General features: G+C 58.8%; 54 protein-coding genes and 1 pseudogene (1 of these 55 only partly in view). 19 read left to right on the top strand and 36 right to left on the bottom strand.

What is annotated here, in order from left to right:
- From QCE49_RS32005 to QCE49_RS31985, 5 genes are all read right to left on the bottom strand, one after another.
- On the bottom strand, positions 1-354 hold the 5' end (the start) of the coding sequence (locus QCE49_RS32005; protein WP_309806759.1) for a chemotaxis protein CheB. Its footprint begins 639 nt before the window's first position; only the first 354 of its 993 coding nucleotides appear in the window; the start codon lies at positions 352-354; the stop codon falls past the left edge of the window.
- Positions 355-587: 233 nt separating this feature from the next.
- Complete coding sequence (locus QCE49_RS32000; protein WP_309806758.1) at positions 588-1,343, bottom strand: hybrid sensor histidine kinase/response regulator; 756 nt, start codon at positions 1,341-1,343, stop codon at positions 588-590.
- Between the two features lie 110 nt (positions 1,344-1,453).
- On the bottom strand, positions 1,454-2,428 hold the full coding sequence (locus tag QCE49_RS31995; RefSeq protein WP_309806757.1) for a PAS domain-containing protein: 975 nt from the start codon (positions 2,426-2,428) through the stop codon (positions 1,454-1,456).
- A gap of 23 nt (positions 2,429-2,451) precedes the next feature.
- On the bottom strand, positions 2,452-3,126 hold the full coding sequence (locus QCE49_RS31990; protein WP_309806756.1) for a hypothetical protein: 675 nt from the start codon (positions 3,124-3,126) through the stop codon (positions 2,452-2,454).
- A 40-nt stretch (positions 3,127-3,166) separates the two neighbouring features.
- Positions 3,167-4,936: a CheR family methyltransferase gene (locus QCE49_RS31985; RefSeq protein ID WP_309806755.1), complete on the bottom strand. Its 1,770-nt coding sequence runs from the start codon at positions 4,934-4,936 to the stop codon at positions 3,167-3,169.
- 1,291 nt (positions 4,937-6,227) lie between these two features.
- On the opposite strand from QCE49_RS31985, the gene QCE49_RS31980 reads away from it, so the two are divergent.
- Both QCE49_RS31980 and QCE49_RS31975 read left to right on the top strand, forming a co-directional pair.
- The gene (locus QCE49_RS31980; RefSeq protein WP_309806754.1) at positions 6,228-6,734 is read left to right on the top strand and encodes a ferritin-like domain-containing protein; all 507 of its coding nucleotides are present in this window, start codon (positions 6,228-6,230) and stop codon (positions 6,732-6,734) included.
- Positions 6,735-6,987: 253 nt separating this feature from the next.
- Positions 6,988-7,863 (top strand): manganese catalase family protein, encoded by an 876-nt coding sequence (locus QCE49_RS31975; RefSeq protein WP_309806753.1) that lies wholly within the window; start codon positions 6,988-6,990, stop codon positions 7,861-7,863.
- A 600-nt stretch (positions 7,864-8,463) separates the two neighbouring features.
- On the opposite strand, the gene QCE49_RS31970 is transcribed toward QCE49_RS31975, so the two are convergent.
- The 6 genes and pseudogenes from QCE49_RS31970 to QCE49_RS31945 form a co-directional block, all read right to left on the bottom strand.
- Positions 8,464-9,096 (bottom strand): SAM-dependent methyltransferase, encoded by a 633-nt coding sequence (locus QCE49_RS31970; protein WP_309806752.1) that lies wholly within the window; start codon positions 9,094-9,096, stop codon positions 8,464-8,466.
- Positions 9,097-9,693: 597 nt separating this feature from the next.
- Positions 9,694-10,146 (bottom strand): DUF892 family protein, encoded by a 453-nt coding sequence (locus QCE49_RS31965; protein WP_309806751.1) that lies wholly within the window; start codon positions 10,144-10,146, stop codon positions 9,694-9,696.
- 446 nt (positions 10,147-10,592) lie between these two features.
- Positions 10,593-10,706 (bottom strand): annotated as a pseudogene (locus QCE49_RS31960) (ribonuclease); the annotation flags it as partial.
- A gap of 483 nt (positions 10,707-11,189) precedes the next feature.
- A complete protein-coding gene (locus QCE49_RS31955; RefSeq protein ID WP_309806750.1) occupies positions 11,190-11,768 on the bottom strand; it encodes a recombinase family protein in 579 nt (192 codons plus the stop codon).
- Positions 11,769-12,706: 938 nt separating this feature from the next.
- The gene (locus tag QCE49_RS31950) at positions 12,707-13,045 is read right to left on the bottom strand and encodes a hypothetical protein (protein ID WP_309806749.1); all 339 of its coding nucleotides are present in this window, start codon (positions 13,043-13,045) and stop codon (positions 12,707-12,709) included.
- 272 nt (positions 13,046-13,317) lie between these two features.
- Positions 13,318-13,566 carry a hypothetical protein gene (locus tag QCE49_RS31945; protein WP_309806748.1) on the bottom strand — a complete coding sequence of 83 codons (249 nt, stop codon included), beginning with the start codon at positions 13,564-13,566 and terminating at the stop codon, positions 13,318-13,320.
- Positions 13,567-13,993: 427 nt separating this feature from the next.
- Here QCE49_RS31945 and QCE49_RS31940 point away from each other — a divergent pair, with 427 nt between their 5' ends.
- Positions 13,994-14,215 (top strand): CsbD family protein, encoded by a 222-nt coding sequence (locus QCE49_RS31940; RefSeq protein ID WP_309806747.1) that lies wholly within the window; start codon positions 13,994-13,996, stop codon positions 14,213-14,215.
- A 99-nt stretch (positions 14,216-14,314) separates the two neighbouring features.
- On the opposite strand, the gene QCE49_RS31935 is transcribed toward QCE49_RS31940, so the two are convergent.
- From QCE49_RS31935 to QCE49_RS31915, 5 genes are all read right to left on the bottom strand, one after another.
- Complete coding sequence (locus QCE49_RS31935) at positions 14,315-14,590, bottom strand: hypothetical protein (protein WP_309806746.1); 276 nt, start codon at positions 14,588-14,590, stop codon at positions 14,315-14,317.
- 991 nt (positions 14,591-15,581) lie between these two features.
- Entirely contained in the window at positions 15,582-17,591 is a 2,010-nt protein-coding gene (locus QCE49_RS31930; RefSeq protein ID WP_309806745.1) for a phage integrase family protein, read from the bottom strand.
- A 395-nt stretch (positions 17,592-17,986) separates the two neighbouring features.
- On the bottom strand, positions 17,987-18,370 hold the full coding sequence (locus QCE49_RS31925; RefSeq protein ID WP_409017625.1) for a type II toxin-antitoxin system VapC family toxin: 384 nt from the start codon (positions 18,368-18,370) through the stop codon (positions 17,987-17,989).
- A 62-nt stretch (positions 18,371-18,432) separates the two neighbouring features.
- Complete coding sequence (locus QCE49_RS31920) at positions 18,433-18,687, bottom strand: type II toxin-antitoxin system Phd/YefM family antitoxin (RefSeq protein WP_309806743.1); 255 nt, start codon at positions 18,685-18,687, stop codon at positions 18,433-18,435.
- 247 nt (positions 18,688-18,934) lie between these two features.
- On the bottom strand, positions 18,935-19,138 hold the full coding sequence (locus QCE49_RS31915) for a cold-shock protein (RefSeq protein ID WP_309806742.1): 204 nt from the start codon (positions 19,136-19,138) through the stop codon (positions 18,935-18,937).
- Between the two features lie 71 nt (positions 19,139-19,209).
- On the opposite strand from QCE49_RS31915, the gene QCE49_RS31910 reads away from it, so the two are divergent.
- Positions 19,210-19,392: a hypothetical protein gene (locus QCE49_RS31910; protein WP_309806741.1), complete on the top strand. Its 183-nt coding sequence runs from the start codon at positions 19,210-19,212 to the stop codon at positions 19,390-19,392.
- 46 nt (positions 19,393-19,438) lie between these two features.
- On the opposite strand, the gene QCE49_RS31905 is transcribed toward QCE49_RS31910, so the two are convergent.
- From QCE49_RS31905 to QCE49_RS31890, 4 genes are all read right to left on the bottom strand, one after another.
- Entirely contained in the window at positions 19,439-19,642 is a 204-nt protein-coding gene (locus QCE49_RS31905) for a cold-shock protein (RefSeq protein ID WP_309806740.1), read from the bottom strand.
- Positions 19,643-20,786: 1,144 nt separating this feature from the next.
- Positions 20,787-21,971 (bottom strand): Replication protein O, encoded by a 1,185-nt coding sequence (locus QCE49_RS31900; RefSeq protein WP_309806739.1) that lies wholly within the window; start codon positions 21,969-21,971, stop codon positions 20,787-20,789.
- A gap of 248 nt (positions 21,972-22,219) precedes the next feature.
- Positions 22,220-23,200: a ParB/RepB/Spo0J family partition protein gene (locus tag QCE49_RS31895; RefSeq protein WP_309806834.1), complete on the bottom strand. Its 981-nt coding sequence runs from the start codon at positions 23,198-23,200 to the stop codon at positions 22,220-22,222.
- A 2-nt stretch (positions 23,201-23,202) separates the two neighbouring features.
- Positions 23,203-24,399 carry a ParA family protein gene (locus tag QCE49_RS31890; RefSeq protein ID WP_250469939.1) on the bottom strand — a complete coding sequence of 399 codons (1,197 nt, stop codon included), beginning with the start codon at positions 24,397-24,399 and terminating at the stop codon, positions 23,203-23,205.
- An 875-nt stretch (positions 24,400-25,274) separates the two neighbouring features.
- Between QCE49_RS31890 and QCE49_RS31885 the strand changes: the two genes are divergently transcribed.
- The 6 genes from QCE49_RS31885 to QCE49_RS31860 all read left to right on the top strand — a co-directional run bounded on the left by QCE49_RS31885 (position 25,275) and on the right by QCE49_RS31860 (position 30,849).
- Positions 25,275-25,460 carry a hypothetical protein gene (locus QCE49_RS31885; RefSeq protein WP_309806738.1) on the top strand — a complete coding sequence of 62 codons (186 nt, stop codon included), beginning with the start codon at positions 25,275-25,277 and terminating at the stop codon, positions 25,458-25,460.
- 30 nt (positions 25,461-25,490) lie between these two features.
- On the top strand, positions 25,491-26,114 hold the full coding sequence (locus QCE49_RS31880) for an LPD29 domain-containing protein (RefSeq protein WP_309806737.1): 624 nt from the start codon (positions 25,491-25,493) through the stop codon (positions 26,112-26,114).
- 135 nt (positions 26,115-26,249) lie between these two features.
- Positions 26,250-28,334 carry a ParB/RepB/Spo0J family partition protein gene (locus QCE49_RS31875; RefSeq protein ID WP_309806736.1) on the top strand — a complete coding sequence of 695 codons (2,085 nt, stop codon included), beginning with the start codon at positions 26,250-26,252 and terminating at the stop codon, positions 28,332-28,334.
- Positions 28,335-29,078: 744 nt separating this feature from the next.
- Positions 29,079-29,906, top strand: coding sequence for a DUF932 domain-containing protein (locus QCE49_RS31870; RefSeq protein ID WP_309806735.1), 828 nt, complete (start codon positions 29,079-29,081; stop codon positions 29,904-29,906).
- 64 nt (positions 29,907-29,970) lie between these two features.
- The gene (locus tag QCE49_RS31865; RefSeq protein WP_309806734.1) at positions 29,971-30,390 is read left to right on the top strand and encodes a hypothetical protein; all 420 of its coding nucleotides are present in this window, start codon (positions 29,971-29,973) and stop codon (positions 30,388-30,390) included.
- Positions 30,391-30,525: 135 nt separating this feature from the next.
- Complete coding sequence (locus tag QCE49_RS31860; RefSeq protein WP_309806733.1) at positions 30,526-30,849, top strand: TrfB-related DNA-binding protein; 324 nt, start codon at positions 30,526-30,528, stop codon at positions 30,847-30,849.
- 241 nt (positions 30,850-31,090) lie between these two features.
- Here QCE49_RS31860 and QCE49_RS31855 read toward each other — a convergent pair whose 3' ends face one another.
- Genes QCE49_RS31855 through QCE49_RS31845 form a run of 3 tightly spaced genes read right to left on the bottom strand, consistent with a single transcriptional unit; the run spans position 31,091 to position 32,672 of the window.
- Entirely contained in the window at positions 31,091-31,483 is a 393-nt protein-coding gene (locus QCE49_RS31855; RefSeq protein WP_309806732.1) for a hypothetical protein, read from the bottom strand.
- 11 nt (positions 31,484-31,494) lie between these two features.
- On the bottom strand, positions 31,495-32,199 hold the full coding sequence (gene stbB / locus QCE49_RS31850) for a StbB family protein (RefSeq protein ID WP_309806731.1): 705 nt from the start codon (positions 32,197-32,199) through the stop codon (positions 31,495-31,497).
- Positions 32,196-32,672, bottom strand: a complete 477-nt coding sequence (locus QCE49_RS31845; RefSeq protein WP_309806730.1) for a conjugal transfer protein TraD — start codon at positions 32,670-32,672, stop codon at positions 32,196-32,198. The genes stbB and QCE49_RS31845 overlap by 4 nt, the downstream gene beginning before the upstream one ends.
- 403 nt (positions 32,673-33,075) lie before the next feature.
- Here QCE49_RS31845 and QCE49_RS31840 point away from each other — a divergent pair, with 403 nt between their 5' ends.
- The 4 genes from QCE49_RS31840 to mobF are packed head-to-tail and all read left to right on the top strand — an operon-like array spanning position 33,076 to position 38,434.
- Positions 33,076-33,483: a hypothetical protein gene (locus QCE49_RS31840; RefSeq protein ID WP_309806729.1), complete on the top strand. Its 408-nt coding sequence runs from the start codon at positions 33,076-33,078 to the stop codon at positions 33,481-33,483.
- Complete coding sequence (locus QCE49_RS31835; protein ID WP_309806728.1) at positions 33,483-33,686, top strand: hypothetical protein; 204 nt, start codon at positions 33,483-33,485, stop codon at positions 33,684-33,686. The genes QCE49_RS31840 and QCE49_RS31835 overlap by 1 nt, the downstream gene beginning before the upstream one ends.
- A gap of 4 nt (positions 33,687-33,690) precedes the next feature.
- On the top strand, positions 33,691-35,304 hold the full coding sequence (locus QCE49_RS31830) for a type IV secretion system DNA-binding domain-containing protein (protein WP_309806727.1): 1,614 nt from the start codon (positions 33,691-33,693) through the stop codon (positions 35,302-35,304).
- Between the two features lie 13 nt (positions 35,305-35,317).
- The gene (gene mobF / locus QCE49_RS31825) at positions 35,318-38,434 is read left to right on the top strand and encodes a MobF family relaxase (RefSeq protein ID WP_309806726.1); all 3,117 of its coding nucleotides are present in this window, start codon (positions 35,318-35,320) and stop codon (positions 38,432-38,434) included.
- Between the two features lie 492 nt (positions 38,435-38,926).
- On the opposite strand, the gene QCE49_RS31820 is transcribed toward mobF, so the two are convergent.
- From QCE49_RS31820 to QCE49_RS31760, 13 genes are all read right to left on the bottom strand, one after another.
- Positions 38,927-39,514, bottom strand: a complete 588-nt coding sequence (locus tag QCE49_RS31820; protein WP_309806725.1) for a hypothetical protein — start codon at positions 39,512-39,514, stop codon at positions 38,927-38,929.
- A 44-nt stretch (positions 39,515-39,558) separates the two neighbouring features.
- On the bottom strand, positions 39,559-40,494 hold the full coding sequence (locus tag QCE49_RS31815) for a lytic transglycosylase domain-containing protein (protein ID WP_309806724.1): 936 nt from the start codon (positions 40,492-40,494) through the stop codon (positions 39,559-39,561).
- A complete protein-coding gene (virB11, locus tag QCE49_RS31810) occupies positions 40,481-41,503 on the bottom strand; it encodes a P-type DNA transfer ATPase VirB11 (RefSeq protein WP_309806723.1) in 1,023 nt (340 codons plus the stop codon). The genes QCE49_RS31815 and virB11 overlap by 14 nt, the downstream gene beginning before the upstream one ends.
- A 9-nt stretch (positions 41,504-41,512) precedes the next feature.
- Positions 41,513-42,736, bottom strand: coding sequence for a TrbI/VirB10 family protein (locus QCE49_RS31805; RefSeq protein ID WP_309806722.1), 1,224 nt, complete (start codon positions 42,734-42,736; stop codon positions 41,513-41,515).
- Between the two features lies 1 nt (position 42,737).
- The gene (gene virB9 / locus QCE49_RS31800; RefSeq protein ID WP_309806721.1) at positions 42,738-43,547 is read right to left on the bottom strand and encodes a P-type conjugative transfer protein VirB9; all 810 of its coding nucleotides are present in this window, start codon (positions 43,545-43,547) and stop codon (positions 42,738-42,740) included.
- 25 nt (positions 43,548-43,572) lie between these two features.
- Positions 43,573-44,247 (bottom strand): type IV secretion system protein, encoded by a 675-nt coding sequence (locus QCE49_RS31795; RefSeq protein ID WP_309806720.1) that lies wholly within the window; start codon positions 44,245-44,247, stop codon positions 43,573-43,575.
- Positions 44,244-45,110: a type IV secretion system protein gene (locus QCE49_RS31790; protein WP_309806719.1), complete on the bottom strand. Its 867-nt coding sequence runs from the start codon at positions 45,108-45,110 to the stop codon at positions 44,244-44,246. The genes QCE49_RS31795 and QCE49_RS31790 overlap by 4 nt, the downstream gene beginning before the upstream one ends.
- Positions 45,098-45,505, bottom strand: coding sequence for a hypothetical protein (locus QCE49_RS31785; RefSeq protein ID WP_309806718.1), 408 nt, complete (start codon positions 45,503-45,505; stop codon positions 45,098-45,100). The genes QCE49_RS31790 and QCE49_RS31785 overlap by 13 nt, the downstream gene beginning before the upstream one ends.
- A 259-nt stretch (positions 45,506-45,764) precedes the next feature.
- Positions 45,765-46,430, bottom strand: a complete 666-nt coding sequence (locus QCE49_RS31780; RefSeq protein ID WP_309806717.1) for a type IV secretion system protein — start codon at positions 46,428-46,430, stop codon at positions 45,765-45,767.
- Positions 46,427-49,099: a type VI secretion protein gene (locus QCE49_RS31775; protein WP_309806716.1), complete on the bottom strand. Its 2,673-nt coding sequence runs from the start codon at positions 49,097-49,099 to the stop codon at positions 46,427-46,429. Before QCE49_RS31775 ends, QCE49_RS31780 begins: the two co-directional genes overlap by 4 nt.
- Positions 49,086-49,388: a VirB3 family type IV secretion system protein gene (locus tag QCE49_RS31770; RefSeq protein ID WP_309806715.1), complete on the bottom strand. Its 303-nt coding sequence runs from the start codon at positions 49,386-49,388 to the stop codon at positions 49,086-49,088. Before QCE49_RS31770 ends, QCE49_RS31775 begins: the two co-directional genes overlap by 14 nt.
- Positions 49,385-49,753 carry a TrbC/VirB2 family protein gene (locus tag QCE49_RS31765; RefSeq protein ID WP_309806714.1) on the bottom strand — a complete coding sequence of 123 codons (369 nt, stop codon included), beginning with the start codon at positions 49,751-49,753 and terminating at the stop codon, positions 49,385-49,387. Before QCE49_RS31765 ends, QCE49_RS31770 begins: the two co-directional genes overlap by 4 nt.
- Positions 49,754-49,866: 113 nt before the next feature.
- On the bottom strand, positions 49,867-50,055 hold the full coding sequence (locus tag QCE49_RS31760) for a hypothetical protein (RefSeq protein ID WP_250469965.1): 189 nt from the start codon (positions 50,053-50,055) through the stop codon (positions 49,867-49,869).
- 80 nt (positions 50,056-50,135) lie between these two features.
- Here QCE49_RS31760 and QCE49_RS31755 point away from each other — a divergent pair, with 80 nt between their 5' ends.
- The 5 genes from QCE49_RS31755 to qatD all read left to right on the top strand — a co-directional run bounded on the left by QCE49_RS31755 (position 50,136) and on the right by qatD (position 56,107).
- The gene (locus QCE49_RS31755) at positions 50,136-50,426 is read left to right on the top strand and encodes an Arc family DNA-binding protein (protein ID WP_309806713.1); all 291 of its coding nucleotides are present in this window, start codon (positions 50,136-50,138) and stop codon (positions 50,424-50,426) included.
- A 722-nt stretch (positions 50,427-51,148) separates the two neighbouring features.
- Positions 51,149-53,116: a Qat anti-phage system ATPase QatA gene (gene qatA / locus QCE49_RS31750; protein WP_309806712.1), complete on the top strand. Its 1,968-nt coding sequence runs from the start codon at positions 51,149-51,151 to the stop codon at positions 53,114-53,116.
- Positions 53,041-53,976: a Qat anti-phage system associated protein QatB gene (gene qatB, locus QCE49_RS31745; RefSeq protein WP_309806711.1), complete on the top strand. Its 936-nt coding sequence runs from the start codon at positions 53,041-53,043 to the stop codon at positions 53,974-53,976. The genes qatA and qatB overlap by 76 nt, the downstream gene beginning before the upstream one ends.
- Complete coding sequence (qatC, locus tag QCE49_RS31740; protein WP_309806710.1) at positions 53,973-55,343, top strand: Qat anti-phage system QueC-like protein QatC; 1,371 nt, start codon at positions 53,973-53,975, stop codon at positions 55,341-55,343. The genes qatB and qatC overlap by 4 nt, the downstream gene beginning before the upstream one ends.
- A gap of 2 nt (positions 55,344-55,345) precedes the next feature.
- Complete coding sequence (gene qatD / locus QCE49_RS31735; protein ID WP_309806833.1) at positions 55,346-56,107, top strand: Qat anti-phage system TatD family nuclease QatD; 762 nt, start codon at positions 55,346-55,348, stop codon at positions 56,105-56,107.
- Positions 56,108-56,691 lie beyond the last annotated feature (584 nt).

Here is a 56,691-nt window from a genome sequence, read left to right as displayed (position 1 = left end):
GCGTCGCCCGTACATAACAGCGGCTGAGCGGAAAAGAGGGTCAGCCGCCGGACGGGTAAAGTTCTCTTTCGGGCCACTCGAAAGCAGCGTCTTTCCGTCGCACAGCAACAGGTGACGGTCGGGAGGCGCTATGTAGATCGTTGATTCCGCAAAGGGCTCGCCATCCGCGGCGTGCCTCACTGGCAGATCGCACGCGCTTTGTAAGATGGCGGGCAAAATGCTGGGGTGCGCACCGATATGCATCACCACAAAAACAGAGGCCGGTAGGTCACTTGGTAATGCACCGAGCAATTGGCTGAGCGCTTCCAGGCCGCCGGTGGAGGTGGCCACGACGATAATATCTCGCTTTTCCATGTGCTCCTCGTTGGGTGAACACGGCATCGCGACGGATAAAACCGACTGCAAGTCGGTCGGACTCCGGCGCTAATCGAGCAGCGATCGCGAGCAAGCGAGCCGGCGTCATGGCCTGCAAGGGAAGTCGACAAACCGCTGATTGTCGAGCGGAGGTGCGCTTCAACCTTCAGGTTCAGGTTTCTCCCAAGCTCATTCTCAACCGCTCAAGCGACACTGGCTTGGAGATGTGACCATCAAACCCGGCCGCTAAGGCTTCGCGCGCAAGCATCCCCACTTTCGCCGCTTACTGCAAATGCGCGAAAACGCTTCGAGATCTTTAAGCTTCGCGCCCGCTTCATCATTTCGAACCCGGACATTTCTGTCATCCTGATGTCGGACAACAGCACATCGTAGTCGCCCGCTTCGAGCATGGTCAGCCCTTTCTCAGGACTTGTCGTCACGTCAACAAACGCGCCTTCGACCCGGAGCAACTCCGCGAATGCGGACAAGCTCTCTGCGTCGTCGTCGACCAACAGGACACGGTGATTCAAGCACGCAAACGAGCGTGAGCTGTCCGCTCGCCGGGGTCCGGCGGCGGCCAACGGTAGTCTAACGCTAAAGGCGCTGCCCAAGCCCTTCCCGGGCGAGGTCGCTTCAATGCTTCCCCCGTGAGCCCGAACCAACTCCCTGACCAGCGCTAGCCCGATGCCGAGACCGGCACGGCGGGGACCGACGGATTCTGCCGCTTCACCCTGGCTGAAAAGCTCGAAGACTTTTGGCAGGAACTCTGGCGAAATGCCGATCCCCGTGTCGATTACCTCGAGCTTCGCGTAGCGCTCATCGGCGGTGACTGATATGCGGATCGTTCCGCCTGCAGTCGTGAACTTGACCGCGTTCCCAAGGAGATTCCACACGACCTGCTCAATCCGAACGGGGTCACAATCGCAAACGACCGTGTCAGGAGCCTGCACTTGCAGCGTGATTTCTTTGCACGCAACGTCCGGCGCCATCGCTTCGCTAAAGCCCGGACAATTTCCACGACATCCGTTGGTTCGCGACGCAGTCGCAGCTTTCCAGTCTGCACCCGAGAGAAATCAAGCAGATCGTTGACGATTGTTTCTTAAGTGGATACCGCCCGCATGACTGTTGCGCCGATGCGCTGAACGGCAGCAGAATGCCTCGTTTCCGGCAAGCGGACTAACAGCTCTGCATTAACCTGAATTAAATTCAGCGGCTGCTTAAGTTCATGTGCCATCTCTGCGAGAAAACGGTCCTTCAGATCCGCGCCGGCCTTGACTTCGGCCGTAGAGCGCCGCTCTTTAATTAAATCCGCGTCCTGTTGCGATTCCCGCCGCTTCGCTTGGGAAACATCTCGCGCAATTTTGACGAATCCCGCGCCGTCGCCCGTGTTCAATGGCGTCATGACGCCGCTACAGAAGAACCTCGTTCCGTCCTCGCGAAGGTGCCAGCGTTCATCCGAGGCGCGGCCTTCTCGCACAGCGGCACCGCGTTCCTCTTCAGGGACGCCCCGGCTCCGATCCTCCGGCGTGAAGAGCACGTCGATCGATCTTCCCAGGATGTCCTCCGGTCGATAGCCGAATATCGTCGTTGCGCCTTCGTTCCAAGTAGTGATAACGCCGCGAATATCGGTGCTCATAACGGCAAAGTCTCTGCTCGACGCGATGGCATCTCGCAATCGCTCTTCGGTGCGCCGAACGGCGTTTTCCGCCTCGCGCAGCTCGGTAACGTCGATGAATGTCAATACCGCACCCCCGATCTTGTCCTGGCTCGTGCGATACGGTTGGATGCGTGCGAGGTAATGCTCGTCGTCGACGCTCGTGACGCCGCGTTCAATGGGCACCAACTGCTTGAATGCGGCAGTCGCGTCCTCAACGATTTCGTCGTAGCGCAGCCGACTCTTGACATCCATGAGTGGACGACCGACATCGGATGGAATAAGAGCAAACAATCTGCTCGCTCGTGGAGTGAACCGTTTGACTCGCATCCCGGGGTCAACGAATACGGTTGCGAGGTCCGAAGCCTCCATCAGGTTGCGCAAATCATCGTTGTGGCGGCCGGCCTCGTCGACCTTCATGCGCAATTCAAAGTTGACCGTTGTCAGCTCCTCGTTCGCGGACTGTAGTTCTCTTTACTTGTCTCGAGCTCTTCCTTGGCCGAACGCAGCTCTTCGTTAATCGCCTGTAGCTCTTCGTTCGACGCTTTGAGTTCTTCATTGGATATGGCGGAGTGATCGAGCGTGTCCTGCAAATGCGACTTCAACGACCGGTTCTCGTCTTCGAGGCGCTGCATTGCCGACCCGTAGGCGGTGATGTCGCTGCCGCTTGCCTCGGGTAGAGCTGCACCGCTTTGAAGCGGTTGGTCAAAGAGCACAAGCCAATACATCGACTCCCCGTCGGCCGCCTTTGCAGGGCTGACGGTAAGGGTCATGACCGGTCCGGCGGCCGTGCCGTCTTCGTCACTGCGCCTGAAGACGGTTTTTACACGCTGCTGCGATGCACTGGCGCGGTACAACGCGGCGCTCACCTCCAGCCGGATGTCAGGCGCTACGTTATTCAATAAATTGCGCGTTGGCACGCCTTCACCGAAGACGATGAATCGACTTGCGCCAGGAGAGACCCGTTCGATATCGTAATCGGCATTGATAAGCACGCTCGGTGGCGACGCGGCAGCCAGAGCACGATCGTGCAGCGCCTCGAGCGGCTTGGCATGAGGCGTACCGAAGCTGCGCGGTGCGGGCTCGCCCCGTGGACCGGACGGCGTACCGATGTCCATCAACTGCGATGGAATTCTCGCCCGAGCGCTGAGCCCGGCGTCACCTCGTAGCCGCAAACAATCTGCTCGCTCGTGGAGTGAACCGTTTGACTCGCATCCCGGGGTCAACGAATACGGTTGCGAGGTCCGAAGCCTCCATCAAATTGCGCAAATCGTCGTTGTGGCGGCCGGCCTCGTCGACCTTCATGCGCAATTCAAAGTTGACCGTTGTCAGCTCCTCGTTCGCGGACTGCAGTTCTTCTTTACTTGTCTCGAGCTCTTCCTTGGCCGAACGCAGCTCTTCGTTAATCGCCTGCAGCTCTTCGTTCGACGGGTAAATTCGGTGCTGTTTGCTTATCGTCTCGAACGCCGTGCTCATGATGTCGATCGATTCCGCATTGCTGAGGAACAGATAGCCGCCCGGCTTCAACGCATAGGCGAACATGTCGAGAACCACCGCCTGGGCGGTGCGGTCAAGATAGATCATTAAGTTGCGGCAACACACGAGATCGAGCCTTGAAAAAGGCGGGTCGCTCAATACGTTATGTTTTGCGAAGACGATCATTTCGCGTACGCTGGGGCGCACGCGGTACCGATGACCTTCTTCTTTCTCGAAGTATCCGAGTAGCCGTGACTCGGTGATATCGGCAGATACGTTCGTTGGATAGACGCCTGCCCGCGCAATCTCGAGCGCCGCTTCATTGATATCGGATGCGAAAATCTGCACCCTTGGAGGCTGCGGCATCCGGTCCGCATATTCTTGAATAAGGATGGCGATCGAATAGCTTTCCTCTCCAGAGGCGCAAGCGGGTATCCAGACGCGCGCCTCTTCGCCCGCTTCTACGTTGTCCATCAGACACGGGATAATCTCGTCCTGCAGGGCGTCAAACGCCTTCGGGTCGCGAAAGAAACTGGTCATGCTGATCAGCATATCAGCGAGCAGAGGGCCCGGTTCAGCCGGATCGCTCCGTACGAAGTCGCGGTACTCCGCAATGCTAGCGAGTCGGTTCACCCGGACCCTACGCTCGACGCGACGTCGCACCGTGGCGCGTTTGTAATGTCGAAAGTCGTGCCGCGTGCGTACGCGAAGCGCCGCAAGAATGTCGTGCAACGCCTTTTCAGCGGACTTGTCATCGTCTGACCCGCTCTCTGCACCCAGGTCGGACGGCACCGTAGCCTCAGATTCCGATAAGCGTGCGCGCGGGGATTTCGCAAGGTGGATTAATCGCCGACCGATCTCGTCGGCAGTCAAAACCAAGTCAACCGATCCTGTTGCTATCGCCGCCCGGGGCATCTCGCCGTGCTCAGCATCATCGGGCGTTTGCGCAATCGTGAGGCCGCCGCGCTCCTTGATGTGCGCAAGGCCGAGCGACCCGTCTCGGCCCGTCCCGGACAGGACGATGCCTACGGCACTTTCCTGATGCACTTCGCCTAAGGTTCGAAAGAAAAGGTCGATGACTGACGAGGGCCTTTTACGGCTTCCCTCACCGGGTTGCACATGCCCGTCATCGGTAATGAGGTTCGTTGCGGGCGCGATCACGTACACATGACCGGGTTCCAGCAGCGTCCTCGCGCGCACTTGGCTGACGGTCAGCGGCGTGACGCGCTGCAATATCTCGGCCGCGCTGCTTTCATGGTCGGGCGCAAGGTGAAGCACCACCACAATGGCCACGGGAACGTCGGCGCCAAGCGTTTCAAGCAGCGACATCGCTGCTTGCAGGCCACCGGCGGAACCTCCTATGCCAACGACCAGGGGACGTGCTTGGGCATCCTGAAGTGCTGAGAGCGAACCGGCGCCGCCCTGAGCGACGTCTTCCTGATCTTTTTCCATGACTCTGTTGGCTAGACAACCTTTGTTGAGGCAATCTCATGCTGACGACGACGCAGCGTTATGGGCAGCGAGCGCCGCCACGGCGCTTTGCAAAGCGTCGAGGAGAGCCCCGGCTACGCTTATCCAGGTTACTGCGCACGAGCGGGTCTGCTGGCTTGACGGAACAGTGTTGGTTCGAACTTTCATTCGTAAATTTCGCAACGGTGTTTTAAGTTCTGCTCAGTTTATTGAATTGAATGGGTTGCAGGCATGTCCAGTCACGAATTGACTAGGGGCCTTTCTACCAGATATGGTACCGACAGGATGGTGGTTTGCGTCCAGGTCGTCCGCCGCCGCCCGCCCTGCGCATCGCGGGGCCTAACATGGTTCAGCAGATGCGGCGTGAAACAACCCGCGTCATCGACGTCTGGTTTTTGCGGCCGTGCTGCTCGCCTCTGATCGCGATGCTTGGCACGTCCTGTGCGAAATGCAGCCTATCCGGTCGATTCCTCGCTCACGGCACCCCGATAGCGCTCGACTCCTCGACAGGACGACCTCAAGCCCACAACAGCATGCGCAGCTTTTGAACGGCACACCGTTCGCCGTGACGAGCTGCCTCCGCCGCTTTCATAAACCAAATTTCGTCGCTCCCATGGGCAATCAGTTCAGTGATGTTGCCTTGCCGCCGACAAAGGACCCACCGTGACGACCAACGCGTTACGTTATTGATGGGACGCGGGTAACACGCTACGTAGGCCCGCATCGAATGCTCGCCAAAGACAAAATAGACGGGGTGTTGCATCTACCACCTCTACGGCTGGGGTTACGTTATCCAGCATGGCACGTGCCGCGCAGCCTGGCGTCGGAGTGGCAACCACGGAAACGGGGAGCGGGTGCAATGGTGTACTGCGCCTTCGGCGCGAGGTCGTACCGCATCGGCCGACGCGCTGTCCGCCGCTCATGTCGTCGGAACGCTGATGCCGTCGCGCTGAGGCCGTTGTCACAGGCGGGTCAATCGGCCGCCCGTGCGTAGCGTCGACAATGCCCGAGGTCCACCGACGCGTTCAACCGGCTTCAAGCCGGCGACGAAACGCAGTCCCAGACGCCGATCATTCGAAGGAAGCATCATCTCCCTGGCGCAGGATCCTCGCAGCGGCACGCCACTCTTGCGGATCGGTTCCTGCTCTGCCGACCGCGTGAGACGCGCCCGACCCGGGCGGTTAAGTGGCATGTCGATTGCGGGTCGAAACTGCGTGTCGAGATATATCGCTTTGCGCTAATCCTTCGACATATACGCACACAGGAGCATGAAATGACTGAGCCTCAGGAACACCTTCTGGACTGGCTGCGCGATGCGCACGCCATGGAGCAACAGGCCGAGCAGATGTTGCGCGCGCAGTCCGGACGCCTCGAACATTACCCGCAACTCAAGGCACGCATCGAGCAGCATCTCAAGGAGACGCTTGGTCAGCAAAAAATCGTGGCCGAATGCATCGAGCGGCTCGGCGGATCCACATCGACAGTCAAGGATCTCGCCGCGAAGATGATGGCTTTCGCGCAAGCCGTCGGCGGCATGACGATGACTGACGAGGTCGTGAAAGGCGCGATCATGAGCTACGTCTTCGAGAATCTCGAGATCGCCTCGTACACGTCGCTGATCGCCGCGGCTAAGCGTTGCGGCGATGAAGCGACGCGTGTGGCGTGCGAGCGCATCCTGCCGCAGGAACAGGCCATGGCGCAGTGGCTGCTCGAGCACATTCCGTCGATCTCCGTCGAATACCTCGATCGGTCAGCGAGCGGGCAGGAAGCCAAGAAGTAGGCGATGCATCGCTACGCTTCCCTGGCGCGGCATAAGTGTTGCGTTCCTGTTCTGGTCGGTGCGTGCGGCCTGATCCTAACGCGGCGTTTTCCGCCACACGCCAGCGCGATTCCGACGCGCTGAGACCGCAGCATCACGACCGTAAGCGACGCATCCGCGATCCTCTTGGCCGCTGCGAGCAAGACATTCCCCCTTCGACGATTCACGCGGAGTCCGTGAAGGTACTTCCGCTCCCTCAAAAGGAGTCGTTCAAATGTTCGTCCATAACAAACGCCTGCAATACACCGTGCGCGTGGGCGCGCCGAACCCGGGTCTCGCCAATCTCATGTTGGAGCAGTTCGGCGGGCCGCAGGGCGAGCTCGCCGCCGCCATGCGCTACTTCACGCAAGCCGTCAGCGAGGATGATCCGGGTCGCAAGGATCTGCTGTTCGATATCGCGACGGAAGAACTGAGCCATCTGGAGATCATCGGTTCCATCGTGGCGATGCTGAACAAGGGCGCAAAGGGTCAGCTTGCAGAAGCCGTCGAGCAGGAAGCGGAGTTGTATCGTTCGCTGACCGGCGCCGGCAATGATTCGCACGTCACGCAGGTCCTGTACGGCGCGGGCTCGCCGCTGACGAACTCCGCCGGCGTGCCGTGGACCGCCGCGTACATCGACACGATCGGCGAGCCCACCGCCGATCTGCGCTCGAACATCGCAGCCGAAGCGCGCGCCAAGATCGTCTATGAGCGGCTTATCAACGTGACGGAAGATGCTGGCATCAAGGAGGCGCTCGGCTTTTTGATGACGCGCGAAATCGCGCATCAGAAGTCGTTCGAAAAGGCGCTGCACTCGATCCAGCCGAATTTTCCGCAAGGCAAGCTGCCAGGAGTGCCAGAGTTCACGAGCGTCTATTTCAACATGTCGAAGGGCGATGACGCGCGCGGGCCGTGGAACGAAGGCGGCGACTGGCAGTTCGTCGAAGATCCGCAACCAGCCGTCGATGGCGGCGACGGCACCGCGACCGTCAGCGTCACCGAAGCGGACGTGCAGGTGCTGCAGGCGATGGCATCGCGGACTGCGTCAGATCCGTCGGCGGATCCGACGACCGGTGCCGATCTCGGTGCGGGCAAGGCAGATCAGGTATAGCGCGCAAGGCCGACGCTTCGACCTACTATCGACAGCGTCGGCACCTGCGCGAAACCGGCTGCTTCTCGCACCGGCTGAACCGGTAGCAGCAAGCATCTCCCGAGAGCGCATAACTTCCTACCAAACATGGACACGGATAAGAGGCAGCCGGCGATATGCAATGGGCACACGCGCCGCGCGCCCCGTTCACCGGTGAAGGCATGGCGATCGAACCGTGCAGAGAAATGGTCATCCAGATACTCGGCGACACGGACGCGATGAAGTCTGGCACCGCTACGCGGCACCAGTCTTCATCGCAAAACATCGGAATGACAACTACCCGGGAGTAACATGATCCGGTGAGGCAACACGACCGGCCATGCTGCTTGACGCTATCTAGTCGGTCGTCTTTCCGGTCGTGTCGGCGCCTGAAGCGCCGTTCGGCGACAATCGTTTTTCGCGTTTCTGCATAAGTGTGGCGCCCCCGGGCCGCTCGCCCCGCTGGAGGCGCTGCCGGCCGCCTGGTTCGGTCCCTGCCGCGCTGCATCGCTGGTGACGGAGCGTTTGTGTGTTCTGCGCGAAAGCGCCGGTTTCGCGAGACAACTTTTTGCAACGTTCCAATCAAGTCCGACTCGATAAGACGCAGACGTTGTCAAGCGATGCCACTGACCGACCGTCGTGCGTCCAGACTTCAAGCAGGAAGTCTGCTTCCTCATGCCGAACTGTACGAGGCAACTGAAGAGCATTGTCGAAGACGCCGTGCACGTGGTCACCAGATCGCTCACCTTCGTCGGGGTCCATGGAATAACGCCAGTGGCACGCTACGACAGTTCCACTTCGCCGAAGATGTGCCTTTGCTTTGCTGGCGATCTCTCTAATCCCATCGTCACAGACGAAGCAAAGAAACTCACTCAACACGATCAGGTCGAATGTGCCATCGGGCCATTGCTGTGGTACTTCCAGCAGTTCGACCTGCACATTGCTGAGATGAGCCGTCCGAGCACGCGCCATTGACACGGCGACCGCCGATACATCGCCGCTGAGAAGGTGCTCGCAGCGTCCAGCAAGTCCAAGCGTAAGCACTCCGATCGCGCAGCCAGGCTCAAACCCATATGCGTATCGCTGTTTAGGCAGAACTGCAAGCGTGACTTCGCGCTTTCGGCGCTCGTACCAACTCGTCGTATAACTCCACGGGTCCGGCTGTTGCTGAAATAGCGAATCGAAGCGGCGTTGCAAGTTCCTACCCTGGCCCATACTGTTGTGTCCCAGTCGAAAACCGACGACGCCACTTGTCAGTTGCTGTGTCTTCTAAGCACTCACCGAGCCATTCTTCATAGGCATGAGGCGTTCGGGGTCGGTGTGCGACACCGCGGCTTGTTACACGCATGCTCGAGTGCCTCACCCTACGCGCCCTTGAAAATATGCGCGCGGTGGAACTCGTATGCTCGGCGGCGTCCACCTTGAAGTTCCGTCCGCATGCCGCCGAGTATGAGCCGCGATCGCAGACCAAGCAAGCGCAAGCGGGCATGTTCGTCCGCAGGCTTACGTCGCGATGAGTACAATACAATCACTGCCTAGGGTCGCGTCACTCGAGCTGCCTGCGCTGACGAGCTATCTGAAATCGATGTCAGCGGGATAGCTTGGCAGCCGGACTCATTGCGCGAGACTCGCGCGAAACAGGGACCATCCAACTAGCAAAGCAAACTAGCGACCGAGGGCGACGCCCATGCCGAACGCTGTCTCATGCGGCGCGATCCCGGGCAACACTCCGATCCGCGCCGCTGCACCCGCAATGTGCTGACGCCGTTGTCTCGGCTCACTGGCTGCCTCTTGCGCGCAAGCAACGGGCATCTACGAAGGCGCATGCGCCGACCACCACAACGCCATGGAGCCTTTCTGCGAGAGGATGCGCTCGCAGACGAGCTTCGTTTCGAAGAAGCCGCTGGCCTCGGAAGCGGCGGCGATCGCGCGATAAACGTCGACCCCTTCGTGAATAAACTCGCCAACATCCACCAAATCGCGACGCACCTCTTGCATTGGATTTGCCTCGCGCCCATACCGCATATCCGCCAAAACTGAATTTTCCGTTCGCGAGGCTTCTGCATCATCGCAAATTCGTCGCAGGCACTCGCGGAGCGACTGCTGCTCGTCAATGGTTTGAGTCAAGAATGTGTCGATCGCGCTGGCCGGCAAAAGATCGACTGCAAGAGCGTCCTGAATTCGCCTGAGACATTTTTCTTGCCCGGATGCTAATGCGTAAGCTTTCTGAAGCAGATCCAGAAGCTCGCTCCTTAAATCAGTCATGAGAATTCTCCGCCATTCAATGCTCCACTATGGCCCGTCAGGTGCTGGGCGCCGTGGCAACCATCCGGACGAGCCGCGCCGCAGATGCTATACGGACAGTATGCATCGCGCCCGGCACATTTGAGACGTGGCGATTGAGATGACGCGAATGTGGTCGTCGAAAGTCGGCGACGCCGGACGGATTGTGCAGTGATACGCCAAAAAAGCATGCTTGAAATTCTCCACCGCTCTCGAATCCAAGGCATGGTCTACTGCCGGCGTGCGTATCGCGGAAACTCAGCTCCCCCGGTGCGCGCTTCACCGATCAGACGCAACAGCAAACAGCCGTCAGAAACGCACTCCGCGCGCTGCCACCGGCGGCAATCCGGAGTGACGGTCGCACCGCGGCGGAGTCAGCCGTTCAGAGCAACTGCAAAGCGACCGTGAACCAAGCACGAGGCCTGCGCGGCTATCACCGTCACGAGTGTCGGTGCCAGTGAAAACGCCGAGTAGAACGCGACGCCCGCGGCCATCGGCGCACATCGATAGGTGCTGAAGCGTTTAAGGCACGCGGTGGCCAGCCTTTGACACGGCTCACGACGGACGTCTTCTCCGGGAAACGTAACGTCCCACGAAGCATCGAAAACGCCTGCCAGCGCGACGGAGTTGCGGAGCGCGTCAACTTGAGCGGTCGAGAAGGCCGCATGCCCCGACGCGCTACTACTGCCACGAACAAGCGCAAGGTTCGGACTTGGCGCCGCGAGTGCGAGGGCGGCTGGTAAAATGCGCCGCGGCTTGCGCCTCTGGCTGCCTCTGGCTAGTACCGGCATGACTTTCTTGCTTTTGATCAGTTAAATCGTCTAACGAAAGCGGACCGCGACCGAGCCGAAAGCTGAGCTTGACGAGCTCCGCCTCGCGTTCGGCTATCTGAGATTCGATGGCCTCTAACAGAAGCGATGAAGGGCATGCATACGAACACCGTACGCTCGGCGGGGAATGAGACAACATTCGTTTCCCTTGAGGCGCGAGAACCCATCAGCGACAAGACCGAGACCGTAAGCACGTTAGCCCGAGTCCCGAGATCTGCGAATTCGCATAATGGTCTGGCGCGATGTGCTCATGGCTCTGGCCACCTCGGCGACGGTTCTACCCGCAGCGAGCGCATCCAGCACGCGACGTCGGCTCTCCGCGTCGAGGCTGGCGGGACGGCCGATCCTTGCGCCGTGTTGCTTCATGATTTGAGCGGCTTCACACGCTCTCATTTGCCGGACTTTGCTATCGAGTTCCGCTACCAGGCCGAGGGTCGGGATGAGAACATCGTCCCCCACCACGGCAAACCCCTCCGTCGCCGTGCAGATGCAAGCGACTGACGCGCCTTTGTTCTTGATCTCCCGTAAAGTGGATAAAACGTCGGTAGGGCTGTTGCCCAGTGCCACGAGATCGAAAACCACCAGCAGATCGTGCCGCCATAGCCTGCCGATCACTTCTTGCAACACAGGCCGCTCAGACGCAGGTCTCGTCGGGGAAGCGTCGCCCATGTAAATATCTTCTTCGAGGACCTCCAAGTCGAACGAGATGAGCGTTCGTGCAGCGCTCGCCTGACTCAGGCGATCTTCGTCTCGTATCAGTGCGATGATGGTCATAACTGCGCTATCGATAGCGGATTACAAGTAGGCGGACAGGTTGTCTCGCAGCCACCCGCGAACGATCTAACACGCTCGATTGCCGTCAGACGCCTGACGTACAACTTGGCGTCCGTCTCGAATGCTGCTAACCGTGCGTTTCGCCGCGCCTGCAGAGGGGCCATCACTGAGGCATGTGACCTCGGCTCGGTCGTCGGTGTTCACTGTCTTCCACGCCGGAACGGACATACGCCAATGCGGCGAGCGACATGCTTCGGTTGCGCTCGTCTGACGGTCAGTCGCGGCGGAGATCACTGTGCAAAGAGTCAGCGGACTCTGCCGCGGGAAGAATGCGGACGTCGGCGCGAGGGCGCAGTGCACGCGCGCATGCCAGCGCTTCTTGCTCGCTTTTGACGACCGTAATGCAGAGGCCTCCCACTGTCGGCACCTCGACTTGCCAGCCTCCATGGGCGCCGGGCCTTACGATGATTTCGGCGTCGTCAGCGCCTTCTGGCGTCAGCATCTGGATACTGGCTCCTCTGAAACGAGATGAACGCTCCTGATAAACGCCCGTCCTTTTCGGCGATCTCAGCTAACCAGGACTTCCTGGCCGAAGCGTCGCGCGCTAGGCGAGCTGACGGCGATCGGGCGGCTCCCGCATCGACAGCGCGAACACCGTTCGTGTCGCGTGTGTCACGGTTCGCACCGCTCGCGTTCTCGCGCGAGAACTGGCCAACCGCACGGGACTGGATGCCATGATGCGGGCCATCGCTGCCGCTGAGCCCAGTGAATACGACGCCTTGGTCGGCACTCGGCATGACGATCCGTAAGGTGTCCCCCTTCGTATGCGAGCGCCGACGAGCCACAGAAAACGTCGATGTACCGGTGCCCGAGCGGCCCGAGATCGACGTCCGCGTAGTATCGGGCGGATGCTTCCAGCATACGTCGCTTTTCGGCCTTCACATAGATAGAGGTTCTCTGGAGGGAGCATGACCCAGGATGGCCTGAACCACGTCGGTCGGCATCTCGCGCGCGACGGCGCGCATGCCGAACGTGCGGCGAAACGCATGCGCCGAAGTGTTGAACAGTTGGACCAGCGCTTCGGTGCTGATTTCGGCAAGCGCTGCCGCGTCCGATCGCAGGTCGAGCACCAGACGCTGCACGGCCATGCGCACCAGCCGGCCCAATGCGTCGGGTGTATACGGGGCGCCGTCAGCTTGTGCGGCATGGCGCTTCTGCGCCGTGTCGGTGGCGGGGATCCAACTCCGTGCAACTAAGCAGGCCGGTTGACTGGACATCGAAGTCGCGATCGCGGTCTGCCCAATGGGCGCGCAGCGCGTCAAGAGCGGCGGCGCTCGCCGGCATCGCTGCTTGCGCCCGCTGCTTGCGCCGTTTGCCGACGCGGGTCAGGGTCCAGACGGTTGGCGTACGGGCGACTTCGAACGACGCTGCCCGCGAAACGAGCGGTAGCCGTGCTTGATGGGAACGGCGAAACCGCAAAGACAGCGCGTACGACTGGACGTGCGACAAAATCCTGAATGAGGGCCGCTTCGCAGCCGATGACAGCCTTTCAGAGCAGTTGCATAGCGACCGCGATCGCAGCCATTATGATGACGACGCCGGCGGTGAGTGCGCCGATCATTCCGATATCAAATAGCCGGGATTGCCGGCTCTCCAATCCTCGATCGCGTAACGGGGAGACCTTCATCGGACTTTGGACCGAGATGTGTGGCTTGGGAAAGGGCAGTTCTTCGGAACTCAGACTGGACGCGCCGGCATTCTCTTGAGGGGTGGGCGACCTGTTGCTGATGCGTGGCATCGCTCGTCTCGGTTAAAAAGCCGGAGCTTTGTTTATCCCCTACCACCGGCGGGTTGCATGGCGGTAAGGTTAAGCGTTCGTCGGCTTTCGTTGGTTGGGCAACGCGCATACCGATCTAAGCGGTTCCACTGTCGTCGATCGTCGTCACGCCAAGCGCACGCATGGCCTTGCCGCATCGGCGAGCGCTGCCTCCTGGTTTTCAAAAGCTTCAGGTAATTGACCAATAGTCTTCGCGGCGTCGCTACCCGGCGCCAACATGTCGGCAATCCATATCCCACCCGCCGGGTTGGCGTTCGACCTTGATTTCCGCAGCTTCGGCCATTCCAACCTCCCTTGTCGTCAATTCTAGCCGGCTCGATGAAGCCGGCACCTTCCTTGCGTACCGATATGTGGGCTACCGCCGAGAGGCATTTTTAGGGACAACACGATGAACGAAGACCAAGTGAAGGGTGTAGGCGAAAAGGTGAAAGGCAAGATCAATGAAGGCGTCGGAAAAGTGACCAACGACCCGGCTCAGGAAGCGAAAGGTGATGCCCAGCAAATCGCCGGCGAGACCCGGAAAGAAGTCGGCGATCTCAAGGAAGACGTGAAGGACGCCGCTGATGGTGCGGCTGACCGCAATGAGGATGCGCCCGCACCGGCGCCGTGAGCAAAGACGTTGGATGGATCGACTCAGCCACGGCTTGGGTAAGTGGCACCCTCATCGGTCTGCGAGTTTCCATGCCGGCTTCGGCCGGCCTTTTTGTCCTCAGAACAATCGGCCTTCTATCCTTGCCTCGATCACTTCATGCAGCCGGAACAGCGCCATTTTGAGATTGCCCGCTTCTAGGAGCCGGCTTGCCGTCTGCAGCACCTCGTGCTCGAACGGATCGGAGTTGATGAGGTGCCGGGTGTGTTGGATGAATTCAGCGATTTCGACAAAGAACCGGTCGGGATATGGGCCGCCATGTCGGTTTAGCTGGTTCATTAAAACGGTCCACCGGTCGGCAAGCTGTTCCAGCGTTTCCGGGCAGAATGCTTTCATGATGTCCCTTGCGCGAAGGGTATTGTAGGGCTCCGTCCAATTTATCTCGTCGGTACAGCAATTGGTCGTTGATTGCCATTCCCCGTGGTGCTTCGCCCGCTCTCAGCGGGCATTCTTTTGACGGGAGGCCCAGGGACGGAGGTAGGGCCCACAGGTTCAATGTTGTGCTGTCTGCGCTTGTCGTGACAACAGCATGGCGGGACGATCAGTGCCGCCGTGAGCCTTTCGTCATGTTGCCGCGATCGAATCCAGGTTAGACATGGTCTGGGCGAGCTGATCTCCAATGCGGCTCATGGCGCGCCGGCCGCTCATCAACCGACGATCACACGGCCGTTGGTGAAGTGATGGCGCGAGTCGGTCACACGAAGCCGCGCCACAAAGCTCACGACCCCAGCAACTTAGAGGCGTTACCAGCACCACTTATACACAAGGTTTTCAACGGAATCTGTGGATAACAGTGTAGGGGGTATCTGCCAAGTCACTCGGCACAGCGCTCGCGCGGAGCTCGGCTTGAGCGCTGCGCTGTCGTGCGTGGAAGCTGAGCGCCGCTGGCTCATCGATGCGCAGACCGCCGCGCTAACTCAAGCGCGTCCTCCAATTGCACGATCAGCAGCTTGCCACCATCCGGTTGCGCGACCTGACGGCCGCCACGGAGCGGCTTCAGCGCTTCATGCGAAGCGATCGACCCTCCCCCTTGCCGGAGCACGTTCGTGCGACTGTTCGGAAACGGTCGCCGTCGCCATGATGAAGGAGCGGGATCATCCCTCACGCATTTTGTGTCGCGCGCGGCACGCAGTCGAGATCACGGAGCGCCTTGTGGTATCTACCGATGCCTGCCCCGATCGCGCCACGCATCGCACCTGTGGCGAGCAGATGACGCCTGGCGTTGCTCATGACCCGTTAAGAAGCCGGGTCTGTCGACGACATCCGCTGCAAAGCGCCACGCCTTGCACCCCTCCCTCACCCGAGCCGTCGCGCATGCGCACGGAGGTCACTGCTGGGCCTCCTCGTCGGCGTAGTAGCGCGCTGCGGCCTCGAGCATGCGCCGCCGCTCCGCCCGCACGTAGATCGACGTCGTCTGCAGCGACGCGTGGCCGAGAATCGCCTGCACGACATCGGTGGGCATCTCGCGCGCGACCGCACGCGTGCCGAACGTGTGTCGGAAAGCATGCGCCGAGGTATTGGCCAGTTGCACCAGATCGTCCGTGCTGAAGTCGGCCAGCGCGGCCGTGTGCGCACTCAGGCGTTGCACAGCCGTTCGAACCAGGCGGCCCAGTGCATCGACGGTATAGGGCGCGTCATCCGCATCGGCGTCGTGCCGCTCGAGCGCGGCACGCGTGGCCGGAATCCACTGCGGTGCAATCAGCGGCCCCTGTGCTCGCGGGGCGTCGAAGTCGCGGTCACGGTCGTCCCAATGCGCGCGTAGCGCGGCGATGGTCGCGCCACTCACCGGCACGGTGCGCTGCTTGCGGCGCTTGCCGACGATGCTCAGCGTCCACATCGCCGACTTGCCGCGGCCGGATTCAGTCGCGCTCATCAGCGTCGATCCCGGCGCCGGTTGCGGTGTCGAACCCGCCGCGTTGCGATGCACCGATCGCTGCTCGTCGGATGTCTCGGCAATGCGCAAGTCCTCCCGACGCGCGAGCGCGGCTTCCGCCCGCCGCAGTCCGGAGTCGCCCATCAGCAAAATGGCCGCGCGTGCGGCGCGCCACTGCCGCGCCTCGTTCTCCGCGTCAGGCGCTGCGCCAATCAAGCTGTCGCAGCGCGCGTCGAGCGCTGCGCGCACCTGCGCCCAGAGTTTTGCAGGCAGCGCCCGGTGCACTTGTACCGACAACTCACGCGTGACGGTTGCCGGTTCGTGCACGGCGCTCCACGGATTACCCGCGAGGTAGCGCACCTCGACCAACCACGCAAAGGCCGCGCGCAACACCCGCACCGCATACGCTTGACTATCCACCGATAGGCCCTCGGGGACGAACGGGCGCCAGCGGTTGCTCGTCCGAGGTCGCTTGGGTCCCGTGAAAGACGTCAACGGCGCCTTTAAAAAGTCCTTGTACGCCTCGCAGTCCTCGACGGTCAGCGACGACAGCGCTCGATGTCGGACCACCACGCTCCACAAGATCAGTCGCTCGAGTTCGCGCGTATAGGCGCGCAAGGTCGTGGGCCGATCTCGATAGCGGTGTAGATAGGCATGCACCGCCGCGAGATCGTGCTCGGCGCGAATGAAAGCAAATGCCGATGCGCGGTTCAACCCGCGGTGGTTCCCCTCTCCACCGGATAACTCCGCCGGCACAGCGAGATGCTCGAAGGGTGCCAGCCGCGGCTCGCTCGGATTGCCACCGATCACGACGACGCGATCGACACCCTGCCCGCCGTCCTGCACTTCACTCTTCGCTTCGCCCTTTACCGCCGTCTGCGCTGGCACCAAGGACGCGGTGTCGACGTCGTCGGCGACTTTCATGCCGAGCGTCGTTTCATGCCGCCGCAGCCACGCGACGATCGTCCGCGCGCGCAACGCGCCGATGCGCGGCACCGCGCGCCACCAGCTGCCGCCGCGCGCATTGCAGTAGTCGATTAACGCGCCGAGCGTGGCGATGCCCTCCCCGTTCAGGCGCTGCGCGATCAGCGGCCGAAACCACAGGTGCACCGGGTGCGTCAAGAGTGGGACGGCCGCCGCCAGCGTCGACGCCTGTTCGACCATGCGCAAGGTCATCGCGGAGAGCTTCGCGCTGCCGTGCTGTTTGATCGACGCCTTCAGGTGATCGGCCAGCACCGACGAGCCATGCAACAAGGCAAGATGGACCAGGTCATCGCGCATCGTGCCCAAAAACCGTCCCATCGCGTCGGCACTGGCCGCATGCGGCGAACGTTCCGGGTCGTAGTACAGCCGCGCGATGGTCGCGACCGGCAAGCGCTGCACAAACGCCCGCAGCGCCGTGAAGTCGGTGCGCGTATAGGTGCGCGGCGGCGGCAGGGTCAGCTGTTGCGGTTGATTAGCCATGGCGATACGCCCTCCCGTACGAAGCCGCGCATCCGAACGCGTTCCAACGCGTGGCTCGATGCGGTAAGCCTTTGCGGGAGCCGACAGTGAGCCGATACGGGAGCGTGTCTTGTCTGTCTTCTTGTCGCCGCCGGTACTTTACGCCGTAGCCGTGTGCGCGCAGGTGCAGGATAAGTGGCACGGACAGCGGCGCATACTTCGGCCCGCGGGCGGCATGCGACGGAATCCGTTGGACCACGGCATGGCATTCCGGCCGGCTACCGATGGCGCCGGCCTGCAGCGGGACCGAACGCACCCACACTCGGGCCGATGCCGGCAAGTGATGCTCGGCCGGTCTCGGTGACCATTTGACTATGGGCGGTGGCGTCATAATGGATGCGCTCGGTGCCACGGTCTTACCCCGGAACGACGAGGCGCAGCCCCGGCAGGTCAGCGAAGTCGGCGCCATTCAAGGTCATCAGCGCGTAGCCGTGTTCGATGGCTTGCGCGGCGAGCCACAGGTCGTTGTAGCGGGGCCGTGGCGAACGGCCCGACTGTTTGACCGCAGCGGCGAGTACGCCAAAGGCCGCGGCGGTGTGCCGTGACACGTCGAGAATCGGCCGCCGCTCGAGTTGTTGGAGATACGCCGCGCGCCCTGCCCGCTCGACCGGGTCCGCGCACGCGTGCACGCCGAAGCCGAGTTCGCCGAGCGAGATCACGGAAATGAAGACGGGCGCCTCGCCGGCCAGATCGATCACCGTCTGGCGCTTGAGCGTATTGGCCGCGAGCGCGACCCAGATACAACTGTCAAGAACGACGCCCGCGTTCGAGCCTGCGTTCACGGCTGCGATCCTGGCTTCGGTCACGCCCACGGCTCCCGCACGGCGTCATCGAAATCGGCTCGACTGTCATCGGTCCAGGCCTGTCCCTGTTGCGGTGTCAATATCGCCGGCAGTCCGGCCAGGGCCTGCGCCGCGGTCATGACGGCTTCAGGCGGAACGAGGCGTGCGACTGGCGTGTGGTTGCGTTCAATGATGACCGTCTCGCCGTCGCGGGCGACGGCATCGAGGATCTGGCGCGTCTGGCGCGCAAGGTCCGTTGCCGTGATGATCTGCATCGCTGACTCCAGTTTGAATACGTATTTTACGTATTCTAGACCGATTTTCGCTATCGAGTGAGGTGTAGATCGGGCTACGCTCCATTTTAACCATTAACCGCTTCACTGCTAATCATAATTAGCAGACAAGGCTGGTTTTGCTATACGTCGTGATTTCAGCCCGCTGATGCGGTCTTTGCGCCTGCACCCTGCCCTTCCCACGCCCCGATGACCGTTTGATCGCCGGGGCGCTGCGTGCAATTACCGCTTAGGCCGGCTTGATGTTGCCTGCCTGCTTACCCTTGGGGCCCATCTTCTCGTCGAAGCTCACCTTCTGCCCTTCTGCAAGCGACTTAAAGCCGTTCGACTGGATTTCCGAGAAATGCGCGAACAGATCGTCACCGCCTGCGTCCGGCGTGATGAAACCAAAACCCTTTGCATCGTTGAACCACTTGACCGTACCGGTTGCCATGTTGTTTTGCCTTGAAGTTGAGAACGGCGCCGCCCTCGCAAGCGCCGGACGCTATCTTGATCGACTGCGCCATGGCGCGCAATCAAAACAGAATGACGACGGAAGGCTGGCCTATCCCGATAACTGCGCTTATCAGGCTTGAGCGGGATTTCGGTTCAAGCGCAAATCAGCATGAAGAGCCGGGGAAATTCCGCTACTCGGGCGGGTTACTGCAGCCATTGAACAACTTCCCGGCCACCGCCCTGTCCTGCTGATGAGACCATATCCCGACGACCGCCTGGATCGCCGGGGCCGTTACCACTAAGCCGGCTTGATGTTCGACGCCTGCTTGCCCTTCGGACCCATCTTCTCGTCGTAGGTCACCTTCTGCCCTTCCGCGAGCGACTTGAAGCCATTCGACTGGATTTCCGAGAAGTGTGCGAACAGATCGTCACCACCCGCGTCCGGCGTGATGAAACCAAAACCCTTTGCATCGTTGAACCACTTGACCGTACCGGTTGCCATGTTGTGTTGTGCCATGAAAGTTGAGAACGGCGCCGCCTTCGCAAGCGCCGACGCTATCTTGATCGACGGCGCCGGTTCGTGCAATGGCGCATCCCGGAGGGTTGCGAGCCCGTTTGAGATGCTTGATCGGGTGACTCAACCAACGCTGCGCTCATGACAACGTGTCGCGACGACGTGGCCAGCGATTGGCCTCCAGGGCGACTCTTGAGCTTTGCGCTTTTTGGGTCGCCGGCTTGGCAGCGTCAAGATCGCTCATCCTCTGGCGATTGCGGCCGGGGATACACGTAGCCCGTCGCGCACCAGACCGTCTAACTTCGGGGGATCAGCTCTCTCTACCGATAGGGAAGGCGGGTTCACTCCGCCAGCCCTCCGGCAGAAGCGTCAAACCGCACCGACTGCTTTTACTGGGCAAGCGACCTCGGGCCCGCAGCCGCTAGCGGCTCGCGCGGCGCCTCGCCCGTCCGTCGCCCTATTCAGCCCGACGTGATCGATCGCCGAACCCGAAGGCGAACGCGCGCCTGCGTTGGTCCTACCGCGTTCCGCGTCCTGGCTTGGGTCCCGACGCGCACTTCACGACAGTCAACCGGCACCGCGTGTGCAACGCCCGGCCGCCCTCTTCGTCCGCTAGTTCCGTCCCCTCCGCCTCTCTGATCTTCCTCAACCGTATCGCCCGTGACGGCGATGCGGGGACCCATTTAGTCCCGCCAGACTGTCCAAAGCATCCTTAAGCACGGTCGGCGTGTCCGGTTGTCCCCTAGTCGCGCTGAGCGTGGCACGTTGAACGATCCCGCGCATCGATGACAGACGGCGCCTTTCCTTGTTTGAAGCAGCGGCGTCCGCGCTCACTTCCCGATCGTTTCGATCGTCCCTGCGGCCACTGCCACCCTCACCTGTTTTCTCGCGCCGGTCCGGGTCGGCGAAGCTTGCTGCAAGCTGTTTTTCTTGGAGGGTCTGCGTGCTGTTGGATTAGTGTTCGTAGACGCTGGACGGTTAGATCGGTAGTTGCGTTATCGACAGTCCCTCTTCGGTTTGTTCGCGTTCAGCCTCACCCAGTCGCGATTAAGGCGTTCGCTAAACGCTCACCGCCGCTCTTGCCGCAGCACATGCGACGTCTCGCCCGGGTGCACGCGGACCGCGGCTCTCGTCACGCTCCCGCACCTCGCACCCTGAGCAGCTGACGCAGTCCGGCGATATGGTCACGCACGGCGCCCGTGACGGGGGATCTAACCATTCTCAACGGAACGCCTGAGGCCGGTGCGTAGCCGAGCGCTTGCTGCTGCGCGTGGGCAAACCGTTCCAGGTCAAGGGCGGTGGCGGGGCGGAGTTTTCCGGACTTAAGCGCCGCGGCGAACGACGGCATCCATCCGGCGGCCTGCCGTCCGACGCGCTCCGTGAGGCTGAAGATCGTCAGCGAATCGCCCCCGGTACCCACGACGAACTGACGAGCGTTGTCCGCATCAATGAAGGTGCGGCCCGCGTGTTGAAGGGCGATGGCCTGGCCTTCGGCGCGTTGCTGATTGAGCGCCTGCGTGGCGTCGCCATCCGCGCTCCGACTCCGTACGAGATGGGTGAAATCGACTGGGGTGCGAAGGAGGGCGCGAAGGTAGCTGATCGGCGCCTTGGCGAGCTTCAGGTGGTCCCAGGTGGCTTCCACCACATCGGAAAGTCGCTTGCCGTGATCCCGCGCTTCGCGCATGAGTTTGAAAATCAAAAAATCAAAAAAACCCAGGGTGCGAAGGCGCTGAAGGTCCGCAGGCAGTTGGCCCGGTTGTCTCTTTTGAAAAACAGAAGGGCTTAGATCCTTATATATTCCACCGTCTGCCAAGGTGGCAGACGGTGCGGCAAATGAGTTTTGCGCGGGAGCAACTGCTGACGAGGAGGGCGCTTGCGAAGCCTCGCTCTCGTGCGTGCGTGAGGCCTCAATGAGTCCAAGGAGGGCAGCCGCGTGTTCGGTGAGATGAAGGTACGCGCGGCCAAACAAGCCCGCTTCCACGTAGCGGCTTTGGGGGCGACGCTCGATCAGTCCCGCGACTTCGAGATCGTCGAGGCTCCGATAGAACGTGCGCATCGATTGCAGCGCACGGCCTGTGAGCAATTCACGACGAGCGAAGATCGCAGCAAACGGCTTGGCGGCGTCAACGGTCCGCGCGAGGGCAGACAGGACGGCACGGGCCCGGGGAGGAATTTGTTCGATGTGCGCGGCCCGGAACGCTGCACGGAAAATGATCCACGGCAGGTTGGTCGAGTCGCAGCGAAATGCAGTGAGGGCGGCCGAATCTTGGGGATGTGCTTCACCCTCGCCGGCAACGAAGCGTTGCGCGATAGACATGTCGAGCGATCCATTAAAAATGGATTGAATTCGCTTGACTGTCGACCTTGTTGCGCTACACTCCGGGTGTCTGCAGTCCCTTTCCAGTTTCCAGCTGGGGAGTCGCGCGGCAAAGGTTTCCAGCCAAGCCCGCAATCGCAAAGGCCCTCAGTTTCCAGCTGCGGGCCTTTGTCTTTCTTAAGCTAGTTTCTCGTCATTTCGATCCCGGTAGACGGCTGCGTAGTACGAAGTTATTGTTAATCAACGACTTACGGTTTCTGAGTCTGCGCGAGTTGCTCAAGGTGCTTTCGAATAGCATCACGTACCGAATCCGCGATTTCCTCAGATTGAAACTCGATTCGCATCACGTTCTTCGCACTTCGGACATCGCACCAAGTTGTCTTTCCAGAGCGAATTTTGAAGCTTGATGCGGCTGGGGTGGCTTTCTTCGGGGCATCGGACGATCGAGCAAATTTCACTGCCTGCGACTGATCGAGCCTCCGGTCGGCAAGACGTTGGACAGCCTCTAATACCCGATCCCTCTTGCCCGCTTCGACCAACACCGCGAACTCTGCTGCAGCATTTGCGCCAAGAAGAGCTATGTTCGCTTCCAGAATTGTCCGAACATCAGGCGGAAGACGGTCGAAAGACAGCAATGCGCTTATGTGAGACGGACTGATACCCACACGCTCGGCAACGGTCGCCCTATTCATCTCGGGATGCTCAGTCTGAAATCGCTTCAGACCAATATATTTCTCGTAGTCAGTCAGGTCCGACTGCATCAAGTTCGCGAAGAAGGCTCCTTCATCAGCTTCCTCAGCCGTTGCCTCGCCCAGCACGCAGCGAATTGTTTCTCGGCCCAGTTCCCGATAAGCATCGCTTCGATGGTGTCCGGAAATAATCTCGAAACCACCTTCCGCGCGCGGCAGGACAACCACCGGATGAATCAGCTTGTTATGGCGGAGGTTGTCGCGAAGCTCAGCATATTTCTCCGGTGCCATATATCTGCGACGGCCGGGGACTTCATGCAACTCTGAAAGAGGGACGTCAACGGTGCCGCCCATCTGCTTTGCTTCTTGCAGCTCTTTCCGAAGCCGATCAATCTCATCCTGCTGCTGCTCTGACTTTGCTTGAAGGTGCATCAGCTGACCGGGCGCAGTGCGGGGCGTCGTTGCAGCGCGATTCTGTGCTTTGTCCGCCTCTTCATCTGTAAGGCGTATGTTCGCCGCCTTTGAGGCGAAATTTTTCATACTCACGATGCGCTACCTCCTTTCTGCCAAAGACCCGAAACACGATCATCGACGCGATCGACAAACTGGTCGCAGGGCGTTCGAATCCGACGGAGAGTCTCGGCTCCCCCTTCATACGTCGAGATGTCGTACACCGTTGCAAAGCGCATATTGGTGTTGCGCGCTACGTCAGTCTCTGGAATTTCAACTGGGATGACCCGGTTGCCGTACAGTTGGCTAATCCACGACTGAACTGCCTTGGCTGCGGGCTTTGGTGTCATCCGTGTAATAAGGATGTCGAGAAAGTCGAACTCTTTGCGCGACTGTTCTCCGCGCGCTGCCATGCCGGTTACCAAATCCGAGAATAGGTGCCAAAACTGAACCATCGAAGCGAACGATAAAACGTCGGGAACTACGGGTACGATCACCCCGTCGGCCGCAAAAATCGCATTGATTGTCAAATAGCTCAGCGTCGGTGCCGTATCCAAGATGATGTAGTCGTATTTTTCCCGTAGAGCTTCGATTCCAGCATGGAGAACATTTTCGAATCGTTCACCGCGGGCACCCGCTGATGCGCGGGCAGGCAGCATGAACTCAGCATTGAAAAGCTCGGTCGACGACGGGATGAGATCCAAGTTTGGCCAGTAGGTCTCTTGCGGCAACGTCCGCATATCGAACTCATCACCTCGCAAGTAGGCCTCGATCAGAGGCATGATGGTCTGTGAGGCGTCGACCTCCGCATGCGGATTGATCCCATAGAGCGTGGTAGCGCTGCCCTGCGGGTCTAGATCTATGTGGCAGACACGCCGACCACGACGCATCGCTAGTCCCTGAGCGAGAACTGTCGACATCGTCGTTTTAGTGACGCCACCTTTGAAGTTCGCGACGGCGATGATTTTTCCGGGGCCCGACCGGGGAGTCGGGGCGAGTTCTGCACGTACCCATTGAACAGCCTCTTCAACTGTAAACTGCCGCGGAGACCCCCGACGAGCTTGCTTGCCTTGCGGCAGCTCGCCCTTTTTGAGCATATAGGCCATCCGCTGGACGTCGATCCCGCACATTTCCTGCACTCGCGCTGAACTTATCATTGGAGGCACCTTTCTCGGAAAAGGCTCCAGCAGCTCATCCCGAATCTTCTGCAACATGAAGTCGGAAAGCCCAGCGAGCTTGATAAGATCTTCCGGTGTTGTCTTACCAGGGTTGGCGAGATCTAAGTCCATAGTCCATTTTCGATCGGTTTAGATTATTCTATCGCCGAGCCAACTTTTCACCCAACCGATAGAATCAAGTGGGACTTTAGACGGCTGGGATAGTAAACGCAAGTTAACTTTCAACTTCGCAGAAGACTCAGTGCCAGCAGTCTCGGCCATCAGACGCGTTTACCGCGAAACCACATTAAGTGTGAAACGTGGTTACACGTGAAACATACAACGTGGCCGATCGTCGGGCTGCGAGGCAGCCTCATTTTGAAAGGGATCTCAGGGGCTCGAACCTAACTGTGTTAGTTGTGTTCGAAACTCATGGGTGTAGGAAAGTGTTTCGGGCGGGCATGTGGCACCAACAACAGTGTTAAAGACATCTACCCAGCCTTCGCAAACTTCTTCGCTTCGAACCTGAATCATCGTCCAAAGTGGCGTCGGGGCCCTTCGTGCCGAGGCGGCAAGTCGAAGAGCATGCAGCCTTAGATTGCCGAACAACTAGGGTTTCGCAAAACTTGCTTTGTAGGACGGTCGCCTTTCGACGCCGTGAAACCCTGATCGGCGGCGCTCCGCGCCGATAGGGCACACGCACCTGGCGGTGCCTGTGCCGCGGGATTGCTTGTGCGGGAAACACGTCGCCGCGCTCCATCCTTTGTCTGCCGTTCAAAGCGCTTTCATCTGCCCTTCAAAGCCGCCTCTTAATCGACGCATAGCACGAACCGGATTCGGCACAAGGGTCCGCTTCGCCACGTCCTCACCCGTTCGATGCTCGCCTGCGGCTGCGCTTCGCTGCGGCCTCCGGGCGCGCCCTTGCACCGAATCCGGCCCGTGCAAAACATGCCCCGAGGCGGCTCCGAAGAGCAGATGAAACTGAACGACAGACAAAGGAGGTAGTAATGAGCGCAACGACCACCCGCACAACCAATCCCACCAACGAAGCGGGCTTTCCCCCCGCGCCTCCCGAGGCTCACCAACGAACATATGTCGAAGGCGATACTCGAACGGTGACGGTCGACGATTCTCGTATCCAGTTGCAGTACCAAGACGGCAGATGGTTAAACATGACAGTGACACCGCTCTAATTGTCGATAGCACAATAAGGATACCGAATCATGGCCGCAAGATACTTTTCTTGTGCTGGCACCGCCAAGCTGATTCGTCAGTCGTTGGCGGAGTGCTTCAAGGGCGTGCCGTTCTCGGTCCGCACTCAGACTCACGGCGGTGGCGCAACCTTTTACGTGAGTTGGACCGATGGCCCGAACGCCGCGCAGGTCGAGGCGATCACCAGCAGAGTTCGACAAGTGTATTTCGACGGACCGAATGATGATGCGGCAGCCGGTGATCAGAGGCTGGACGCTTACGAGGTCTGCTTCGGGGTAGACCACATCTTTACTGTTCGCGAGCACAGCGATGCAGCGGTGCAATCCGCTATCGACCGCATCTATCGACGTTACGAAAACCTCTTCGCCGGAAACGGTCTGTTCAAGCCGACCGTCGAACAATTTCGCTCGGGTGAACTATCACGACTCCAACTTGCGGAACTGGTTTCGGACACCGCCACCACGGTGCAAACGATGATCCATCAAACGCTTGCCAAACAAAGCGATCGCCTCAAAGTGGCCTGTGAAAAGCCTGCACTCCGATCCTACATAACGCTCCGCGACGGCTATGTCCGCGAATGCGGCGAGCAACGGTCCGTCATGCCGCTCTACGACCGATTTGGACCCATCGACTGAACCGGAGAGGGGAGGGCGATCATGCATCCCGCCGATTGCCTTCCGTTCTACATCAACCTTGTTTCTAACCGGCCAACGACCAACGCGATCCCACTCTGCGTAACTCGGTCGCTGGCATTCTCTGGGAGCTTGAAAATGGATGATCGCAACGACGCCATCGACGTTCAGAAAAATGATGTCGAGCTTGACGATGCAGCAACATCGCCCACGGGACTCGAAAACACCTTTGGCGGCGACAGTGCCATCGAGCAAGTCGCATTGTCACGCCTGAACCCTTCGCCGCGAAATGTGCGCCGCAAAGCCGCAACCGGAATCGACGGGCTCGCGGACAGCATCGCCGCGAAAGGGCTGCTGCAAAATCTGGTCGCTCATCCGATGACGGGAGCACGCGGCAAGAAGCCGAAGCTTTGTGTGTGCGCAGGACAACGTCGACTTGCTGCACTTCAGTTGCTTGCAGAACGCAGTGTGATCAGCGCGGACGAGTTGATTCCGGTGAAGGTCGTCACCGAGGCTGAAGCCGTCGCCGCATCACTCATCGAAAATCACGCCCGCGAGCCGATGCACGGAGCCGATCAGGCGATGGCGTTTCGGATGCTCATCGAGGAGGGCAGGAGCGTAGACTACATTGCTGCGCTGTTCTCGGTTCCAGTGTTGACAGTCCAACGCCGCCTCAAAATCGCCAACGTCTCGCCCAAGCTATTGGACGTTTTCCGCGATGACGGCATGAGCATTGAGCAGGTCATTGCGCTTTCCTTGACCGATGACCACGACTTTCAAGAAAAGCTTTGGTTCAACGCCGCACAGCCATGGTTGCGCGATCCTCATCAGCTTCGCGCCGCGATCACGAAGGAAGAAATCGAAATCCGCAACAATCCGCTTGTCGCGTTCGTGACACTCGAAGCCTACGAGGCCGCCGGTGGGTTTGTACGTCGAGACTTGTTCAGCGATGACGACAACAGCGGGCACATTGTTGATCCCGCGCTGTTGCAGCAACTTGCCACCGACCGTCTGATCGAGGTGGCACAGACCATCAGCGACGAAGGCTGGAAATGGGTCGAAACGCGAGTTAAGCGGGACTACGGCGAATTGAGCGAATATGGTCGCCAGTCGTCACACACGCGCGACATGACCAAGAAGGAGGAACGCGAGTTCGCCAAGCTCCAGAAGGCAAGAGACACGGCGACTGACGCACTCAATGCGTATTACGACGACGAGTCCGCCGAGGAGGACGAGGAAAAACGCGACGCTTTGGAAGAAGCGGCGAATGCGGCGAGCGATGCCTGCGATGCCTTTGTCGAAAGCATGGAAGCATGGTTGCCTGAACAGTTGGAGACTGGTGGTGCGTTCGTGTTCCTCAACTATGCGGGCGAAGTCGTCATCGAGCGGGGCTTTATCAAACGAGACGATATGCAACGGTCAGGTTCTGAGCAGAGCGCCGCCGATGGCACGTCAGGAGTCGAGCCGAAGAAGAAAGCCAAGCCTGTACACAGCGAAAAACTCTGCCGACGCTTGACCGCACATCGAACCGCTGCTGTTCAGGTTGAACTGGCCGCACAACCGGGCGTAGCACTCGCGGTATTAATGCACCACATGATCCCGACTATCTTCGCGGAACACTACGGCCATATGTACAGTGGGCGAACGCTCGAAGCTAAGTTTACTTGCGTGCATGACGGCCTGTTGCGTGAGGCCGATGATCTGGCGGATAGCCGTGCATGGAAGGAAATCGAAGCCGAGCGTGCGAAGTGGACGGCAATGCTTCCGAAGAACAGCGCCGAGCTTTTACCTTGGCTTTTGCAGCAGAGCGACCATGTCACGTCCAACTTATTCGCGTTCTGTGTCGCAGCCACCCTCGATAGTGTCTCCGGGACCGATGGCGGTCATCCGGTGAGCCAGTTGTTCGACGTGCTCAATCTCGACATGAGCAAGTACTGGACTGCGACGCGGGAGAGCTATCTGGATCATGTATCAAAAGGTCGGATCGCCGAGGTCGTAACTGCGGCAGTCTCGGCGGAAGCAGCAGCATCGCTCGCATCGAACAAGAAGGATGAGGCAGCATCGATGGCCGAACGGCTGCTGTCCGATACGGGTTGGATTCCCGACATGCTGACGAACCACAGTTCGGTGAAGGAGAGCAACTTCGCTTCACCGGAACTTGATGACCAAGAGTCAGACGAGGAGGGCAGCCGAGAAGACGCTGACGCAGACGCAGATCAGTGACCCGCAGAAGGTAGCCAAGGAAGGGCAGTAACTTGACCGTTCCGTATTCAACGTCGAACTGGAAAAGAAAAGGCTCGAAGCGCGGCAACGCTTCGAGCCCGACCGTCCAACGTCGCAGGAGTAGAACGGGATCCAACTGATTTCATTATATCCGTGCCGAGCCCGAACACAAAGCCGAACACCAGCCTCCGCGCCTGGCGGCGCTGCGCGCCCCAAGGGGGCTTGCCGGTTGTTTCGCACGGTCTGTCGGATGGTCTGCTCGCCGGAGTCGGCCAGTCGCTCACGCCCTTGAATCTGCCACACGCCCCGGCTTTCCCGGTCAAGGGACTTTCGCGACATATCCTCGACCGCTGCGCGGCCTGCGGTATTTCACGGTTCCCTTGACCGCGCCGGTTCGCGCGGCAGAACGGGCTTACCGCGACCGACCGACTCCGACGAGCAGACCTAGCAAACGGCTTCGCGTGCTCCACGCCCCTTGAAGTGAGACAGGCGCTCACGCGCCCGTCATGATCGAACGATCCGCTCCCTCGCTCGTCCTCGGGGCAGCACCTTTGATGCCAAGACTCGCGGGGAAGCGAGTACTTATCAAGAATATTAAATAGATACTGCTATTGACTTTTGCGAAGGTATCGACCATAATACATATATCGAAGCACGAAACAGAAAGACGCTTCGATACCGAGAAACCAGCGGCGGCAACCGCTTCTCGGCCTTCCACAACGTCGCAATTTAGGAGTACTGTAAATGCAACTCGCATCCAAGTTCGGTTATAACGCGCCCGTTCTCCGTTCGGAAATCCCCCTGACGGATGACCAAATCCAAAGTATCGCGCCGTCAATTTTCGCTGCTGAGAAGCACGAAAGCCGCTCGAAGCGCTACACCTATATTCCAACGATCAATGTACTCAACGGCCTGCGCCGCGAAGGATTCCAGCCCTTCATGGTTGCGCAGACGCGCGTGCGCAACGACGACAAGCGCGATTTCACCAAGCACATGATTCGCCTTCGCCATGCCGACCAGATCAGCGGCAAGGAAGCGAACGAAATCATTCTGTTGAACAGCCACGATGGAACGAGCAGTTATCAGATGCTCGCCGGTATGTTCCGCTTCGTCTGTTGCAACGGCATGGTGTGCGGCACGAATGTCGGTGAGGTACGCGTCCCGCACAAGGGCGATGTCGTTGGCGAAGTTATCGAAGGCGCATTTCGCGTGCTCGACAACTTCGAGGTGGTTGACGAGCAGCGCGAAGGAATGCAGGGCGTGACGCTCGACACCGGCGCACAAAACGCCTTTGCGCGCGCAGCCCTTGAATTGAAGTACGACACGGAAGACGCCGCCGCGCCTGTGACGGAAACGCAGATTCTCCGCCCCCGACGCATGGAGGATGGCGGGTCGGACCTGTGGACGACCTTTAATCGTGTGCAAGAAAACATGGTGAAGGGTGGGCTGCGCGGACGCAGCGCGACGGGCCGCACGACGACCACCCGAGCGGTCAGCAGCATCGACCAGAACGTCAAACTGAATCGGGCTTTGTGGGTTCTCGCCGATGAGATGCGCAAGATGATCGGCTAACGCGGACGGCTGCCGGGCGAGCACAGCCGCCCGGTAGTTCCCTCGGACACATGGAGAGAACACCATGAGCAAGGTCTTTTATATTCCGGGCGAGCCGACCGCGATCGATTATGCGTTGGAACTGACGGATGGCCCAACGGTGACTTACGTGACGAACTGGACACGCGAAACGCTCGACCAGCTCGCGCAGCGGTATCCGGGCGTGGTGATCGGTGAGGAGGATTCCTTCATCGAGCAGCAGGAGCGCGCGTTATCGACTAACCCGGAGGAAATCACCGAGGCCGAATATCACGCAGCCATGTCCGGCCCATGGCCGCCGCTCGTCTGGCAACTGGGCGATGGCGTCGAATCGTTCAAAGGTAGCGAACCCGTCGAGGGGAATATCACCTTGATCTACGCGAGAAAGGGTTCCCGTTACTGGCGATTTCGCGGTGTTGCGACACTGCCTCACCCGTTGATCGCACAGAAGATTCAGCATCACTAAAGCCGCGAGACAGTACGCTCAAAACGCCCCATCCCACCGGATTGGGGCTTTCTGTTGACCGATATTGACTCCGAGCAGATAATCTAGCCCCGATTTCACACATTTTGAAGGGGCGCAAACATGGCAGGAGAGAGGATGACGGCGAAGGACTTCAAATCGCTCATGCCCCGCCTCAAGCGCATGACCGTTGGTAACGTGGAAATTGCCCGCCGCGTGCTGGTTGATGGTATCTCGCAGGTAGACGCCGCTACAGAGAGCGGACTGAGCAAGCAACGCGTCGGTGCGGTAATCAAAGCCGTTGAAGCGGCAGCAAGAGCAATTCCCCCGGATTGGGAACAAGTTGAAGTCTGGCTGCCGCCGGAGCTTGCTGCGCAAGTGCGACAGATGGCCGAAGAGGCAAGGGCACAACTGACGACGGGTGGTGGTATTTTGTCGTCCTCGTGGCCTTCGACGCGATAGCGCAACTAACCATCTCCGGCCGATTTTCACCACCAACGTTGTCGCCGGATTTGACGGCAAGAAGTAGGGGCGCGAAGCTGTCTACAAAGGACGGGGAGAAAAAAATCTCCGCGCCGTCCCGGCGCGCGAGTATGCCGCAGCATCGCGAATGCTTCGCCAACCTGCGGACGTTCACCGAATGCAAAGGTGACGGCAAAGACCGCTCGGGCGGGAAGTCGCCGATTGGCGAACTTTGTGTCCCTCACATGCCAGCGGCCAGCTTACTTCCGATGAAGCCGCCGACGACGCCAGCAGTCAGTGCGAACACTGCGAGCAGCACCACGAGCCGCCGCGCTTTGTGTTCGAGTGCGGCATTGGCGGCTACGAGTTGGACCGCGCCATTGTTGAGTTGATTGCCAACCTGCGCAGCCGCTACGCGGCCCGCCTCCATGAGTTTATTGCTGTTCTGTTCGATGACAGACTCAAAATTGAGCTTTGCCGCGAGGAATGCCTTGGCTGCCGCGTCGGTCGTTGCCCGCTCGATTTTGCCGGAAAGTGCCTCGTCAGCCTGCTCGAAGCGCCGCACAAGCGCATCGGCATCTTGCAATAGCTCTGCCATCAGCGCTTCGCGTGCGGTGGATACGTTGCCACCCATAACGTCCCCCGTTACTTGAATAGCACCTTGTACACGTCATCCAAGTTCTTATGCGCGGACTTTGCAAGCCGCTGCGCCGAAATCATACTGACTGCACGCGCCTTCGCGTCCTCGTCAGTCGCTTCGCGCAGCATTGCTCGGTAGTCGGTCCCATCCGCGACGATCTCTGAAACACTCTTTTTGAGCACACGCAACCGCTCGTAAATCTCGTTTCTGAAAACCGCTGCTTCCGGCTTGAGCGTGAAGCATTTGCGATCTGCATGAAGGCCGAAAACCGTGCTGAACAGGCGCGGCACATCATTCGCATCTTCAAGCTCGACCTTGTTGAACACCACGCGGATTTTCTTGCCTGGGACACCGAGGCCCGCCAGTGTCTCAATGGTGTTGACCGTGTCGATCTGCTGCTTCTTCTCACTCACCGCTGGAACGACAAAATAGTCGAACTCTTCATGCGAGCCGTCGAACTGGCTCATCTGCTTGATGAACTCTTCGACGTTTGATGCGCCGACATCGACGATGGCCGAATCGAGCGTCATCAGATCCTCTTGAAGCCCTCCGTAGTCCTTGCCCTTGAGGCGCTCTGCGCCAGTGCCGGACGATCCCGCATTAATCGTTTCGACCTCAAACTTCGGCGCGTTCATGCGCGGCGCGAGGAGATTATCGACCAGCGTCGTTTTGCCCGGATTTCCACTGAAGTTGATGACGGCGACTTTCATTTGCGGCTCCTTCGTTGCTGTTTGGCCAGGCGTTCGTAACGTGCCAACTTTTCGGCTTGCTCAGCCGGGTCGGGCTTCATCAGACGGTCAAGCTCTTGCATCGACATCGGCTCGTGTGGGGACCCGTTTGAGGTCGCGTGCGTCGATAAGTCTGAATCGCGTATCGACGATGAGTCAGAGTAGTGTCGTTGTGACACAGGTCTGGTGGCGCTGGAGTGCTGGACATTAGCCGAAAGTTTCTGTCCCACAGTCTCTTGCTCGACTTGCTGCTTCTGCCTGTACCGGTAGAGATAGCTTTTCAATGTAGCTTCAGTCAGATCGATTCCGTTCGCTCTCAGGGCTTTGAGAACATCCACGATCCGCACGCCTGCTGAGAGCCTCTGTTCTATCAGTGGCATTACTTCACGTACTTTCGCCGCCTTGGTTTTCGGCTCTAGCGCAGTCAAAGCCTGCACCACATCACGTTTCGGCATTCAAGCATCCTCCAAGCTATTGATACGCACTCCTATTGCATCTCTCACGCATTCTTCATACTACCAACTTGCATCTGTTTTGCAACCTTTGTGCTACTCGATTGCTACTTGATTGCATCCACTTCGCCTACGCCCTTCGGGCTAGTTGATTTTCACGCCCTTAACCCTGAGAGATCCCTGTCCTTAACAGGCCAGAAATCTCGATACACATTACGCACCCCCTGCGGGAGTGCCAACCCTTGATATGACCGGACTCACAGAGAAAGTGACACTACTTTGGCTCTATAGCGTTGCTATAGGAATTCACAGGAGAGCTATGTGTTTGCTCATTTGATACCTATAGACAATACTATAGGTTAGAAGATTGAGTTACTCTAAATTAAGCAACAGGGGATAACGACGCATGAGTACAGGCAAATCGATCCCAGTCTGGTTTTCAGAGGAGGATCGCCGCAGAGTCGAAGAAGCGGCGGCAATCGCGGGCTATAAGCACCTGTCGAAATATATTCGCGACAAAGCGATGAGTCGTGATAGTCAGCGCGAAGCGGCGCGCGACAGCATGGAAACGTGGGCCGAGCGGCAAGAGCTCGTCGGCCGACTGGCGGAAATTGAACGTAGCCAGAAATCCGCGCATACGCTTTTGGCTGCACTACTTTTTTTGATGCGCAAGAAGGCGACGTCGGGCGATTTCAACGATCTCGTGCTTGCATGCGAGACCGCTGTATCGGGCGCCGGGATGCCCACGGAATTGCTTGCCGCTTCGTCTCCAGAATTCGCTTCGCTGGTAACCCGATTCACGGAGGATTCGTGATGTCAGAATCGATTGAGCAGATCGACTCGGACATTCAGGCTGCGCTAGTCGCGCCGAGCGTGAGCGACTGGCTGCACAATGCCCTGCTGAGCGCCTTGCAGCGCGACTGCGTTGATGCGGCGTGTGATGCGCAAATACTGGCTACGTGGCTCGCCCGGCGCCGTGACGCGGTGGTCAAGTCCAGCGTGGCCAGCGTGGGTTAAGCCGATGCAGAAACATGAAGCGGAAAACGCGACCCTGCTATTTGGCGTGAGCTTACCCATTGCCGGCTGGCTTGCCGGTACCTACGCCGCGAACGTACCGCTGCGCCCGTTCCCGGAAGCGCTCACCGCAGCCCTCCATACGACACCGCACAATCCTCTCGTCGCAAGTGGGGTCGTGTTCGGTCTTGGCCTTGCGGCAACCACCGCGTATCTGCTGCACGAATACGGCGACGACGGATTCCGTGGTGCCCGGTACCACCGCTGGCTGCGCGGCGCGCGCATGGCCAACTGGCACGGCGTCAAACACCAGGTGAAGGCCGCAAATCGTCGAGAGAACCGCCGTCTTCGCGCCGAATTGAAGCGCGCGGCAGACACTAGGCCGTCGAGTCTCGCGAGAGCAGACTTGCCTCCCATCATGATCGGCCGGATGCCTATGCCGTTGCATCTTGAGAACCGGAACACGCTGATTTGCGCGACCATCGGCGCCGGTAAGTCCGTCGCAATGGAAAGCATGATCGCATCGGCCGTGAAGCGCCGCGACAAGATGGCCGTGGTTGATCCGAACGGCACCTTCTATTCGAAGTTCAGTTTTCCCGGCGACACCATTCTCAATCCGTTTGATCAACGTTCCGCGGGTTGGACCATCTTCAACGAGATACGGGGCATCCATGACTTCGACCGGATGGCACGGAGCATCATTCCGCCGCAGATCGATCCGACCGACGAGCAGTGGTGCGCGTACACGCGCGACGTACTCGCGGACACCATGCGCAAGCTGGTCGAGACCAATAACCCTGACCAGGACGCGCTGGTCAATCTCCTAGTTCGCGAGGATGGCGAGGTGATTCAGGCATTCCTGGCCAACACCGATTCTCAGGGCTATTTTCGCGAGAATGCGGAGAAGGCAGTTGCCTCCATCCAGTTCATGATGAACAAGTACGTGCGGCCGCTTCGGTTCATGTCCAAGGGCGAATTCTCGCTGTACAAATGGGTGCACGATCCGAACGCAGGCAACCTGTTCATCACGTGGCGCGAGGACATGCGCACGACGCAGCGCCCACTCGTGGCCACGTGGATCGACACGATCTGCGCCACCATCATGAGCATCCCCGATAGCTCGGCGCCGCTCGCGCGTCGGCTTTGGCTTTTCCTCGACGAGCTCGAGTCGCTCGGCAAGCTCGAATCGTTCGTGCCGGCGGCAACGAAGGGCCGCAAGCACGGTCTGCGCATGGCCGCGTCCATTCAGGATTGGGCGCAGCTTGACGAAACCTATGGCAAGGACGCCGCGCGAACCTTGCTCGGATGTTTTCGTAACTACCTGATCTTTGGCGGCTCGAACGCGCTCAATACCGATAAGGCGAGTGAGATTCTGGGCAAGCATCAGGTGGAGCGAGTCCAGATCACCACGAACGCAGGGGGTGGCGCGGGCGGAGGTGGCGGAGGGCGCAGCCGCAACATGGTGACCAGTCCTCCGGAACCCGTTGTGATGGATTCGGAGATCTCGTTTCTGAAAGACCTGGAGGGCTACGTCATGTTCGGCGAAGACTTCCCAATCGCCAAGATCAAGCTGCCGTACGTCAAGTATCCGCATCGGGCGACTGCAATCGAGATCAAGTGAGGGAGGCACCGCCATGCTCAATGTGACACCGATTCGCGGCAACAACCAGTATGCAGCCGCCCATTACTTCTCGTCGGCCGACGATTACTACGCCAAGGAGAATCCGGGCGAGTGGCAGGGCGAAGGGGCGCGGCACCTTGGGCTCACGGGGCCGATCGAACAGGCACAGCTCTCGCGCCTCTTAGATGGCCAGCTTCCCAACGGCGAGCGAATCCAGACGACGTTTGACCCCGTCGACAGCAAAAAGCGCATGGGGCTCGACCTCACGTTCTCGGCGCCGAAGTCGGTTTCGATGCAAGCGCTCGTGGCCGGCGACCGCGAAGTGACCGGTGCGCATGACCGCGCCGTAACCCGCGCGCTCGAACAAGTCGAGCAACTCGCCGAGGCCCGCAAGAAAGTGAAGGGCAAGAGCTACCGCGAGCGCACGGGCAACATGACCATCGCCAAGTTCCGACATGAGATGAGCCGGGCGAAAGATCCTCAGTTGCACACGCACTCGGTCGTGATGAACATGACGCGGCGCGCAGATGGCGCTTGGCGGGCGCTTGCGAATGAGGACATCTTCCGCGTCCAGCATGAGGTCGACGCGATTTATAAGGCCGAGCTGGCGAAAGGCCTGCAAGCGGCGGGTTACTCAATCCGCCTGGTTGACGACAAGGGCAATTTTGAATTGGCCCACGTCAGCCGGGATCAGATCGAAGCGTTTTCAGCGCGTAGCCGCGTGATTGAAGAGGCATTGGCCAACGAGGGTAAGACGCGCGCGAGCGCCACCACGCTCGAAAAGCAGGTGATTGCGCTCGCCACACGCCCACGCAAAGACGAATCCGATCGTGAGATCGTGAAGCAATATTGGGTCGAGAAAAGCCGCGACCTCGGCATTGACTACGGCCCGAAATCACGGCTTGATGGACGCAGTTATGACGTGAACGGCGGGCGAGAGCGCGCAGCTCCTGGTGAGCCCGGCCATACGCGCGATGGGAAAGGCGACGGGGTGACCGGCAAGGTGAATGGGGAGGGAGCCAACGGGGCGAGCAGTGTGGCGAGCAGCGGGGCGAACAACGGCGTCGACGGCCACAGAGGACAGGTTCCTAAGGGCGAAGAGCGCGATCGTGTCGCCGCAACGAGTTTGCCGGCGAGCCTCACTCCAGCACAAGCGGTCGTGCAGTACGCTATCCATCATCTGACTGAACGTGAAGCCGTCGTGCGTGAGAGCGCGCTCATGGCGACTGCGCTGCGCCGAGCCGTGGGTTTGGCTGGCCCCAACGAGGTGCGCGCTGAGATCCAGCGCTTGGGTCGAAAGGGCGCGCTTATCGAGGCGGTGCCGGCCTATCGGTTGGCCGAGCGCAAGGAGGGTCCCGCGCTCTCTGTTGCAGGCTGGAAGAGCTATCTGCAGGAGCTCAAGGGCTGGTCGAACAAGCAGGCGCAGCAGTATGTTGCCAATGCGATCAAACAGGGCTCGCTTGTGGCGGCCGAGAAGCGATACACGACGCAACAGGCGCTGGCCCGCGAAAAGGCTATTCTCGCGATCGAGCGGACCGGGCGCGGGGCCGTCGCGCCGATTCTGGAAATCGCCGCCGTCCGGTCGGCGCTCGAACATTCCACGCTCAATGCGGGGCAGCGTTCCGCCGTAGAAACCATCCTTGCCACGGGTAATCGCTTTGTGGGCATCTTGGGCGACGCCGGCACTGGGAAGACCTACACCATCAACCAGGCCGTCTCCCTCATCAAACCGGCGTCAGCCTCCACAATGCACGATGGCTACCGTACCGTCGCGCTCGCGCCTTACGGTAATCAGGTCAAGGCGCTTAAGAACGAAGGACTCGAAGCGCACACGCTCGCCAGTTTTCTTCGGTCGAAAGATAAGCCCGTTGACGGTAAGACGATCATCGTGTTGGACGAATCGGGCGTCGTCGGCGCTCGTCAGATGGAGCAACTTATGCGAACCGTCGAGAAGGCCGGTGCGCGCATGGTGTTGATCGGAGACACCAAACAGACCGAGGCCATTGAGGCTGGCAAACCTTTCGCCCAGCTTCAACTCGATGGCATGCAGACCGCACGGATCAGCGAGATACAGCGACAGAAGGATCACGAGCTGAAGGCGGCGGTCGAACACGCAGCCGAGCGACGTGTCACTCAGTCGCTTTCACATCTCAAACACGTCGAGGAACTGAAGGAGCCGACGGAACGACACCGGGCGATTGTGAATGACTACATTGCGCTCACTGAAGCTGAGCGCCGCGACACACTGATTGTCGCCGGCACCAACGAAGCTCGACGCGAGATCAACAAGATGGTGCGCGAGTCGCTGGCGCTCACCGGCAACGGGCGGGAGTTTGAGACGCTGACTCGCGTAGACATGACGCAGGCGCAGCGTCGCTTTGCACCGAGCTACCAGCCCGGTATGGTGATTCAGCCCGAGAAGGACTACGTGAAAGCGGGGTTGGTGCGCGGCGAAACATACCGCGTGTCAGAGGCATTACCCGGCAACGCGTTGATCTTGTCTCGGCAAGATGGTACGACGGCGACGATCAATCCGCGCAAGGTCACGCAGCTTAGCGTCTATCGCCTCGAGCGGGCTGAGCTTTCTGTCGGCGACACCGTGCGGATCAATCGAAACGATGCGGGTCGAGACCTCACGAACGGCGACCGCATGCGCGTGGCCGGCGTGATCGGCGGTGTGGTGAGCCTCGAATCGGTCGAGCATCGGGACGGGCGGCCCGTGCGTTCAATTGAGCTGCCGACCGGTCGACCGCTTCACCTTGAATACGCCTATGCCTCGACCGTCCATAGTTCACAAGGCTTGACCAACGACCGGACGTTGATCGCGCTCGACACGAAGAGTCGCACGACATCGATGAATCTGTATTACGTCGCCATCAGCCGAGCACGGTACGAGGCGCGGGTCTACACGGACTCGGTCAAATCGCTGCCTGCTGCGATCTCACGCCGATTCGACAAGACGACGGCCTTGGCAATCCAGCGAGAGCGGGAACTGCAACGCCGCGGTGGGGGTATGCCGCCGGGAGGCGCGGCTGCGGGTAAGCAAGGGTTGCAACGTCAACTACCCGAGGACCATCGCAGGCAGCCGACAAACGGTCGCAAGCCGTCGGATTACGGTCGATTCAGATAGGTCGCTTCGGTAACGAATGCGCGAAATGCGCGCTTATTTATCGGTGTTGTCAGCGCTTCGGCAGCTACTCGTCACGGATCAGCCAGCATCCGCTAGCTCCAGCCGCTAGCCCTACGATCGGTCCGATGGCATCCGTCCCAAGTCGACCAACGCCCGCGAAATCGGCCCTATCTTGATCGCGCAGGCGATCGACATGGCGAAGACCGCGAAAAACGCGATCCAACGTCCGGGGTCTGGCCAAGTGGCCAAGACAAGCACCAGGTTCGTTGCATACCACAGGAGAAAAAAGGCGACCGCCAAGTAGGCAATCAGATCAGCAAGACGGACAAGGGGTGGTCGGGTCATCGATCGTGCTCCGCTTGTAGATTGACGGTGCGCCTGGAGGTTGATGCGGGCGCGACTATTTTCGGACCGCTATCGCGCGTGGCACATGCGAGCTCACCGGTAGGGGCTCACCGACATGCGGGCACACTGATATCCGAGCGGACACTGCTACCAACGCACGCGCTGTTGGTAGGCGTTGTCGATATAGACGTCGATGGCGCGCGGATTCTGCGGTGGCTGCCAGAGCACCTTGTCGAACACGTACACGGTGTACGTATTGTCATAGCTACCGGTCGTGTACGAGCCGATCGACCGACCGACACACGCTCGAGCACCTGTGGCGTAGCCGTTACCGACCGATGACTCCGATAGTTGCGGTCGGGCACTCAGCGAGAATGTCCCGTCGCCGCCGAACCATCCTCCCTTGTTACCGCTCGATCTTCTTTGGCCCTCGACGACATAGGAGCCACGCTCGGCCGGCAGCAGCGGCGCCGGGCAAGGATCGTAGGGATCATTGACCTGACGGGCGTAGCTCGATCCATCATTTCCGTCAGCTTGATCACAACTCGGAAACGGTCTCCCCTTGCTGAGGTCGTGATAGAGCTGATTGATCGGGGGCACGCATTCGCCAACGCCTTTGGGGCCACCGTTCGATGCGGGGTTGGCAAGACAAAGCAGCACCTTGCAGCCGTACTCCGAGGCATGGGCCGGCACTGATGCGCCGAGGACGAGCAAGACAATCACGGCTCTTTTCATCGATTTTCCTCTCGAAAGCGCTTCTCCCGTATGCCAGAGAAGCGTTAGTTCACAAACTGAACGAACGGCGCAGCCTGCTGCGTAGTTGATGTCGTGCTTGTCGATGTCGTTGATCGCTGGACAGAGACGGGCTGCATCTCACGCGAAGCTGAGGTGGGAACGGGTTTCGTCTGGTTGGTTTTGTCTGACGCGCCCTTGGCCGGCGTTGCCAACCGCACTTTGACCGTCGATTCGCGGTTGGCACTCTCGACCGGTGAGTCGGGGGCTTGGTCACGCTGCAACGGACCGTCTGCAAACATCACCCATTGCGTCGCCGTAGCCGTCCGCTTCGCTGGCTTCTGGGATGCCGCGCGTTGAGGCTTAGCGCTGGCATCAGCGCTATCGGGCTTCACGGCCGGCACAACGGGAATGGGCTCGGCTGTGTCTGTCGCGTTCGCCACCACCTTTTGCACGTAACTTCGCTGACCCGCGCGGTCTGGCCGGAAACCGCGCGTGAAGTTGCCGGAGTAATAGCAGCTGAAAGCAGCGCGCAGGGCTTGTTGATCGTCTGGAATCGTTGCCCGCGCGCGCTGGTAGCAATCTCGTAGAATCGCGCTGCCGGCCTGGAGGTTGCGGCACGGCTCAAATATCGTCTCGTATCGCTCACCATATTTCGCGAGGTTGTAGCGATTGACCTGTCCGAGTCCCATTGAAAAATTAAAACCCTGTCGCTCAAGCTCTCGAGCGGTCGCGACTGCTTCCGCCAGGTTGCGCGGCTGACGCTCAAGTCGGCCACCCACGACACCAATCACGAAGGGATTGCCAGCCGACTCAGTGCGCACCACCCCCTTGAGTGTTGTCGGGTGAACACCCGGCGCGCATTCGGCGGCCAGCTTGTCGAACGGTAGAGAGGGTGCCGTCGTCTTAGCGCACGCGAACCGGGCGAAGACGAGCAACACCCCGGCCGTGGCGAGTATGGGTAGAGTGTCACGCGCCTGCATAAACGATCTCCGATATGTAGCGGCCATTGCGCTCGGTGTATTTCCACTGCACAACCACGTCAATACGCCTTCTGACGCGCTCGATGATTTGCTCGCGGGTCATTGAGGTGTGCCCGTCCATCAGCTCGCCAAATCGGTCATACATCTCGGCGGGTGAATCCGTGTGAATGGTCGTGAGCGAGCCTTTGTGTCCTGTGTTGAGCATGTTCACGAATTCGACCGCCTCTTGCCCACGTATCTCACCCATGATGACGCGATCAGGTGTGAGCCGCATGCACGAGCGAAGCAACGTGGTTGGCGTCACGGCAGCTTGCCCCGATGCTTGATGACGGGCGTAGGACAGTCGGACACAGTTCGGTTGCGCCGGCTCGATCTCGCGGGAGTCTTCAATGGTGACGATGCGTTCGTGCGCGGGTATTTCCTGTACCAACGCGTTCAGGCATGTCGTCTTGCCGCAGTAGGTCCCAGCGGAAATGACGATGTTTTTGTGAGCCATCACCGCGCCGCGAAGGAACGCGTCCCACTGCCTCGCCCGATACATCTCCTGCAAGCGTGCATCGGAGTAGGGTTCATCGATCACATTGCCGTTCACGAATCGGAACGCACCCTGTTCCAAGTACTTCGGCAGACTCATCCGAACGAGCGACTGCTTGCGAATCGTCATTGCGATGGTTCCCTCCGGCACGACGGGCGGCAGGATCATTTCAGCCCGGTACGTTCCTCGCTCGAAATCCGGAATGCCGTCATCGAGATTGACCGGAATTTCGGCGGAGAGGATCGGGCTCTCCCGGTCGACTTCGATGCTCTTGAAGGACGCGGTGACATCGGCCAATGACGAAAGCAACTGATACGTCAATCCGGGCACTTCGATCTTCTCGGCGTAGTATGAGTCTTTCTTTCTCAGCCATAGCTCGCCCGGCTTGTTGACCTGAATCTCAGTGACCTCCTTGTCATCAAGATAGTCCGCCAGCAAGGAGAGCTTGGCTCGGAAGGAGGCAATCTGCGACATGTCTCCTCCTCACTGAATGAACGTCACGCCGTCGACGTGCTTTGCCGCGTCGATCTGATCCCTGTAGATCGACGTGAAATCCAGATCCTTGTTCACATAGATACGTACGCGCGAGCCTGCTGGCACCGTGACGGTAGGCTGGATGTTGATGTATGGAGACAGCACTTGTTGCGACGACTGGGCTGCGGCCTGCTGCACCGACTGCCGGTATTGCGAGGCGGAGTTGTATTGATCGCCCGAACTTACGCCCACGTTCGACGCACCGGCACCGATGATGGACAGAAGCGCCGACATGCCGAAAATTTCGGCGAAATGGGTGTCGACGATACCGCCCATGCCGGCCGTACCGAGCTGATCGCTGCCCGGGCTATCGATGGCAACCTGCACGCCGTCCGGTCGCCGCAGCGTGTTCCATACGACGAAGAGACGATCCTGGCCCTTGCGCAGCTCGGCGTTATAGGTGCCGCACACTCGCGAGCCCCATGGAATCAGTTTGAGCCGCCCTTGTGCGCCATACACGTCGCGTTGCACAAGCGCGCACAGCTGACCCGGCAGATCGGAGATGGCCCGAGGTTCCAGGACCGCTTCAATAAACTCGCCCTGCAAAACCTTGTAGGGAAGATTGACGATCTGACTTGCCGTGCTGACCGGGACAGCGTTGCCGCTCACTGCACGGGCAAAGCGCGAATTGGCATCTTGCGGGCCTTGGTCGCCCGACCCACCACCGAGCATCCCGGTGTTTGGCCGCCCCTGACCGCCTGCATCAGGCCCTGCCTGTGTCTGAACGCCCGCAGGCTGATTTCCGCTGTTCGGCGCAATGATTGCCGACTTCATGCGCGCTTCGAGCAAACGTCGCGCTTGTTCCCGACGCTGCATCTCCATTTGCTCGCGCTGCGCCTTCATTGGATCGTCGGCCTGCACGGTGCTGGCCGGGGTTGCCGCGGGTGCGGCGGTGACGGAAGAGGCACTCGCCGGCTCTTGATCCTTGAGCTTCGGGACGGGCTTTCGGTCCGGGATAGAAAGTTCGCTATTGGCTGCCGTCTTGGTCGAGTCATTGCCACTGTGCTTGATTATCCACACTGCGGCGATTGCGGCACACGCTATCGCTGCGATCGCAACACCGCCAAGTCGCTTCTTACGGTTGTCGGCCACCATCGAGGTGTTGGCCTGCTTTTCCCACTCCCGAACGGCTGCTTCACGGTCCTCGGCAGGGTTAATGTTCGGATCCACCATATCAGTGCCCCTCAGCATTGAACGCTGAAGCGGTGCTCACGTCAGCACGGCGATAAGGATTTGCGTTGTTCTGCACGCACAGGTGCGCATTGCCGTTACGCAGCGTGAAGAGACTCGCCGTGCGTTTGACGACCATGTACGGGCCTTCACGGCGTGGACTCACTGCGGATTCGGTGCCGTCCGGACCCACCGTGTAGAACGACGGGATCTCAGCATTCTGGTCGAACAGGAAGTAAGTGAACTGTCCATCGTCAAACGCGCGTTTGAGCGGAATCGCAGTTTTGTCTCCCGACACACCATAGTCGATATTCAGCCGTGCAGGATCAATTCCATTGCTCGCACTGGCGTCGGATCGAGCAGCGCCGGCAGAGCCGCCCATGCTCGCGTTCATGTTCGAGGCTGAGTTCGGGTAAATGAAGCGCACAAGAAACGTCTGCGTCGTTCGCGCCTTTGAGCTCGTGAGCTTGAAGTAATAGGTCCGCTTGTCGGTAACTACGGTCAGGTTGGTTGCGGCATTCGGTTCGACCGGCTTGATGAACAAGCGATTTTGGTAAGGGACTGTTTGCCACGCGATCGAGTCGCCCAGAGAGACCACCTTGACGACCTCGTCGCTGGCAAACTCAATGGAAGTCTGATATCCATACGTGCCAACCACCTCATAAACTTGGTTTGGGTCATAGGGGACTTGCTTGACTCGATCGTCGGTGACAAGAGCGTGAGGCAACTTGGCCGCGAGTGACGGGACGGAGAACAGCGGAGTCGTTACGCTGATAAGGATAACTAACGCGATAGGATCGAATTTGCAATTCATGGTCTGATTCCTTGCTCAAAGCGTGTTACTGGCGGCTCAACTCTTGATCTTTCCGATAACTCGTCGTGGCATAGCCAAGCGCGTTTTCCCAGCGGTCGCCCAATGCGAGCGGTTTGAACGTGAACGTGTAGCGCACAAGCGCCGTGTAGTACTCGGTCTTCGGCGGGCTGCCGGGCTTTTCGATAATCGATTGGAACGAGACCTGATACGCATCCTTTCCGAGCGACGTGATGCCGGTGATCTTCGGATAGCGACGCCCGCCTTGGCCCAACTGGTAGTAGGGGTTGTTTGCGTTGTCGGCGCTGGTCTCCGCGTCATATTGGGCAGCAACTGATTGCGTTGAATGCAGCCGACACAAGTCGGCGAAGCGTTGGCGCCAGTCGGGATCAAACGTGTTGCAGTACATGATGAAGTCGTACACTTGGCTCTGGACGAAGCTTTCCTGTCCGGTGATCGTCTCCTTGTTGACCACCTGCTGTTTCACCACATGTCCGTTTGCGTCGAGCACCGATACGACAGGAACGACCGTGTGAATACTTGCGAGCACCGTGATCGCGCTCGCCATGCCGCCGACCACGAACAGAAGCAGGCCGATGAAGAGATAAGCACGATTGCGCTCTTGTTTAAGCTTGTTTGAGCCACCTAACTGCACACGTCGTGTTGATTCGTCGCCTTTGAACGTGCCTTTTAGGAAAGTCATTTGATTGGCCCTCTGGTTACGGTCCGAGCAGCCATCATCAACAACGACAGGCCTTGCACGGACGCTCCGCCGGCAAGGGCTGCAGCCCAGCCTTTGACTTGCAACATGAAGATAATCAACACACCTTCGACGATGTAGAGATATGCAACTTGCTGAACGTTGATAAACGCAGCGTCCGTTACGCTCGAAGCCTTCCCGGCTTCGTCGATCGCATCGCCAAAAGCGAGGAAGCCAAAGCGAACGATTGCAATCACCAAGATGTATATGAAGCAGAAATTCAACATCTTGCTTAGCCAGTTAATTGCCCACTGCCGAGTTTGCTCGAAAAAGAAGAAGGCTGCGAAGACTGGCAGGAGAACCATCGTAATAGCGAGGCCAAACTTCGCGATCGTCATGTAGACGAGCGCGAGTACAAACAAAACGCAGTTGATCAGGAAAAGACCAAAGCCCTGCAGGATCATTCCAAATTGATACCAACTTACGTTTTGCATCAATGCAGAGACCTGGCCGACGTTGTTATACAGTGCATCGAGCATTGATGCCGTGGACTGCCCCGACATGATGGTTGAAGCCACGCCTTCCATGAACGAGGTGAAGAATCCGTAGATACTTTGACCCAAGCTACCCCAATTTAGCGCAGAGAAGACGGCTGCGGTCATGAAGGCTTTCGAGAGGAGAGCGCTCCATCTCATCGGCTCATATCCACCATAGATTTTGTAGCCGTACACTGCCCAGTACAACACTGCAACTAGGTAGATTGGCGTCGATATCGCGCCAGCCAGCGCCGGATAGGTCTGCGTTAGGAACGATTGAGTAACGCCGTCAGCGGCACCGATCATTCCTTCGATGGTCATTGTCGCCATGGATTGCTCGTGCCGTAGACTTCCTTGAAATGCGCAACCACTTCGGGTGATTGAACTTCCTTGTCCGTGAGCGTCACGCCAGTGTCGGCCTTGACTTGCTCAATCACCTTCACCAGGCAACCCGGAATCATCTTCCCGCCGAAGGAGGGATCTTTTGCGTACAACTCTGCGAAGCAATGGCCGGGGAACCATTTGGCAACGGCAGCCTTATCCGCGCCGAGAAGCGGGTTTTCATTGCTTCTTGCGATTGCTGAAGTCGACGAAGCGGGTCGTTCCGCTTGAGGAGTGACTGTCGGAACAATAGGCTCACGGTTCATGATCTTAAGAAGACCGTAACCACCGACGAGCACTACTGCCGCACTCATCAAGATCCAGGTCCATAGGCTCTTAGACATCGCCTCTTCTCCCCAAGTTGGTCGCGTTGATTGATTCGAAGGAGCAAGCGCACGGCGACTTTTCAAGCTTGCTCGATGATGTTGCGCAGCTGGAAAGAATTGCGCCGGCCACCAAAATTACAATAAGGCGGATGCCGCGTTTAATTAGCCACAGCGGGAGCCACACCGACGCGGTGAGGAATTTCAGAACTAGAATGAAGTGTTTCATTTATAGAATCCCCTTTTTTCGAAATAGGTTTCCTCCTGCTCGAACTAGCGACTACTTCTTCCATTGGTAAAACTTCTGATTTCCAGCGGTGGCCTGGTTTTGCTGATTGACGAGATTCGCTTGCAGGTTCATGTTCATCGCGTTGAGCTTCGCCATAGCACTCGACAACATGCCGTTCTCGCTCGATATACGGTTCTGCAAATCTTGTGCGTCTTTGATGTTCGTTGTCTTATCAACCTGCTGACTCATCACTGAGAGGTTGTTCAGGTGCGTTTGAACCTCTGAATACAGGGAGTCGCCGCCCGCCAACGCCGCACGAACCGAATCCGTGCTCATCTTGTAAGACGTCGCGTTTTGCGCATTGGGATTGGCAAATACGTCTTGCGGCATTGTGTTGATGAGCTTTTCGTAATAACTCTGCCTCGCGCCGAAGGTGCCACTCTGCTGTTGCGAGACGACCTCCTGCCAGGACCCCGGCACGACCGATGCCGCGTTGATGGACTGATTTAGGCCGATCGAACCACGACCGTAGCTTCCGGTCACCGCCGCGTATTGATCTTTGAGTGTTCTGTACTGGTCCTGCAGCTGCGAAAGTTGCTGCTGCAATTGCAGAAAGGTGGCAGCGTCAAACGTCGGGATACCCGTGGCGTAGATTGGCGCCGAAACGCTGAGTGAGAAGCCTACAGCAATGGCAACAAGCGTAGTTTTCACGGTCACGCTCCTTCCTTCTTGAGGTTATGCGTGTTTTCGGAGATCGCGCGCTGCATGAAGACCGGCAACCACTTTTCCGGGTCGTCGGTTCCGAGCTCACTGATGATTTGCTCCATCAGGGCAACGCCCTTGTCGTTCGAGGAGAGCACCGGGATAAACTCGGGCATGTCCGAGAGATCGAACTTGACTCGGATCGACTCATTGCCACGTCGAATCAAAAACTTGAAGCTTTCGGGTGGTGTGTTATGAACGAAATCGAATTCGCCGTCGGTGAGGCCAAGACGATCCATGAGATCGGTCTTGCTCGCCTCTCCGTTCGGGAGGTAAATTTTCGTTGCAGTCTGCTTCTGGATCGAATCGGTCTCGCTGTAAAGATATTTGGCGTCGGGCGTGACGAAGATGAGCAGTCCATTTTTGCGGCGGATCTGCATGATGTAGCTGTCAATCTTCTCGCGCCAATATGCGTGTTTGACGAGATTCTGGCCTTCCTCCAGTACAAGGATGAACGGCTCGCCATTCATGGACTGTTCGATACGGTGAAACGGATAGCTCAAGACGACGGGCAGTTCGGGTCGCGCCACGCCGTCCTTGATGAGCTGCCGCATTTCGAAGCAGTAGTGCCGGCACTGCGTGAGGTCGATGCTGTCGTGCTCGTTGTCAAACACGCCCCAATTGGCTCCATCTGAACCATTTGCGCCGTGCCAAATCCTCATGTCCTTCGCCAGCTCTCCCTGGCCGAAGCACCACGCCACATTACGCAAACGGCGATCTTGGAAAGGCAAAACGTCGTAGTTCTCACAGACGGCTCGTTTGAATCGCTCGATGTCGTCGGGCGTGAGCTTGCCGCCGTAGCACGTGCGCATCAACGTCATCAATTCGACAAGGTACAAGCGGTTCTCGGGCACGTCGGGTAGCTTGAAGGGGTTCCAGCCTGTGTTTCCCTGCACCGACAACGTGGTGTGGGGAGCGCCCATTGCGCGCATGAAAACCTTCGCACCCTCACGGTTGTCGAACCAGAAAACGCGCGGACGCGCCTTGTCAGCCATAGCGATCAGAGCCGACAGGAGGGTCGTTTTGCCTGCGCCGGTGTCCGCGGTCAAGGCCATGTGCCCCGCGACCATCCCTTCCATTTCCCTGTGGAAGTTGAAGTAATAGGCGGTGCCACTTTCTGTCTCAAAGGGCATAATCGCCGGGCCCCACAGGTTGCCGTCGATCTTTCCAATCGCGTAGTTATGCAGTGAAGCAAATCCCGCAAAGTTGCTGGACTTGATCTTGCCTCGCCGGCCGATGAAATGCTGAGCTTGGCCTGGAAGCTGCGACCAGAAGAATGTCTCGACGGCGAACCATTCACGCACGGCCTTGACACCGAAGTTCACGAACGACTTCTTCAGCAACGCGACCGCTTGATCAAGGTCCGCAATCGTTTGCTTTTTGTTCTCGACAGGATCGGCATGCTCTGTTGCGGCAGGCACATGGGCGAGAATCGTCAAGTGATGCAGGCCATTGACCGTCCGGCCACTTGTTAGGTCGCGCAAGCCATCCGTGATTTCTTTCTTGTCCTCCTCCGCACCGCCTTCCCGGTCGTTGACCACGAGACGTCGTCGCTCCTGCTTCATATCGTGCTCGGCAGTAATACGGTCGCAGAAGAAAAACGACTGGGTGACGATGTATTCGACGGGTTGCTGCAAAAACTCGTCAAGCATATGGGACGGCGTGCGTGCCGGCCATTCGGCCATGCTCAGCATTGCACCAGCGCGTGTTCCACTCAAATTCTGCACGGACATCATGTTGCCGACCATCTTGAAATCGAGCCACGACACGGCAAGCGTACGGTCAAGCTGGATGTCTGTGACTGGTACGCGCTCGTCTTCCAGATTGATCAGGTAGTGGAAGAAGCCGGCAATCTCCGAATAGTCCTCGCCGAGATGGTCGTCAATGCTCTCGCGGTCGTAGACCTCACGCACGCCATATTGAGTCTGAAACACTCCCCAGCTCGAATCGTATTCCTGGATGGCTGCCTGGGCGTCCGCCGCACTTATCTGGTCCGTCGTGAACCTTGGCCGACGCCGGATACGCAGTTTTCGCGCGCCATAGGCCGACAGGGTCTGCACAACCAGATTGGTGGCCTCGTTCAGAGCCTTTGCCTGTTCATCGAATGACTCGAGGTCTTCGGATGATAGCTTCGCACCAGACGCGAAGGAGAAGACGCGGTCGAGAATGCCTGGCGCGCCTTGTCGAAAGCGATTCTGAACGATGGTGATATAAATCTCGTTCACGTAGAAGGAACGCTTCTCATAGCGCTCGCGCCACGCCGCGTTGAAGCGCCGTGCGAACCACGTACCGCCATCTCCCTCCGGGTACTGATTGACCTTGCGACGAATCAAGTGAACATAAATCCCGCGATCGCTGCTCGCGACCGAGCGCAACACGGTATGGCGTACGCGTTCGTACTGCTTCTTCTGCGCCGCGTTGAGCGAGTCGTGGAAAAGGCCGCCAAGCTTAATGACCTGCATAACCGCGCCATCTTTCGTGAGGACGCTGTAGTCGTCATAGTGCACAGTGATCGGGATCATGTCACTTGCCGCCATTTCCTTGGCGTCGACGGCTGCCCCGTTAGGCAACGGCATCGACAGCGACATGTCGAACAGCTCTTTCAGAATGTTAGCGGGGCGCATAGCGTCGGCATCTCCAGAAGCGCTTGTTCGGACATACTTTTAGATGCGTTGCGGCAGCCAAAATGTCGAACAAGTAAACGTCTTTGAGGCAGATTAGATAACTAGCGAGCAGCAAGAAGGGGATGGCCATGGCCGGAAGCACTGACCGCACGATCATCGCGGCCATGCCAGGAATGTAGAAGCTCAACACTAGACTCGCGAGCGTCAACCCACCGACCATCGTTGGGCGGGTCATGGCTACAACCAGCGTTTCCCCCTCGTCGTCGTGGAGCCTTTCGCTCACACTCATACGATCGTTCCGGCCGAGCGCGCCTTGAGATCAGAGACGATGTTCGGCGCAAAGAAGACAAGTCCAATGCCGAGCCCCCAGCCGCCGAGGGTCATGAGGTCGATGCGCCCTGTCTTCCAGCGGTATCCTTGGATCGCCAAGGTGATGATGCCGATGTAGTAGCCCCACTCATAGATGAGGAGCTGTGTAATCGATCTCAAAAAGGCAGTGATCCCGCCAAATGTTCCGGATGCGTCTTGCGCGTGTGCAAGCTGCGGTAAGAAGAGGAGGGCGATGACGCAGGCATTAGCCGTCAGGTCGAGAATTAGGTCGAGACGATCGGCCTTCTGGTTTTGAGATGATTGGTCGGAGTTCTGGACTTGCATCTTTCGCCCTCTTATGAGTTGAACCTTAGGGTTCGTTGGTTTTTGAGCACTCTCAGTTGCTGTTATGCAGTACTAATATTGAGGATTTCGTTTTTCTATATCGGAAAGTGTGGTTAGTCGGGTTTTGTTAGATCGAGCGCGATCTTTTCGTCGAGCTGCGAGTGAGATGTTTCCCGCATGCGGATTTTGAGCTCAACGACCAGTTGGGCGTTTCGAGACCGCTCTTCGGCTTTTGCGCGCGAACTGAGCCATTCGTTAAGCTCCTTGGGAATTCGATACTGCGATCGAATAGATTCGCCCATTCTTTCTCCCTCTCAGTTTGTCACTATCAAGTGACTTTTAGTCACTATACGTTAGTGTCTGGGTAGTGTCAAATTTAACTATGGAAGATACCCATCGCTCTCAATATCGCTTGCCTTGGCCGCTGTACGAAGAGCTCAAGGCCGCGGCGGAAAAAAATCGCCGCCCGTTGAATGCCGAGCTCATCGCTCGGCTGGAATCAACGTTCCCGCAGTTGACGGTGAATGCGGGCGCGGACCTGACGGCGCTGCACCTCACCATTTCTCGGATGTCTCTGGCGGAACTCATGACGCCAGCCGAGATCACGATGTTTGCGCAACGAATGTTGGAGCTTGCGCAGCAGCGAGGCGGCATCACCGACGCACCTCGATAGTGCCTATGGTCATACAAAAGCTCGAAATTGTTCGTAATGTAGTGCCACATTCTTTGTAAGAGTTTGTGTCATCACCGTTGGGCGAAGCGCGGCTGCGCGAAGCGCTATTCAGCATTGGCAGTGAGTGTGCATAGCAGATCGGTCCGGGAGGGCGTTGATGGCGACATGAGAAAGGCAATGTCAAAGTTCTACCTGATTATTGCCAGCATCTGCAACCGCTTGACTTTGTCGGTAAAAATCAGGACAGAATTGGTTCAATGCAGCGGAAGGCGAAATGCGGCATTACGGGCTGGATCTGTGACGTGCCGCAATGTCGATGAAGGACACCGATGGCGTGGGTCTGAACTTATGTAACCCCAGAAGAACCTGACCTTCATTGGGACGCTCGGCAGCTTCGGTCGGCAGCGGCCTTTCATCTCCGCAAGCAGAAATTCCTGTCGATGGGACCGCAGTCGCCTCGGGGGCAGCGCGGCGAAGCGACAATAAGCTTCGTCAACTGGGCGTCGTTCTGCAAGGCAAGTTTGCGGCGATCGAGCCCACGCGCATATTGCTTTAGCCGCAACGGAAAATGCATGAATTTCGCGGCGCGGAAACCCGTCGCGACAATCTCTATCAAGCAACGCGACCGAGTAATGCGACCGAGTGCTCGACGGCCTTCCTTCGTCATCAAGCCTGGAGCCTGGCGCTTTATACTCGTTGCCCCGCTTATCTACTGAATCCCTATGTTTTTGATCGATCAAGAGACCTCGACGGATTTGCTCTACTACGAGGCCATCGCAAGGACTGTTGTTCGCTTCGTCCGCGAAACCCCGAGCGCGCCCGTCACGATCGGCGTTCACGGCGATTGGGGAGCGGGCAAGTCGAGCGTGCTGAAGATGACAGAAGACTCGTTTGCGAAGGATAAGCGTGTCCTGTGTCTGTGGTTCAACGGCTGGACATTCGAGGGCTTCGACGACGCCAAGACCGTGGTCATCGAGACACTAATCGATGAATTGCGACGCGCACGACCTAACTCTGCGAAGGTCGCGGAAGCCGCGAAAAAACTTCTAAAAAGGGTGGACTGGCTCAAGATTGCACGAAAGTCGGCTGGTTACGCGTTCACCGCCGTGACGGGAGTTCCTTCGCTGGATCAAGTCAGCGACGTTGTCGGGGCAGTGACGGCGTTCCTAAAGAAGCCCCAGGATCAGATCTCGGTCGACGATCTAAAGTCAGTCGCCGGGCAGGCGCAGGACTACCTCAAGGCCGCGACAGAGGAGGTAGAACGCCTGCCCGAGCACATCCATGCCTTCAGGACTGAATTCTCCGAGTTGATCGATGCGGCCGAAGTTGACCGACTGATTGTCATCGTCGATGATCTAGACCGCTGTCTGCCGAAGACGGCGATCGCAACACTTGAAGCGATAAGGCTGTTTCTGATGGTGCCGAAGACGGCGTTCGTGATTGGCGCTGATGAACTCATGATCGAGTACGCGGTCAAGGAACACTTTCCCGATCTCCCGCCAAGCTCTGGGCCAGTGGGCTATGCGCGTAACTATCTCGAAAAACTTATCCAAGTGCCATTCAGGGTACCCGCATTAGGACTGGCTGAAACAAGGGTGTACATCACGCTCCTGCTGGCCGAGCTCGCTATGCCGGCCGGAGATATGCGATTCCAGAAACTCCTCGACGCCGCACGAGAAGACATGGCGCGGCCGTGGGAGAGTCATGGCTTGGATGTTCAGACGGTCCAAAAGGCGCTTGGCAGCAGCACGATTCCAGATGAGGTTCGTGAAGCGCAGACGATCAGCCTAGTCCTAACCAGGTTGTTGACAGAAGGGACGCACGGCAACCCACGCCAGATCAAACGTTTCTTGAACAGCATGATGCTGCGTCGGGCCATCGCAGAGGAACGCGGGTTTGGAGGCGACATCAAACTGCCCGTCCTCGGAAAGATAATGCTCGCCGAGCGGTTCTACCCGGACTTCTACAAGCAACTCTCCCAACTCGCTACTGCCGAGAAGGGGATGCCGGCGGCGCTGGCGGAGTTCGAACGTAGGTTGAAGGAAGACGCCGACGTCAGCGTCACATCAAAGAAGTCTCGCGGCGCAAAAAGCGCCGGGTCGAAGTCGTCTGCAAAGGAGGACGTCGCCGAGGCAATGTCACAGGAAGTGGCAGATTGGCTCAAGAACGAATGGGTTAAAGGTTGGGCTGTAATCGATCCTTCGCTGACCGATATCGACCTGCGGCCATATGTGTTCGTCACCCGAGATAAGCGGGGATCGCTCGGTGGGTTCGCCGCTTCCGCCCATCTCGAAGCAATCGTCGACCGTTTAAGCAAGAACAAGCTTACCGCACGTGCCGCAGTTGACGATGTCGGGCGGCTGTCTGCGCAAGAGCTTGATGAAGTCTTCTCTGCCGTCGCTGAGCGCGTGATGCAATCGGACGAGATGAAGGGCGAACCTGACGGTGTCCAAGGTCTTATCGTGTTGTCCGAGCGTTCAACGGAAATGGCTCATCGCCTGGTCGAGTTTGCTAGCACGTTGGATATCGGCAAGGTTGGCGTGTGGCCTGTGGGAATGGTCGCAAACATCAAGGCGGCAGAGGTTGTCCCGGAGGCAAAGGCGTTGCTTAGTGAATGGTCCGAGCAGACCGAAAATCCGAAGCTGAAACAGGCCGTGGGACTTATGACCTCGATTGGCAAGAGAGTCTGAAAAATATGGGCACATCGAAAGGATATGGGGGCCCACCCAACAGTCTGATCCCGTCTTGGCTGAGCTCGTCAGAGGAAGGGGACGGAGCTGCCAACGCCGACGGAGCGGGCACGAGTGGTGAGGCTGCCGCAGTCGACGTTGTCGGAGGCGCAGAGAATGGGGGATTTGCCGGGTCCAGAACAGCGTTCACACGATTCTTCAAAACTGGCAGCGGCAGCGCATTAGGGTCCGCGCTCGCAAGCTACATTAATGGCGGAGCTAGCTTCGGTGGCGGCGGCTCCGCCGGAACGGGTGCTCGCCGAGCGGCGCGCAGGATGGGGGCCTCACAAGGTGCGGGTGCCCGTCTGCTGGGTGTCGTCCGGGATTTTGAGCAGTTTGGCGCGGAGGAAGCGCTACGTCGGCTTGACTTGGCCGATATGGTGGATCGTCCGGCAGGGGAAGTTTTCCTTGCCATGTTGGAGTTTCTTTGTCCGCCCGGTGGTGCTATTGATGAGGCTATTTCTCGCCAAGCCATGCTTGAAGCGATTGACAACCTCGATCAGACGCAGTCGGAGGAATTCGGCCTGTTGTCCGGCAGCCAACTTCAGGAATTCTTTCTAGATTTCGTGGTTTTGTCCATTGAAGGCCGTGTTATCGCTGATATCGGTGCCCGCGGCATCGCCATGTCCCCGGACATCGACGCGGTAGAGCATGCCCAAGTACAACTCCACAACTTCATCGAAGGATGCTGTCGGGTGCATTTGTCCGGGCTCTTGGGCGGTTTGGGCGCGCTCAACAATCGAGAGGTTCATGATCGTATGAACGAAATCTACGAGGTAGCGTTCTCTCTCATAGCCGAGTCTGGGGAGGACGCGAAATGACGGCGCATACCGTTATCAGCCGTCTTGGCGTGACCGACACCCAAACGGTGCTGCCTGCAATCACGGGCAGTAGAATCTCGGAAATTAACTTCGTCGATGGCTATGATCGATTAGGGTTTGGCCTCGGTCAGGCACTCGATCAACTCTCTGAACTCGGACTTATACCGGGGGAGCGGGCAATCGACCTTGCTCTTCTTGCCGCGACCGTTACCGCAGCAGATACGCGAATCTCGCGGGAGCTTGCTTCGCAAGACGCGTGGACGCGGGAAATCGAAGTCTGCGTGCCTGTCTCAGACCCGGAAGTCTGGACCGGTACGATCCCGCTATTGCGCACGACCTTGGATTTTTTGACGGGCGACAAGTGGAAACTTCAGTTCCGGGCTCGGCCGGAAGGAATGTCGAAACTTGTGCCCGAAGCCACGACGCTTCGAATCGCGGCTCCCGACGGTGTGTGCTTGTTTTCCGGAGGGTTGGACAGTTTTATCGGAGCAACTGACCTCTTCGCCGCTGGCGCTACCCCGCTGCTTATCAGCCACTATTGGGACGGGATCACGAGTCAGCATCAACGCATGTGTGCCGATGCGCTAAAGAAGCGCTTTCCGAGCGCTGCGTTTCATCACGTCCGCGCACATGTTGGATTTCCCAAGGATACTGTCGATGACTCGGTGGAGGACACTCTGCGAGGCAGATCGTTCATGTTCTTCGCGCTCGCCGCGCTTGGTGCTGATGCGATCGGCGGCGATATCACCGTTCACGTACCGGAGAATGGACTGATCTCATTGAATGTGCCGCTCGATCCGCTTCGAGTCGGGGCGTTGAGCACGCGAACAACTCACCCGTTCTACATGGCGCGAGTGAACGACCTCTTTGCGACCTTGGGGTTGCATTGCCTGCTGTCCAATTCTTATCGATTTCAGACCAAAGGAGCGATGGTAGGAGGTTGCGCCGATACCGATTTTATCGCGGCCCATGCGAAAGTTACGATGTCTTGCTCATCCCCGGGAAAGACACGCTTTGCAAAGGATGAGTCGCTGCGGCAGCCAAAGCACTGTGGGTATTGTGTCCCGTGCATTATAAGGCGCGCTGCTCTCCTTGAGGGCTGCGGCACAGATGCAACTGCCTATCAGCTCTCCGATCTACACGGGCGGTCGGTTCGAACTGATCTGGCCGAGGGCAGCCACATTCGGTCGTTCCAATTGGCCATCGCCAGGTTGCGGAGCAAACCTCAACGAGCGCGTCTGGACATCCATCGTCCAGGGCCGCTCACTGATCACGCGGATGATCTCGATCGGTATCGAGACGTCTATGTCGACGGGTTGGAAGAGGTCGCGCGCCTGCTCGAGGGCGTCCAGGCGGAGCCCCTGTGAAGATGCGCTTATACGAAGGGTATCGATGGGTCGACATGCATTGTCACCTTGACCTGTACCCCGACCATCAAGCGCTAATCGCGGAGTCGGACCGCGAGCGCATTGCCACGCTCGCGGTAACGACGACCCCTAAAGCGTGGGCGCGGAATGCTGAGATGGCGAGCGCCTCATCTCACGTGCGCGTTGCGCTCGGTCTTCATCCACAGTTGGTCAAAGAGCGCGAAGCAGAAATTGTTTTATTTGAGCGGCTTTTGTCGGAAAGTCGCTATGTGGGCGAGGTGGGACTCGATGCCGGGCCTCGTTATTACGGAAGCTTCGAGGCCCAGGAGCGAGTCTTTGATCGCGTCTTGCGCGCCTGCGCCGAGCATGGAGACAAGATACTGACCGTCCACAGCGTGCGCGCAGTCGGGCGGGTCCTTCGCCACATAGAAAATAAACTGCCGTCCGATCGCGCGCGCGTGATCCTGCATTGGTTCACCGGTTCGGCGTCTGACGCGCGCAGAGCCGTCGAACTTGGGTGCTTTTTCTCAGTGAATTCTGAGATGCTCAAATCGGCAAAGCATCGCGCATTGGTTGCTGCACTCCCGATCGACCGGATCATCACCGAAACCGACGGACCATTTGTCCAGTCCGAAGGCCGCCCGGTACGGCCTCGTTCGGTCATCGGCACGACCGCCGAAATTGCCGCCATCCTCGGCTGGACGCAAGATGATATTGCCAAGCAGATCGTCTCCAACCTTGTAACGCTACAGCAAGCCCTATAGGTCTCGACGCTGCATCAGATCGATTAACCATGGGCGTACAGTCGGGGGCAGGAGTTCAGTGACCTAAACTGAATGTGGAGTGCTTAAAAAAATTCGCTAAATTCCTTTATGTCAAATTCATTCGCCGTCTGATGCGTTTAGGCGACCAAGGGCTCGCCCGTCTACTCGTCATCCGGCAAGCGCTGCCGCATAGTCTGGGCCTCCGTAGACGACGCCCACGATCGAGGCGACACGTCTCCAACGGAAAGTAGCCGATCACGCGTTCGCGGACATGAGTGATCCGAAGTCCTGGCAGCAAGTCGTCGCGTGCGACGCCTCGCGCGGCAAAAGTCTCCGGGTTTCATGCTGAAATCAAGGACCGGATCAACGTATCGTTCGGCCGCCATTGGATCGGCCCACGTTTGCGATGCGCGCTTCGAGTCTTCGCAATTGATCGAGGGCTTCGAGCGCACACGGAACGCGCCAATTCATTCTCGGCGCGTGGGGTAATGCCGTTCAGTTAGCGCTGAACGGCATTTTTGTTTGTGGAGCGAGAAGTGGTTGTAAACGGAGCGCCGGACTGTTAACTTCTCGGTGCGATGCTT

The organism is Caballeronia sp. LZ008 (assembly GCF_031451435.1).
GTDB classification, from domain to species: Bacteria; Pseudomonadota; Gammaproteobacteria; order Burkholderiales; family Burkholderiaceae; genus Caballeronia; species Caballeronia zhejiangensis.
This window is presented reverse-complemented; position numbering and strand designations above follow the sequence as displayed.

Bases quoted from the DNA above. Each gene is read 5' to 3' on its own strand.
- QCE49_RS31770 (WP_309806715.1), bottom strand. From the start codon at position 49,388: ATGAGTGTGAGCGAAAGGCTCCACGACGACGAGGGGGAAACGCTGGTT.
- QCE49_RS31890 (WP_250469939.1), bottom strand. From the start codon at position 24,399: ATGGACTTAGATCTCGCCAACCCTGGTAAGACAACACCGGAAGATCTT.
- QCE49_RS31910 (WP_309806741.1), top strand. From the start codon at position 19,210: ATGGCGCGCAATCAAAACAGAATGACGACGGAAGGCTGGCCTATCCCG.
- QCE49_RS31855 (WP_309806732.1), bottom strand. From the start codon at position 31,483: ATGGGTGGCAACGTATCCACCGCACGCGAAGCGCTGATGGCAGAGCTA.
- qatD (WP_309806833.1), top strand. From the start codon at position 55,346: ATGCGCTTATACGAAGGGTATCGATGGGTCGACATGCATTGTCACCTT.
- QCE49_RS31965 (WP_309806751.1), bottom strand. From the start codon at position 10,146: ATGACTGATTTAAGGAGCGAGCTTCTGGATCTGCTTCAGAAAGCTTAC.
- QCE49_RS31785 (WP_309806718.1), bottom strand. From the start codon at position 45,505: ATGTCTAAGAGCCTATGGACCTGGATCTTGATGAGTGCGGCAGTAGTG.
- QCE49_RS31760 (WP_250469965.1), bottom strand. From the start codon at position 50,055: ATGGGCGAATCTATTCGATCGCAGTATCGAATTCCCAAGGAGCTTAAC.
- QCE49_RS31945 (WP_309806748.1), bottom strand. From the start codon at position 13,566: ATGCCACGCATCAGCAACAGGTCGCCCACCCCTCAAGAGAATGCCGGC.
- QCE49_RS31755 (WP_309806713.1), top strand. From the start codon at position 50,136: ATGGAAGATACCCATCGCTCTCAATATCGCTTGCCTTGGCCGCTGTAC.
- QCE49_RS31775 (WP_309806716.1), bottom strand. From the start codon at position 49,099: ATGCGCCCCGCTAACATTCTGAAAGAGCTGTTCGACATGTCGCTGTCG.
- QCE49_RS31880 (WP_309806737.1), top strand. From the start codon at position 25,491: ATGGCCGCAAGATACTTTTCTTGTGCTGGCACCGCCAAGCTGATTCGT.
- QCE49_RS31765 (WP_309806714.1), bottom strand. From the start codon at position 49,753: ATGCAAGTCCAGAACTCCGACCAATCATCTCAAAACCAGAAGGCCGAT.
- QCE49_RS31790 (WP_309806719.1), bottom strand. From the start codon at position 45,110: ATGGCGACAATGACCATCGAAGGAATGATCGGTGCCGCTGACGGCGTT.
- QCE49_RS31955 (WP_309806750.1), bottom strand. From the start codon at position 11,768: ATGACCATCATCGCACTGATACGAGACGAAGATCGCCTGAGTCAGGCG.
- QCE49_RS32000 (WP_309806758.1), bottom strand. From the start codon at position 1,343: ATGGCGCCGGACGTTGCGTGCAAAGAAATCACGCTGCAAGTGCAGGCT.
- QCE49_RS31885 (WP_309806738.1), top strand. From the start codon at position 25,275: ATGAGCGCAACGACCACCCGCACAACCAATCCCACCAACGAAGCGGGC.
- QCE49_RS31900 (WP_309806739.1), bottom strand. From the start codon at position 21,971: ATGTCTATCGCGCAACGCTTCGTTGCCGGCGAGGGTGAAGCACATCCC.
- QCE49_RS31835 (WP_309806728.1), top strand. From the start codon at position 33,483: ATGTCAGAATCGATTGAGCAGATCGACTCGGACATTCAGGCTGCGCTA.
- QCE49_RS31895 (WP_309806834.1), bottom strand. From the start codon at position 23,200: ATGAAAAATTTCGCCTCAAAGGCGGCGAACATACGCCTTACAGATGAA.
- QCE49_RS31905 (WP_309806740.1), bottom strand. From the start codon at position 19,642: ATGGCAACCGGTACGGTCAAGTGGTTCAACGATGCAAAGGGTTTTGGT.
- QCE49_RS31940 (WP_309806747.1), top strand. From the start codon at position 13,994: ATGAACGAAGACCAAGTGAAGGGTGTAGGCGAAAAGGTGAAAGGCAAG.
- virB11 (WP_309806723.1), bottom strand. From the start codon at position 41,503: ATGTCGCAGATTGCCTCCTTCCGAGCCAAGCTCTCCTTGCTGGCGGAC.
- QCE49_RS31840 (WP_309806729.1), top strand. From the start codon at position 33,076: ATGAGTACAGGCAAATCGATCCCAGTCTGGTTTTCAGAGGAGGATCGC.
- QCE49_RS31935 (WP_309806746.1), bottom strand. From the start codon at position 14,590: ATGAAAGCATTCTGCCCGGAAACGCTGGAACAGCTTGCCGACCGGTGG.
- QCE49_RS31795 (WP_309806720.1), bottom strand. From the start codon at position 44,247: ATGACTTTCCTAAAAGGCACGTTCAAAGGCGACGAATCAACACGACGT.
- QCE49_RS31990 (WP_309806756.1), bottom strand. From the start codon at position 3,126: ATGGACATCGGTACGCCGTCCGGTCCACGGGGCGAGCCCGCACCGCGC.
- QCE49_RS31815 (WP_309806724.1), bottom strand. From the start codon at position 40,494: ATGCAGGCGCGTGACACTCTACCCATACTCGCCACGGCCGGGGTGTTG.
- QCE49_RS31950 (WP_309806749.1), bottom strand. From the start codon at position 13,045: ATGTCCAGTCAACCGGCCTGCTTAGTTGCACGGAGTTGGATCCCCGCC.
- QCE49_RS31995 (WP_309806757.1), bottom strand. From the start codon at position 2,428: ATGAAGGTCGACGAGGCCGGCCGCCACAACGATGATTTGCGCAACCTG.
- QCE49_RS31985 (WP_309806755.1), bottom strand. From the start codon at position 4,936: ATGGAAAAAGATCAGGAAGACGTCGCTCAGGGCGGCGCCGGTTCGCTC.
- QCE49_RS31870 (WP_309806735.1), top strand. From the start codon at position 29,079: ATGCAACTCGCATCCAAGTTCGGTTATAACGCGCCCGTTCTCCGTTCG.
- QCE49_RS31920 (WP_309806743.1), bottom strand. From the start codon at position 18,687: ATGCAGATCATCACGGCAACGGACCTTGCGCGCCAGACGCGCCAGATC.
- QCE49_RS31805 (WP_309806722.1), bottom strand. From the start codon at position 42,736: ATGGTGGATCCGAACATTAACCCTGCCGAGGACCGTGAAGCAGCCGTT.
- QCE49_RS31980 (WP_309806754.1), top strand. From the start codon at position 6,228: ATGACTGAGCCTCAGGAACACCTTCTGGACTGGCTGCGCGATGCGCAC.
- QCE49_RS31970 (WP_309806752.1), bottom strand. From the start codon at position 9,096: ATGGGCCAGGGTAGGAACTTGCAACGCCGCTTCGATTCGCTATTTCAG.
- QCE49_RS31930 (WP_309806745.1), bottom strand. From the start codon at position 17,591: ATGGCTAATCAACCGCAACAGCTGACCCTGCCGCCGCCGCGCACCTAT.
- QCE49_RS31820 (WP_309806725.1), bottom strand. From the start codon at position 39,514: ATGAAAAGAGCCGTGATTGTCTTGCTCGTCCTCGGCGCATCAGTGCCG.
- QCE49_RS31860 (WP_309806733.1), top strand. From the start codon at position 30,526: ATGACGGCGAAGGACTTCAAATCGCTCATGCCCCGCCTCAAGCGCATG.
- QCE49_RS31875 (WP_309806736.1), top strand. From the start codon at position 26,250: ATGGATGATCGCAACGACGCCATCGACGTTCAGAAAAATGATGTCGAG.
- qatB (WP_309806711.1), top strand. From the start codon at position 53,041: ATGGTCCGAGCAGACCGAAAATCCGAAGCTGAAACAGGCCGTGGGACT.
- QCE49_RS31975 (WP_309806753.1), top strand. From the start codon at position 6,988: ATGTTCGTCCATAACAAACGCCTGCAATACACCGTGCGCGTGGGCGCG.
- qatA (WP_309806712.1), top strand. From the start codon at position 51,149: ATGTTTTTGATCGATCAAGAGACCTCGACGGATTTGCTCTACTACGAG.
- stbB (WP_309806731.1), bottom strand. From the start codon at position 32,199: ATGAAAGTCGCCGTCATCAACTTCAGTGGAAATCCGGGCAAAACGACG.
- QCE49_RS31915 (WP_309806742.1), bottom strand. From the start codon at position 19,138: ATGGCAACCGGTACGGTCAAGTGGTTCAACGATGCAAAGGGTTTTGGT.
- qatC (WP_309806710.1), top strand. From the start codon at position 53,973: ATGACGGCGCATACCGTTATCAGCCGTCTTGGCGTGACCGACACCCAA.
- QCE49_RS31865 (WP_309806734.1), top strand. From the start codon at position 29,971: ATGAGCAAGGTCTTTTATATTCCGGGCGAGCCGACCGCGATCGATTAT.
- virB9 (WP_309806721.1), bottom strand. From the start codon at position 43,547: ATGAATTGCAAATTCGATCCTATCGCGTTAGTTATCCTTATCAGCGTA.
- QCE49_RS31845 (WP_309806730.1), bottom strand. From the start codon at position 32,672: ATGCCGAAACGTGATGTGGTGCAGGCTTTGACTGCGCTAGAGCCGAAA.
- QCE49_RS31830 (WP_309806727.1), top strand. From the start codon at position 33,691: ATGCAGAAACATGAAGCGGAAAACGCGACCCTGCTATTTGGCGTGAGC.
- mobF (WP_309806726.1), top strand. From the start codon at position 35,318: ATGCTCAATGTGACACCGATTCGCGGCAACAACCAGTATGCAGCCGCC.